The 57,671-nt window shown below is 59.5% G+C and carries 47 protein-coding genes (2 of these 47 running past the window's edge); 26 read left to right on the forward strand and 21 right to left on the reverse strand.

Annotation, left to right across the window (positions count from 1 at the left end; translation table 11 throughout):
* Window positions 1-366, reverse strand: the 5' portion of a protein-coding gene (locus tag I8E17_RS23600) for a glycoside hydrolase family 3 C-terminal domain-containing protein (RefSeq protein ID WP_069615710.1). Its footprint begins 2,106 nt before the window's first position; 366 of the gene's 2,472 nt are visible here — the first part of the coding sequence; its start codon is at window positions 364-366; the stop codon falls past the left edge of the window.
* 328 nt (window positions 367-694) lie between these two features.
* On the opposite strand from I8E17_RS23600, the gene I8E17_RS23605 reads away from it, so the two are divergent.
* Window positions 695-1,369: a transglutaminase-like cysteine peptidase gene (locus I8E17_RS23605; RefSeq protein ID WP_069615604.1), complete on the forward strand. Its 675-nt coding sequence runs from the start codon at window positions 695-697 to the stop codon at window positions 1,367-1,369.
* On the opposite strand, the gene I8E17_RS23610 is transcribed toward I8E17_RS23605, so the two are convergent.
* On the reverse strand, window positions 1,357-1,692 hold the full coding sequence (locus I8E17_RS23610; protein ID WP_069615711.1) for a hypothetical protein: 336 nt from the start codon (window positions 1,690-1,692) through the stop codon (window positions 1,357-1,359). The two genes, I8E17_RS23605 and I8E17_RS23610, sit on opposite strands and share 13 nt — an antisense overlap.
* 201 nt (window positions 1,693-1,893) lie before the next feature.
* Here I8E17_RS23610 and I8E17_RS23615 point away from each other — a divergent pair, with 201 nt between their 5' ends.
* Window positions 1,894-2,871 carry a DUF1402 family protein gene (locus tag I8E17_RS23615; protein ID WP_069615605.1) on the forward strand — a complete coding sequence of 326 codons (978 nt, stop codon included), beginning with the start codon at window positions 1,894-1,896 and terminating at the stop codon, window positions 2,869-2,871.
* A gap of 37 nt (window positions 2,872-2,908) precedes the next feature.
* On the opposite strand, the gene I8E17_RS23620 is transcribed toward I8E17_RS23615, so the two are convergent.
* Window positions 2,909-3,526 (reverse strand): hypothetical protein, encoded by a 618-nt coding sequence (locus I8E17_RS23620; RefSeq protein WP_069615606.1) that lies wholly within the window; start codon window positions 3,524-3,526, stop codon window positions 2,909-2,911.
* Window positions 3,527-3,783: 257 nt separating this feature from the next.
* Here I8E17_RS23620 and I8E17_RS23625 point away from each other — a divergent pair, with 257 nt between their 5' ends.
* Entirely contained in the window at window positions 3,784-4,188 is a 405-nt protein-coding gene (locus tag I8E17_RS23625) for a hypothetical protein (RefSeq protein ID WP_069615607.1), read from the forward strand.
* Window positions 4,189-4,204: 16 nt separating this feature from the next.
* On the opposite strand, the gene I8E17_RS23630 is transcribed toward I8E17_RS23625, so the two are convergent.
* On the reverse strand, window positions 4,205-5,332 hold the full coding sequence (locus tag I8E17_RS23630) for an ROK family protein (RefSeq protein ID WP_083258344.1): 1,128 nt from the start codon (window positions 5,330-5,332) through the stop codon (window positions 4,205-4,207).
* 231 nt (window positions 5,333-5,563) lie between these two features.
* Here I8E17_RS23630 and I8E17_RS23635 point away from each other — a divergent pair, with 231 nt between their 5' ends.
* The 3 genes from I8E17_RS23635 (at window position 5,564) to I8E17_RS23645 (ending at window position 9,402) form a co-directional block, all read left to right on the forward strand.
* Complete coding sequence (locus I8E17_RS23635) at window positions 5,564-6,436, forward strand: glycerophosphodiester phosphodiesterase family protein (RefSeq protein ID WP_069615609.1); 873 nt, start codon at window positions 5,564-5,566, stop codon at window positions 6,434-6,436.
* A 411-nt stretch (window positions 6,437-6,847) separates the two neighbouring features.
* Window positions 6,848-8,332, forward strand: a complete 1,485-nt coding sequence (locus tag I8E17_RS23640) for a lipopolysaccharide biosynthesis protein (protein WP_069615610.1) — start codon at window positions 6,848-6,850, stop codon at window positions 8,330-8,332.
* Window positions 8,333-8,391: 59 nt separating this feature from the next.
* Window positions 8,392-9,402, forward strand: coding sequence for a polysaccharide pyruvyl transferase family protein (locus tag I8E17_RS23645; protein ID WP_069615611.1), 1,011 nt, complete (start codon window positions 8,392-8,394; stop codon window positions 9,400-9,402).
* A gap of 237 nt (window positions 9,403-9,639) precedes the next feature.
* Here I8E17_RS23645 and I8E17_RS23650 read toward each other — a convergent pair whose 3' ends face one another.
* From I8E17_RS23650 to I8E17_RS23680, 7 genes are all read right to left on the reverse strand, one after another.
* Complete coding sequence (locus I8E17_RS23650) at window positions 9,640-10,095, reverse strand: RpiB/LacA/LacB family sugar-phosphate isomerase (RefSeq protein ID WP_069615612.1); 456 nt, start codon at window positions 10,093-10,095, stop codon at window positions 9,640-9,642.
* A 10-nt stretch (window positions 10,096-10,105) separates the two neighbouring features.
* Window positions 10,106-10,876, reverse strand: coding sequence for a triose-phosphate isomerase (locus tag I8E17_RS23655; RefSeq protein ID WP_069615613.1), 771 nt, complete (start codon window positions 10,874-10,876; stop codon window positions 10,106-10,108).
* Window positions 10,873-11,649 (reverse strand): DeoR/GlpR family DNA-binding transcription regulator, encoded by a 777-nt coding sequence (locus I8E17_RS23660; RefSeq protein ID WP_219511598.1) that lies wholly within the window; start codon window positions 11,647-11,649, stop codon window positions 10,873-10,875. Before I8E17_RS23660 ends, I8E17_RS23655 begins: the two co-directional genes overlap by 4 nt.
* Window positions 11,650-11,768: 119 nt before the next feature.
* Window positions 11,769-12,707: a sugar-binding transcriptional regulator gene (locus I8E17_RS23665; RefSeq protein WP_069615615.1), complete on the reverse strand. Its 939-nt coding sequence runs from the start codon at window positions 12,705-12,707 to the stop codon at window positions 11,769-11,771.
* A gap of 126 nt (window positions 12,708-12,833) precedes the next feature.
* Window positions 12,834-13,766, reverse strand: a complete 933-nt coding sequence (locus tag I8E17_RS23670; protein ID WP_069615616.1) for a TIM barrel protein — start codon at window positions 13,764-13,766, stop codon at window positions 12,834-12,836.
* Between the two features lie 28 nt (window positions 13,767-13,794).
* Entirely contained in the window at window positions 13,795-15,306 is a 1,512-nt protein-coding gene (locus I8E17_RS23675) for a glycerol-3-phosphate dehydrogenase (RefSeq protein WP_069615617.1), read from the reverse strand.
* A 77-nt stretch (window positions 15,307-15,383) separates the two neighbouring features.
* Window positions 15,384-16,934 (reverse strand): FGGY-family carbohydrate kinase, encoded by a 1,551-nt coding sequence (locus I8E17_RS23680; RefSeq protein ID WP_069615712.1) that lies wholly within the window; start codon window positions 16,932-16,934, stop codon window positions 15,384-15,386.
* A gap of 903 nt (window positions 16,935-17,837) precedes the next feature.
* On the opposite strand from I8E17_RS23680, the gene I8E17_RS23685 reads away from it, so the two are divergent.
* The 7 genes from I8E17_RS23685 to I8E17_RS23715 all read left to right on the forward strand — a co-directional run bounded on the left by I8E17_RS23685 (window position 17,838) and on the right by I8E17_RS23715 (window position 26,568).
* Window positions 17,838-18,494, forward strand: coding sequence for a DUF2291 domain-containing protein (locus I8E17_RS23685; RefSeq protein WP_069615618.1), 657 nt, complete (start codon window positions 17,838-17,840; stop codon window positions 18,492-18,494).
* Window positions 18,491-20,035 carry a sugar ABC transporter ATP-binding protein gene (locus tag I8E17_RS23690; protein ID WP_069615619.1) on the forward strand — a complete coding sequence of 515 codons (1,545 nt, stop codon included), beginning with the start codon at window positions 18,491-18,493 and terminating at the stop codon, window positions 20,033-20,035. Before I8E17_RS23685 ends, I8E17_RS23690 begins: the two co-directional genes overlap by 4 nt.
* A 22-nt stretch (window positions 20,036-20,057) precedes the next feature.
* Window positions 20,058-21,110 carry an ABC transporter permease gene (locus I8E17_RS23695; RefSeq protein ID WP_069615620.1) on the forward strand — a complete coding sequence of 351 codons (1,053 nt, stop codon included), beginning with the start codon at window positions 20,058-20,060 and terminating at the stop codon, window positions 21,108-21,110.
* Between the two features lie 99 nt (window positions 21,111-21,209).
* Window positions 21,210-22,157 carry a D-ribose ABC transporter substrate-binding protein gene (locus tag I8E17_RS23700; protein ID WP_069615621.1) on the forward strand — a complete coding sequence of 316 codons (948 nt, stop codon included), beginning with the start codon at window positions 21,210-21,212 and terminating at the stop codon, window positions 22,155-22,157.
* Window positions 22,158-22,340: 183 nt separating this feature from the next.
* On the forward strand, window positions 22,341-23,183 hold the full coding sequence (locus I8E17_RS23705; RefSeq protein ID WP_069615622.1) for a DeoR/GlpR family DNA-binding transcription regulator: 843 nt from the start codon (window positions 22,341-22,343) through the stop codon (window positions 23,181-23,183).
* Between the two features lie 53 nt (window positions 23,184-23,236).
* A complete protein-coding gene (locus I8E17_RS23710; RefSeq protein ID WP_069615623.1) occupies window positions 23,237-24,766 on the forward strand; it encodes an FGGY-family carbohydrate kinase in 1,530 nt (509 codons plus the stop codon).
* 59 nt (window positions 24,767-24,825) lie between these two features.
* Window positions 24,826-26,568 (forward strand): glycerol-3-phosphate dehydrogenase/oxidase, encoded by a 1,743-nt coding sequence (locus I8E17_RS23715; RefSeq protein ID WP_069615624.1) that lies wholly within the window; start codon window positions 24,826-24,828, stop codon window positions 26,566-26,568.
* A 9-nt stretch (window positions 26,569-26,577) separates the two neighbouring features.
* Here the strand turns inward: I8E17_RS23715 and fba are convergent, their stop codons facing one another.
* Complete coding sequence (gene fba / locus I8E17_RS23720; protein WP_069615625.1) at window positions 26,578-27,642, reverse strand: class II fructose-bisphosphate aldolase; 1,065 nt, start codon at window positions 27,640-27,642, stop codon at window positions 26,578-26,580.
* A 543-nt stretch (window positions 27,643-28,185) separates the two neighbouring features.
* Here fba and I8E17_RS23725 point away from each other — a divergent pair.
* On the forward strand, window positions 28,186-29,319 hold the full coding sequence (locus I8E17_RS23725; protein WP_069615626.1) for a D-mannonate oxidoreductase: 1,134 nt from the start codon (window positions 28,186-28,188) through the stop codon (window positions 29,317-29,319).
* Window positions 29,320-29,566: 247 nt separating this feature from the next.
* Here I8E17_RS23725 and I8E17_RS23730 read toward each other — a convergent pair whose 3' ends face one another.
* The 7 genes from I8E17_RS23730 to I8E17_RS23760 all read right to left on the reverse strand — a co-directional run bounded on the left by I8E17_RS23730 (window position 29,567) and on the right by I8E17_RS23760 (window position 37,363).
* The gene (locus I8E17_RS23730; protein WP_229002147.1) at window positions 29,567-30,463 is read right to left on the reverse strand and encodes a lipid A biosynthesis lauroyl acyltransferase; all 897 of its coding nucleotides are present in this window, start codon (window positions 30,461-30,463) and stop codon (window positions 29,567-29,569) included.
* An 83-nt stretch (window positions 30,464-30,546) separates the two neighbouring features.
* Complete coding sequence (locus I8E17_RS23735) at window positions 30,547-32,028, reverse strand: cytochrome P450 (RefSeq protein WP_229002148.1); 1,482 nt, start codon at window positions 32,026-32,028, stop codon at window positions 30,547-30,549.
* Between the two features lie 98 nt (window positions 32,029-32,126).
* Window positions 32,127-33,371, reverse strand: coding sequence for a diaminopimelate decarboxylase (gene lysA / locus I8E17_RS23740; protein WP_069615628.1), 1,245 nt, complete (start codon window positions 33,369-33,371; stop codon window positions 32,127-32,129).
* Window positions 33,372-33,478: 107 nt separating this feature from the next.
* Window positions 33,479-34,660, reverse strand: coding sequence for a PLP-dependent transferase (locus tag I8E17_RS23745; RefSeq protein WP_069615629.1), 1,182 nt, complete (start codon window positions 34,658-34,660; stop codon window positions 33,479-33,481).
* A gap of 15 nt (window positions 34,661-34,675) precedes the next feature.
* Window positions 34,676-36,046 (reverse strand): MATE family efflux transporter, encoded by a 1,371-nt coding sequence (locus I8E17_RS23750; RefSeq protein WP_069615630.1) that lies wholly within the window; start codon window positions 36,044-36,046, stop codon window positions 34,676-34,678.
* Entirely contained in the window at window positions 36,046-37,197 is a 1,152-nt protein-coding gene (locus tag I8E17_RS23755; protein ID WP_069615631.1) for a GNAT family N-acetyltransferase, read from the reverse strand. The genes I8E17_RS23750 and I8E17_RS23755 overlap by 1 nt, the downstream gene beginning before the upstream one ends.
* Window positions 37,145-37,363, reverse strand: coding sequence for a hypothetical protein (locus I8E17_RS23760; protein WP_162711868.1), 219 nt, complete (start codon window positions 37,361-37,363; stop codon window positions 37,145-37,147). Before I8E17_RS23760 ends, I8E17_RS23755 begins: the two co-directional genes overlap by 53 nt.
* A gap of 158 nt (window positions 37,364-37,521) precedes the next feature.
* Between I8E17_RS23760 and I8E17_RS23765 the strand changes: the two genes are divergently transcribed.
* The 8 genes from I8E17_RS23765 to fhuB all read left to right on the forward strand — a co-directional run bounded on the left by I8E17_RS23765 (window position 37,522) and on the right by fhuB (window position 48,625).
* Entirely contained in the window at window positions 37,522-41,499 is a 3,978-nt protein-coding gene (locus tag I8E17_RS23765; RefSeq protein ID WP_219511594.1) for a non-ribosomal peptide synthetase, read from the forward strand.
* A gap of 32 nt (window positions 41,500-41,531) precedes the next feature.
* Window positions 41,532-42,851 (forward strand): lysine N(6)-hydroxylase/L-ornithine N(5)-oxygenase family protein, encoded by a 1,320-nt coding sequence (locus tag I8E17_RS23770; RefSeq protein ID WP_069615632.1) that lies wholly within the window; start codon window positions 41,532-41,534, stop codon window positions 42,849-42,851.
* A complete protein-coding gene (locus I8E17_RS23775; protein ID WP_069615633.1) occupies window positions 42,852-43,571 on the forward strand; it encodes a 4'-phosphopantetheinyl transferase superfamily protein in 720 nt (239 codons plus the stop codon).
* Window positions 43,572-43,735: 164 nt separating this feature from the next.
* The gene (locus tag I8E17_RS23780; protein WP_069615634.1) at window positions 43,736-44,326 is read left to right on the forward strand and encodes a sigma-70 family RNA polymerase sigma factor; all 591 of its coding nucleotides are present in this window, start codon (window positions 43,736-43,738) and stop codon (window positions 44,324-44,326) included.
* 61 nt (window positions 44,327-44,387) lie between these two features.
* Window positions 44,388-44,861 carry a GNAT family N-acetyltransferase gene (locus I8E17_RS23785; protein ID WP_069615635.1) on the forward strand — a complete coding sequence of 158 codons (474 nt, stop codon included), beginning with the start codon at window positions 44,388-44,390 and terminating at the stop codon, window positions 44,859-44,861.
* A 59-nt stretch (window positions 44,862-44,920) separates the two neighbouring features.
* Window positions 44,921-45,733 carry an ATP-binding cassette domain-containing protein gene (locus I8E17_RS23790; protein ID WP_069615636.1) on the forward strand — a complete coding sequence of 271 codons (813 nt, stop codon included), beginning with the start codon at window positions 44,921-44,923 and terminating at the stop codon, window positions 45,731-45,733.
* Window positions 45,723-46,628, forward strand: coding sequence for an iron-siderophore ABC transporter substrate-binding protein (locus I8E17_RS23795; RefSeq protein ID WP_069615637.1), 906 nt, complete (start codon window positions 45,723-45,725; stop codon window positions 46,626-46,628). Before I8E17_RS23790 ends, I8E17_RS23795 begins: the two co-directional genes overlap by 11 nt.
* Complete coding sequence (gene fhuB, locus I8E17_RS23800; protein WP_176728060.1) at window positions 46,625-48,625, forward strand: Fe(3+)-hydroxamate ABC transporter permease FhuB; 2,001 nt, start codon at window positions 46,625-46,627, stop codon at window positions 48,623-48,625. The genes I8E17_RS23795 and fhuB overlap by 4 nt, the downstream gene beginning before the upstream one ends.
* 89 nt (window positions 48,626-48,714) lie before the next feature.
* Here the strand turns inward: fhuB and I8E17_RS23805 are convergent, their stop codons facing one another.
* Together I8E17_RS23805 and I8E17_RS23810 are read right to left on the reverse strand one after the other, a co-directional pair.
* Window positions 48,715-49,296: a dienelactone hydrolase family protein gene (locus I8E17_RS23805; protein WP_069615638.1), complete on the reverse strand. Its 582-nt coding sequence runs from the start codon at window positions 49,294-49,296 to the stop codon at window positions 48,715-48,717.
* A 197-nt stretch (window positions 49,297-49,493) separates the two neighbouring features.
* Entirely contained in the window at window positions 49,494-51,683 is a 2,190-nt protein-coding gene (locus I8E17_RS23810; protein ID WP_069615639.1) for a TonB-dependent siderophore receptor, read from the reverse strand.
* A 298-nt stretch (window positions 51,684-51,981) separates the two neighbouring features.
* On the opposite strand from I8E17_RS23810, the gene I8E17_RS23815 reads away from it, so the two are divergent.
* The 4 genes from I8E17_RS23815 to I8E17_RS23830 all read left to right on the forward strand — a co-directional run.
* Window positions 51,982-52,890 carry an alpha/beta hydrolase-fold protein gene (locus tag I8E17_RS23815; protein ID WP_069615640.1) on the forward strand — a complete coding sequence of 303 codons (909 nt, stop codon included), beginning with the start codon at window positions 51,982-51,984 and terminating at the stop codon, window positions 52,888-52,890.
* Window positions 52,891-53,166: 276 nt separating this feature from the next.
* Window positions 53,167-54,123, forward strand: coding sequence for a cellulose biosynthesis protein BcsN (gene bcsN, locus I8E17_RS23820; RefSeq protein ID WP_229002149.1), 957 nt, complete (start codon window positions 53,167-53,169; stop codon window positions 54,121-54,123).
* A gap of 60 nt (window positions 54,124-54,183) precedes the next feature.
* The gene (gene bcsA, locus I8E17_RS23825; RefSeq protein WP_069615642.1) at window positions 54,184-56,373 is read left to right on the forward strand and encodes a UDP-forming cellulose synthase catalytic subunit; all 2,190 of its coding nucleotides are present in this window, start codon (window positions 54,184-54,186) and stop codon (window positions 56,371-56,373) included.
* Window positions 56,373-57,671: the 5' portion of a cellulose biosynthesis cyclic di-GMP-binding regulatory protein BcsB gene (locus I8E17_RS23830; protein ID WP_069615643.1), read on the forward strand. 1,212 nt of this gene lie beyond the right edge of the window; the window shows 1,299 of its 2,511 coding nt (coding positions 1-1,299); the start codon lies at window positions 56,373-56,375; the stop codon falls past the right edge of the window. Before bcsA ends, I8E17_RS23830 begins: the two co-directional genes overlap by 1 nt.

The following is a 57,671-nucleotide window of genomic DNA, read 5'->3' on the forward strand; positions in this document are numbered from 1 at the left end:
CGTCAGTATGGGATCTTCGGAATAGCATTCGAAATTGCGGCCATTGAGGCCGGAGCGGTGAATATTGACCGTCGGCGCCAACAGCACCGAGGCGCCCTTGCTCTTGGCCTGACCGGCAAGCGCCACGCCCATGCGTTCGACAAGAGCCGGATTCCACGTCGCGCCGAGCGCGATCGCAACGGGAAAACAGGCCGCATTGACGCCCGCAACCAGCGAGCCGGCACCGCGGGCTCCGTTCGGCCCGTCCGTGACCTTGATCTTCGGAACACCAAGGCGCTCGACCGGCACGGTGGTCCAGAAATCGGCGCCGGACAGCAGCGAAACCTGCTCTTCAAGCGTCATCCGGTCGAGAATATCGTCGATCATGAAGGCCTCCCGAGCAATTCCCTGGCTGTTCCATCGTCCATCCTTGATGGAGATTCGCATTTAAGACAAACAAATCATAAACACGCCAGATGTTCTTCCGATAGAGCGATATGTGAATGAAATTCCGTATCTTTTTTTGCCGACATTCAGGCCGCAGCCGCTACGGAGCACGCTTCGCAACCGATCGGAAATCATAAGTTCGCCACAGGAATGGACGTCCCCGATCGCCGTACCGGTCAAAAGCATCGGTTCGATAAAATGCGAATAATCTTTTTCCGAATAAATTTGACCGCGTCGGATTTCATGAGCCCAACTCATGGAGCCGAGTATGCGTTCACTTCTAGTCGCTGCAAGCTTTCTCTTCGTCGCCGGTCTGCTGTTTTCGACGGCAACAACGGCAAAACCCGTGGCAAATGCCGCCGCGGCGCATGCACATCAGTTTGCGCGTGAGGTGACGGATGCGAGTGTGCCCGTCGGCTGGACGAGCTTCTGCAAAGCGCAGCCAGCCGAATGCGTGGCCGGCCAAAAGAGCGTGGAGTTCGCCGATCTCGATCATGACCGCTGGGAGCAGCTGCAGCAGATCAACAGCCTCGTCAATCATGAGATCGAGGGCGTCGGCGACAACGATCATTATGGCATTTACAAGCTCGGCATCATCAACTGGTGGACCTATCCCGATGACGGTGCCGGTAACTGCAACGATTATGTTCTCTTGAAGAAGAAATTGCTCGTGGAAGCAGGCTGGCCGCGATCTGCTCTGCTGCTGACGGTTGTCCTCGATACCCATAACGAGGGACATCTTGTCTTGATGGCGCGCACCAATAATGGCGATCTCATCCTCGACAATCTCACCGATGCGGTCAAAAACTGGAGCAGAACGGGCTATACTTTCATCAAGCGCCAGACGGCCGATAATCCGAACGATTGGGTTCGCCTGGAATCCGGTCGCACGCCCGAGGAGCTCGCCATGATCAGCAAGGCGCTAGCCTCTCACTCACAGTGATTGGCGGCCCAGTAGCTGTCGACCAGGCCTTTCCCATCCTGGTCCAGAATGGCAAAATTGCCGGGAATGACGACGAAGAAGCGTTCTGCACCTTCCGCACCGGCGCCGTCATTCGCAGTTCCCGTATCGACACGACCGCAAACGACGAAGCCCGGCATTCGTTCGCTCGGCTTGGCCTCCAGAATATGGATGGCTGAGGGCGGCACCTCTATTCGCCGCGCGACCGCCGCCTTGGCCAGCGCCGGAACATCCGCCATCGTCGGCAAGGCTTCGCCGGGGGCGGCTGCAAGCAAGATGCTCCCTGCGATCACGAGATGTTGCATCGACATCCTTTCGAAAGCCCGGACCACGGGAACGCAACCCTGGACGGCCGTATCCCCTATGCCTGTGCAGCCGAGAGCTGCTTTGATCAAGTTTATTGTGATTCGCGAGGCGGAAGAAGCTTGCGCTCTTGCCTTCGGATAGCGATCGCGTATCAAGATCGTCCCCGCGCCGGGGAATATTTTTGGAAAGCCACTTTGCGAATGCGAACACGCCTGTCGATACTCCCGGCACTCGGTCTTCTTTTTATCCTTGCATTGACGAACGCGGTTTCCGCGCGTGAGCTCGTCCGCGTGCCGCCAGGCAATCGCAACAGCGTTCAGCCGCCCATCCCCAATACCTCGATATTGCGGGCCAAGGCCTTCAACACCACCTACGACGAAAAATACCAGAAGATCATCGGCGTGCTTCGCGACGACAAGGAGCTGATGGCCTCGATCAGGAAGGCCGGACAGGCCTATCAGATCGATCCCATCCACATCGTTGGCGCCCTTGTCGGCGAACACACCTACAACATCACGATCGTCAACAGGGTGAAGTCCTACTACGTAAAGGCGCTCGCCTATTCGCAATCCGATTTCAAGTTCGCCTATAAGGACGTGACGGTCCAAACCTTCCTGAAGAAGCCGGAATTCGCCCATTGCAACGCCTTCACCGGCAGCGCCGAACTTTGGGAATGCCGCGACGAGACCTGGGACAAGAGTTTTCGAGGCAAGGTCATCGATGGTGTCACTTATGAAAACATGACGTTCCAGCGCGCGTTCTTTCAGCCCTTCTTTGCGGGCCAGACCTTCGGCCTTGGCCAGATCAGCCCTTTGACCGCCCTTGAAGTCACCGATCTCGTCCACGCGACAAGCGGCCTGCCGAAGCTATCGGTCGACGATCCGCAGGCGATCTACCGCGACATCATGGATCCCGATCGCAGCGTGATCTATATTGCCGCCATCGTGAAGGATGCCATCGACGCCTATCGCGCGGAGGGCTTCGACATCACCGACAATCCGGGCCTGACGGCTACGCTTTACAATGTCGGCCAGCCGCGCCGCCGTGCGGCTGCCCTGCGGCAGGCGGCGGATGCTTCGGGCGGGAAGAAATTGCCGGAAGAAAATTATTATGGCTGGTTGGTGAACGACAAACTGCCGGAGCTTCGTGGGCTGCTCGGCAGCGACAACAGCCAATAAGCCGCCAGATCTTTATCCATGAAGAACACCGGTTTGATCAGGCGATCAGGCTGAGGCGATCATTGGCAAGCTTGTTTTCGACCCAGGCTCTTTCATTCTGCCAATCATGCCGCTTCCATCCTTCCCAGCCAAAGCCGCATAGCTTGATATCCCACTCCGAGGCGGGAAACCGTGAAAGCGCATAACAGATGCCGAGGAAGCCTGTGCTGGGAAAGACCTTGTGCATGCGACGCCCGGAAATGCCGAGCTCGCCGCAGCCGTCAATATAGGTCTGAGGCGGCATGATGCGGATCTCCTTGCCGGCCCTGCCCAGCAACTCGATTGCCTGCATCGTCCAGTCAGCCCGTCGGCCCTGCACACGCTGGAAGATGTTCGGTCGGGGATGATATTTGCGAATGATATCTGGGTGATAGGCCAGCATAAAGACCTTTGCGGCCTTGAGCGCGGCGTTATCCATGAAACTTGGATCCAAAAGCCGCCGATACAAGATCTTGCTCGATGCGGCCAGCATGATCATGTCGGTGCGCTCGCCACTCATGCCTTCGGAAAGAACAGGCTCATTGAAACGCATGACGAATTGCGCCTCGTCTACGATACTGGCGATATCGCGTTCCAGCTTTCCATTGCCGACAATGATTGCAGTCTTACGCGCCAATGCGGTCGTCCAGAAAACACGGGCCGTGCATTAACAAGTCGTTCTGACAGCACACTGAAACATTGATGATGCGGAAATGAAATCCCCTCGACCGGCCGTTCCGGCACGTCCGGTCGAATTTGATCCGCCTACCAAGCGAGCATATTGGCGGCATCTGCACAGGGCAACCACAGTGAAAAAGGCTTTGCTGGCAGACCGCGCCAAGTCGCCATAGACTGTTGCCTCTCAATGCCGAAAGCGGATCGAATGGAGAGTTTATGAAGCAAATGGATCGCATGAACTCGACGTCGAACGAGTGGGAGGCTGACCCGTGGGATGCTCCCGACAAGGTGGCGGACCAGCAGCTCACCGGATTTCAGGATAGAGCGACAAAGACGATTACCTGGTCTTCCATATTGGATGCCGGCCATTCGCTATTTGGCATCGAAGCAAGAGACCTTCGCAGTCTTGATGTCGAATTTTACGCGACGTGCGATGGTGAGGACATGCTTTTGATGCGGCTGATTTGGCATGGTTTTCCCGATCCACCGGAATGGCGCCTGGCGACGCGACCAAGCAATAGTGGCGACCTCCCCTGGGCCTCGTGGGGTTATTTTGCCAATTTGCCGGAAAGCTGGCAGATACCGGATGGTCAAGCGGCACCATCCGATAATCCTGCGTAACAGGTGGTCGGCACGCTTACAGGAAATACCGGAATTTCAGCGGAAGCAGAGCCGCGCCGATCGCGCTGGCGTCACCGTCGGTTTCGCTAAGAACCAGCCGAGGCCCCGGCGGTGCGGCACCATAGCGATGCGGACGCTGCGACGGCAGGCGGGCGCGCGCGATCATCATTCGTCCAAGCTCGGGCGGCAGCTGGCCGCCGAAGACGATGGCTTGCGGATCGATCACCCCGGCAAGCGTGGCGATCAGACGCTCGAGCATCGGCATGGTCTCGGAGAGCCAGCTCTCGGCGCCGGGCCAGGAAGGATCGAAATTCTGCTTGAGTTCCTCAAGGGAGCCTATGTCGACACCGTTCTCCCGCAATGTGGCGATGAGATATTGCAAAGCCGGCCGGCGCAGCGTTTCGTCCGGATTGTAGATGACGCTGAATTCCCCGGCATTCCCATGAAAGCCCAGATAGGGCCTGCCCTCCAGGATGAGGCCGCCGCCAAATCCATAATTGAAGGAGAGGTATGCGAAGGTCTTGCACCAGCGCCCGACACCGCGCAGGCTCTCGCCTATGGCGCCCGTCGTTGCGTTGTTTTCCAACCAGACCGGAACTCCGAACACATGCTCGAGTTCCGGCTGCAGATCGACCAGAGACCATTCGCGCAGCGGCTCCGGGGCATTGAAGCGACGATCATCGCCGACGAAAAAGCCCGACATGGCAAAGCCAAGTCCGATGAGATTTGCGCGCGATATTTCATGGCGCGTCAGGATCGAACTCAGTTTCTCGGCAAGGATTGCCAGCGCTGCCTTGCGGTCGGCGGGCACGCCGCTGAGCACCTCCTGATCGACGATGTCGCAGGCGAAATCAGCAAGCGACAGTGTCACGGCGTCGGTATTGACGGAAATACCAACCGAATAAACCGCCTGCCGCTCCAGTTCGATAGTAGGGCTCGGCTGCCCGCGCGCGCCCTTGATTGGCGCACCGGCGCGAAGCAAGCCGCGGGCCATTAGCGCCTCGACGAGACGATGTACCGATTGCTGCGTCAAATTGGTGTGGGCCGTAATGGTCGCGCGCGGGATTGGCTCGCGGCTGCGGACAATATCGAGGATGAGGCGCTCGTTCTCGCTTGCCAGTGGAGATTTTTCAAGCGCTGCCATGAGTGCAATCCTCATTCCTATCATGCCGACTTAGCCTGCGCCTGTCAGCGCACAATCCGAACCACATATTCGCGGCTCTCGTCATAAATATTACACTTTATGTGTATTAATAGCCATAGCAGCGATCGGTGCCAATACATCGCGTCGGCACATCCATTGGTGCTCACATTCGACATCGAACCTCGCATCCGCCCGTCCGCCTGAAACCGACAGCTCACGAAAGCTTTTTCCATGCATAGCCAGACCGCCACATCGCCCTCATCCCGCAATGCCGATATCTACGACCTCCTCTCCCGGGCCAATCCAAACATTCTGACGATTGCCCATCGCGGGCTTTGGTCGGCAGCTCCCGAAAATTCTTTGGCGGCAATCCGTGCGGCAGCCGAGCTTGGGGTGGAATTCGTCGAAATCGACACGCAGGCGACCGCCGACGGCCATCTCGTCGTCATTCACGACAAGACGCTGGACCGCACCACCTCCGCCAAGGGTATCGTCGGAGCGAGCAGTTTCGCCGCGGTCCGCGATGCACGATTGCGTGGCGGTGCCGGCGGAGAGCTGGCGGCATTGACGGATGAACGCGTTCCCACGCTCGAAGAAGCGCTGGAGGAGGCGCGCGGGCGCGTCTTCGTCAATATCGACACGAAATTCCCCCGCGAACTGCCACAGGTCATTGCTGCAGTGCGGCGGCTGGGTGCGGAAGATCACGTCATCATCAAATCGGATGTCGCGCCGCAAAGTGGCTGCTTTCCGGTGCTGGACGCCGATTGGTTCGGCTCAATCCCGCATATGCCGATGTTTCCCGTCCGGCCCGGAAAATTCACCGAGGACCTCAGGATGATCGAATCGCTCAAGGCGCCGATGGTCGAGGTGAAATTTACCGACATTGCCGATCTTGCCGCCGGGCGCGAGGAACTGGAGCGTCAAAATATCCGGCTCTGGATCAATACACTCGACGTCTCCCACAATCTCGACTTCAACGACAGCCGCGCGCTCGGCGACCCCGAAGGCGTTTGGGGAGCGCTCATTGACGCCGGCGTCGGCGCCATCCAGACAGACACGAATGTCGAATTCAAGCGGTGGCTCGCTAACAGAGGCGGCAACTGACAGGATCTTCGGCAACGGCAAGACAGAAAAGCCCGGGCGGTCTTCCGATCGTCCGGGCTTCTGCATCCTGCCGCAGCAGTTATCCGCATCGAAACATATTTTCCTTGCGAAAGGGCTTGCCTCCCATAAGCGGAGCCGGTCGAGATCGTCCCCCTATGGGGACAAATGCTGCACCCGCGAAAAAAATGATGCGGAGATGAATTAAAACTGACGCGAAAATGAACTGGAAACGTTGACTTAAGAATTCACTGAACTAGTTCCCGCTGAGACGCCGGGGTCCGCCCCATCCACAGCGACCATATGAATCTGCATAATTCTGCGCAGCCGTTCCAGCCGTAAGAGGTTGGTACGGCACGGGATATCTGTGCGATTAAGAGGTCGCATCACAGCGCAGTGGGACTTCAGTATCGCATGAGCAGCATCACGGGACGGCTCGTCAAGGGAAGCATGTGGTTAAGCCTATCTCGAACCATCGTGAACGGGCTCGCAACACTCAGCACCTTCGTCTTGGCCCGCTATCTGGCGCCGGCTGATTTTGGCGTCGTCGCCCTCGGCATGACGATATTGATGATCGTAACGACCGTTACCGAGCTTTCCCTTTCCGAGGCGTTGATCCGCCATGATGCACCGGATGAATCCCATTTCAGTGCTGCCTGGACGCTGAATGCCGCACGCGGGCTGGCGATCTGCATCCTGTTTGCGATCTTTGCCTATCCGGCGGCCGCCCTGTTCAATGAGCCGAGGCTGACGGGTGTCATGTTCGCTCTCGGCATCAGCATGCTGATGGGCGGCCTTACGAATCCGCGGCGCATTATGTTGCAGCGCGATCTGATCTTCTGGCAGGAGTTCGTGCTCGCCGTTTCGCAGAAATTCGCGGGCTTCGTCGTCTCGGTTGCGATCGCGATCATCTATCAAAGCTATTGGGCACTCGTCGTCGGCACGCTGATCAGCCAGGCGACGAATGTCATTGTCTCCTATCTCGTGCTGCCGTTCCGGCCCAGGATCACCTTCCAGCATATGCGGGAGTTCTTCTCCTTCTCCGCCTGGCTGACCGCAGGCCAGATCGTCAGCACGCTGAACTGGCGCTTCGACTATCTGCTTGTCGGCAAGATGCTTGGCGGCATCCAGCTCGGCTATTATTCGGTCGGCAGCAACCTCGCCATGATGCCGACGCGAGAGGCCACCGCGCCCCTCACCCAGACGATCTATCCGGCTTTCGCTGGCATTCACAACGATCCAGGCAGGCTCGCCGCCGCCTATCAGCGTGTTCAGGCACTGGTTGCCGCTGTAGCTCTCCCTGCGGGCATCGGCGTTGCCGTGACCGCCGATCCGTTGGTGAGGCTCGCGCTCGGCGACAAATGGGCACCCGTCATTTTCATCATCCAGTCGCTGGCCTCTGTCTTTGCGCTACAGACGCTGGGCTCGTTGGTGCAGCCGCTCGGCATGGCCAAAGGCGAGACGCGCGTGCTTTTCGTCCGGGACACGCAGATGTTCTGCCTGCGCGTGCCGATCATGATCGGTGGCCTGCTGCTCTATGGTCTTCCGGGGGTCATTGCCGGCCGCGTGTTCACCGGCCTCTTCAGCACGGCCGTCAACATGATGCTCGTACGGCGCTTCACCGGCATCAGCGTCGCCAGGCAATTGTCGGTGAACCTTCGGGCACTCGTGAGCGTCGCCATCATGGCGGCAGGCGTCTCGCTCGCCTCGAGCCATCTTGCCTACACGGACGACAAGCTCGTGCTCGTGACTCATCTCGCCATCCTGGTCCTGCTTGGCGGCCTGCTCTATTGCGGTTCGACGCTCCTGCTGTGGACGTTGATGAGGCGGCCGGCCGGCCCGGAAACGGAGGTACGAAACATACTCGGCAAAGTGCTGCCGAGACTTCGTCCTGCCTGAAAACGCGCGGCCGATGTCGGCCGGAGACTGACCTGTCATCTAAACGGGGGAATGGGGAAATGACGTTACAATCAAATCAACAGCTGATCGCGAAACTGGACAACATGATCCACGATTGCCTGAAGGATTACATCAGCAAAGATGAGCCGCTGGCGATCCTCGATTTTCCTGACATCCGCAATTGCGGCGACTCCGCCATTTGGCTCGGCGAAATGGCCTATCTCAATCGGCGATATGGCAAGCGGCCGACCTATGTCTCGCGCATCGACGACTTCTCGCCCGAGCAGCTCGAACGCACCATGCCGACCGGCCCGATCTTCATTCATGGCGGCGGCAATTTCGGCGACATCTGGGATGCGCATCAGGACTTTCGCGAACGGGTTCTGGAACGATTTCCCAATCGGCAGGTGATCCAGTTCCCGCAATCCATCCATTACAAGTCGCAGGCACGCATCGAGGAAAGCGCCCGCGTCATCGGACGCCACAAGCATTTCGTATTGCTGGTGCGCGACGAAGAATCGAAAGAGTTCGCCCATAAGCACTTCGACTGCGAAGTCCGTCTTTGCCCGGATATGGCCTTCAGCATCGGAACGATCCGGCCGGATGAACCGGAATTTGACGTCCTTGCCATGTTGAGATCGGATCTCGAGAAGGTCGGAGACGCCAACCTTTCTGCCTATCCCGACATTCCGAAAGAAGACTGGACGACTGAATCCGCCAAGCGTGTGCGCATCTCCAAAGCCTTCGGTGCGGCAACGGCTTTACTCGCCCTCAAGCCGGCCGAGATACGGCTGCGCAAGCTCGACGCGGCGGCGCATAACCGGTTGCGGCGCGGCATCCGCCAGATTTCCCGCGGCCGCGCGATCGTCACAGACCGGTTGCATGTCCACATCTGCTCGATCCTGCTTGGACGACCTCATGCCGTGCTGGACAATAGCTACGGCAAGATACGTCGGTTCATGGCGGCATTTTCCGGCGGCACCGATCTCGCCTACCGCGCGACCTCTCTCGAAGACGGTATCGCCTGGGCGCGCAATCAGGCTACACAACCATTGGCACCGGCCGCCTGACGGGCTGTGTCATGTTGATTGACCGAATCTTCCAGCGGGAAGGCATGCTGGTGCGGGCAATGCCAGCACCAGGCGTCAGGCAATCCGCCTGCCGCCTGTTTCGTGATCCCCAAACAGAATTCCCAAAATAGTCAGGCGAAGGCACGCAAAGTGCCTTCGCCTGATGTTGGACCCGATCCAACTGGCCGGCAACCATCCGAACAGCGCATGGGAACGCGCTTTCTTCAGAAAGCGCTCTCAGCGAGCGTTGTACTTCGCATCGACCTCGTTGATGGCCTTGACGTTGCCGGCCGAGCGGCCGTTCTCGTCGAAGGTCTGGGCGAGGAAGGCGTCTGCAATTGCCTTGGCGAGTTCGGTACCGATGACCCGGGCGCCCATGGTGATGATCTGGGCGTTGTTCGACAGAGCGGCGCGCTCCGCCGAATAGGTGTCATGCGTCAGTGCCGCACGGATGCCCGGAACCTTGTTGGCCGAGATGCAGACGCCGATACCGGTGCCGCAGACAAGGATCGCCTTGTCATAGGTGCCGTCGATGACGCCGGAGGCGACGCGGTCGGCGAGATTGGCGTAAAACGCATCGGGGCCTTCATCGGTGCGCGACACTTCGCTCACCTCAAAACGGTCCTTCAGATGGTCGGCAAGAACCTTGGCGAGGCCTTCGCCGGCGCTGTCTCCAGCAATAGCAAGCTTCATTGTATGCTCCTCAGAGTTTGGCGGCGCACTTGGCGAGAATGTCGAGATAGCCTTCGACGTTCCAGGCCGAGCGGCCAATGAAAAGCCCGTCTACGTTCGGGCAGGAAATGAGTTCTTCACAGTTTTGCGGATTGACCGATCCGCCGTAGAGGCACGGAATCTTTCGACCGAGCACCTTTTGCGCGACCGCAATGATTTCGGCCTGGCGTGCATCGGCATAGGAGGGCTCGGCGGGAATCCCCTTTTCGCCAATCGCCCAGACCGGCTCGTAGGCCAGCAGGATTTCAGCCTGCTTCTGGGCGTCGGAGAGCTTCGATAGCGCACCGATGACCTGTTCGCTCAGGATCTCGGTTGCACGGCCGCTTTCGCGATCTTGCAGCGTTTCGCCGATGCAGATAAGCGGGATCAAGCCATGACGGACGGCTGCCTCGGTCTTCAATCCGACGGTTTCATTGGTCTCGCCAAAGTGTTCGCGACGCTCCGAATGGCCAAGCTCGACGATGTCGAGATTGCAATCCTTCAGCATCAACGGGGAGATTTCCCCCGTCCAGGCACCCTGGTCGGCCCAATGCATGTTCTGGGCACCGACCCTGACGGAGCTTTCCGACAGGATCGACTTGACCTCGCGTATGGCGGTGAACGGCGGAATGACGAAACGCTGAATACGGTCGTCACGCAAGGTATCGGCGGCGCGCAGGGCCTCGGCGAAAGCGCGCGCCTCCGCGAGCGTCTTGTTCATCTTCCAGCTCGTGCCGATCCAATAGCGAGGCTTCTCTGTCATGTCATATCCTGGTTCGAGGCGATGGTAAGGGCGATGCCGTCGCGGCGAAATTGCTCGACAATGGCAGCATCGGGCGCGTAATCGGTAATCACGGCTTCGAAATCAGTGAGATCGGCCATCACATGCAGGGCCGTATGGCCGATGCGCTGATGGCTGACGAGCAGGCAGCTCCTGCCCGCCGACGCAATCATCGCCCGCTTCGTGCGCACGACGTTATCGTCCATATGATAGGCGAGCCTGCCGGAAACGGCCGGCGTCGACAGGAAGGCGATATCGGCTCTCAGGCGCGACAGGGCTTCCTCGGTAACGACGCCCAGAAAGGCGTTGAACTTCGCGGAATAGACGCCACCGAGCGCGATCAGCGTAATGCCGCTTTCGTTCCTCATGCGGTCTATGATTGCGGCATTGTTGGTGATCAGCGTCAGCGGCCGCTTCTGCAGCAGCATCTCGCCTAAAACGGCGGCCATGGACCCGTCATTGATCATGACGGTCATGCCGGGCTCGACCAGATCGAGTGCTGCGCGCGCCATCGCCAGCTTCTCGTCATGACCCTGACGCTCGCGGAAACGAAAATCGCTTTCAAACTGGGTGCCGGCATCGATGGTCGCGCCGCCGCGAACCTTGCGTAGCACGCCGGCCTGCTCGAGATCATCGAGATCGCGGTGGATCGTCATCTTGGACACAACCAAACGATCCGCCAGATCGTCGAGATCGACGGTCTTATGCTCGATGAGCAGATTGATGATCGATTGCTGGCGCTCTTCCCGTTTCACCTTTTACTCCGGTCATCGGCCCAAAATGGAACTCCGAAAGATATAACACTAAAATCTCACAAATCAACATTTTTGTTGTTACATTGAGATAAATTCGTGTTTCGCAGTTAGCATCATTCCTAGCTCTTCAACAGTGCCTGTGCTGTTTTCTCATCCGTGATCAGCCCATAGAGACAGCGGCTCTTGAGGACCGCGCGGATGGCTTCGACCTTCGGCAATCCGCCTGACAGTGCCACCAGCCGCTCACCCTTCATGCGCGGCAGAGAGGCGGACAATGTGCGAGAGGTCAGCGTGGTCTCAAGGATATTGCCGTCGGCATCGAAGAAATGGCCGAGAATTTCGCCGACGCCACCGGCCGCGGTGATTTCCCTGATCTCCTTAGGCTCCACCATCCCCGACAAGACGAGCTGCGCGTCGGTATCGACCGTGCCGAGACCGACCAACTTGAGATCGGCGCCGTTTGCAAGATCGAAGACTTCTTTCACGCCGCGCTGGGCAAGCAGCACGTCGCGGTCTTCTCGCGTATTGGCGAAGAACGGCACCGGCATCACATGCGATTGCATGCCGGTCTTTTCGGCAATGCGATGCATGACATCATAGGGGTTAGCAGCATAATTTCTCGTTAACCCACCCAGCAGCGAGACGAAGCGCAAATTCTTGGCGCTGACACGCGACAAATGATGGACGGCGGAAGAAAGCGTTCGCCCGTGGCCGAGACCGATGACCTTGTTGTTGCCGCTCTCGATTTCTCGCCTCAGGAAACCCGCGCCCGCCTGGCCAAGCGCACGAAACTCGAAGCCGTCTTCGCCGAGATCGGGCGCGACTTCGCAATATTGCAACCCGAACCGTGCTGAAAGCTTGGATTCCAACTCGACGCATTCGACAATATCGCCGTCGATCGTCACCTTGACCACGCCTTCGGCAACCGCGCGCGCAATCAGGCGATGCGCCTTTACCGAGGGAACGCCGAGACGTTTCGCCACTTCGGACTGCGTCAAGCCCCCGGCATAGTGCAACCAGGCCGCCCGCACGGCGAGCGAAGCATCCGCATCCGTCATCGTCCGTTCCCTTTCAATTCGCTCCGCATCGTCCCTCGCCTGTTCTCTCCGCCATAGCGCCCCGATCCGGCTACCTCCTCGAAAGGATTTGGCGTTCAGGGAATCGGGACTCGGCCGCCCCATCGGCTAGATATGCAAGTCGCCAACGCCCGTGTCGATATGGGGCGCCCAGAAGGCGATGCTTTCGGCAATCTGCGCGATGACTTGACGATCGTTCGGTTCGCGCTCCTTGAACGACAGTTCCAGGCAGATTTCGTTGTCCTTGGCGCCTCCTTCGGCAAAAGCCTTGAGCAAAGGTTCGGGCTGGATACGGCCCTTGGCATTGAACTCCGCCGTGAAGGGGCGATGCCCACCCTTATCCATCAGGCTCTGCTTGATGTGAATGATCGGAGATACCTTCGGCACGGCACGCGCCCAGGCATATGGATCATAATCGTCGGGATTGGACGAGGTGACATCGCCATGGTCGATATCGGCCATCATCCACATCGGAATGGCGAAGGGAGTCTTCGTCAATCTGTCCTGCAGGGAAAGGCAGGCATCGATCGTCTCGCCGAATTCGCGGCCGATGCTCATCGGCTCCCAGAAGATGTAGGAGAGGCCGGCAGCCCGGGCATGTTCGGCCACCTCGCCCCAGCACTCGATCGCAACCTCAATCAACTCCTCGCGCCGGACCGGGTCGTCATAATCCTTGTAAGTGAAGATTGCGAACTGCGTTCCGACGGAATGACCACCGAGATCGGCGGTGATATCGGCAAAGGTCTTGAACCAGTCGACATAATAGCGGCGAACATCCTTGTCGGGATGGCCGAAATGGTTGAGCCGGCCATAGGGACCGGTCATTCCCGAGGTTACGCGAACGCCGGTGCGCTTCAATGCCTCCTGCATGTCGCGCGTCAGGCGGCGAATGACCGGCGCCTGCCAGCTCGGATTGATGAATTCGTGGGTCAGCTGCAGATCGCGGATACGCAGATCGCGCGCCACCGTTTCGATCAGGTCGGCCGGCTCGGCAAAGCGATTGACAAGCGGATTGGTATTGAGCGAAAGCGTCAAGGGCATTTTAGGTCTCCCGGCAAGGTCTGTTGGTTCAGGCGGCGAGCGCCAACTCGGCGTCGAACCAGGCCGCGAAATCCGCCTTCTCTTCTGCGGTCATACGCAGACCCTCCTTGGTGCGTCGCATCAGCACGTCTTCGGCCGCCAGCGCCCATTCGGAAGCCACGAGATAGCGAACCTCGGCCTCATAGAGATTGCCGCCGAAATGCCGGCCGAGTTCAGCCAGCGACATCGCATTGCCGACGATCTGTCTGGTGCGGGCGCCATAGAGATGGCCGTAGTGATTGACGAGCGCGCGCGGCATCCAGGGATAGGCCGCTCGCAGTGTATCGGCAAAGGCAACGTAATCGGCATTCGGAATCTCGCCGCCCGGAAGCGTGGCGCCCCGCGTCCAGTCGCCGCCCATCTTCGGGAAGAATTTTGCGAGCCGTTGCATGGCGTGTTCGGAAAGCTTGCGGAAGGTCGTGATCTTGCCACCGAAGACGCTCAGGAGCGGCGCACCACCGGTCTCGTCGAGATCGAAGACATAGTCGCGCGTTACGGCCGAGGGGTTGCCCTTGCCGTCGTCGAACAGCGGGCGGACGCCGGAGAAACTCTCGAGCACGTCGGACCTGCGCAGCTTCTCCTTGAAGTAGCGATTGACCGCCGTGATCAGATAATCGATTTCCTTCTCGTCGGCCCTCACCTCCTCCGGCTTGCCCTCGTAGGGAATGTCGGTCGTGCCGATCAGCGCCTTGTCGCCTTCGTAAGGGTTGATGAAGATCACGCGCTTATCGTGGTTCTGGACGAGATAGGCCTGCTGGCCGGCCCAGAATTTCGGAACGATGATGTGGCTGCCCTTGACAAGCCGGACGCTGCGCTGGCTGTTCGAGCCGACGACACGGCCGATAATGTCGTTGACCCAGGGGCCGGCGGCATTGACCAGCACGCGGGCGCGGACGGTCCGCACCTCGCCGGAACGCTCGTTGCGCATCTGGACAACCCAGCTCCCCTGATCGCGGCGCGCGCTGACACAGGCCGTGCGCGTCAGGATCTGCGCGCCCTTGGCGGAAGCATCGAGAGCGTTGAGGACAACGAGCCGGGCGTCATCAACCCAACAGTCGGAATATTCGAAACCTTTCGAATATTGGTCGAGGATCGGCGCTCCTTCCGGATCGCGATGAAGATCAAGCGAGCGCGTGCCCGGCAGCTTCTTGCGGCCGCCGAGATGATCGTAGAGGAAGAGGCCGAGACGCACCAACCATGCGGGACGATCGGTCGGACTGTGCGGCAGTACGAAGCGCATCGGCCAGATGATGTGGCTTGCCGAATTCAGCAGCACTTCACGCTCGATCAGGGCTTCACGTACCAGGCGGAACTCGTAGTATTCAAGATAGCGCAGACCGCCATGCACCAGCTTCCCGGAGCGCGAGGACGTACCCTCCGCGAGATCGCCCTTCTCGCACATGATAACCGAAAGGCCGCGGCCGGCTGCATCGCGCGCAATGCCGGCACCATTGATGCCTCCGCCGATCACGAAAAGATCATAGATTTCCGGTTCCATCATGTCATGCTCCTAAGGATGCCCGCGGCATCATCAATTCAGTCTTCTAAGGCCAAGCTCCTCGCCGGCTTCGTCATTGGCTAGTGCTGGGCCAATTTGTCCCAAGCCGGCGCAATCGCCTGACGCACGTCCTTGTAGGCATCGAACAGGCGATCGTAACGCTCGATATTTGCCCGATCGGGTGCCTCGGCCTCGCCAAGCAAGGGCGTCACCCAGTCGGCAATGCAGCTGTCCATGTCCTGATAGGCGCCGATCGCGACGGCAGCCATCATCGCGACACCGGCAGCCCCCGCCTCTTCGCGATCCGAAATCCGCACCGGCGCCTTGACGGCGGCAGATAGCGAACCTCGTAGAGCGCGCGAACGGGCGGCCCCTCCGGTGATGCGCAGCTCCGAAGGCATGTCGCCCATGGCCACGTAGCAATCCCGCGTTGCCATGCCGAGCCCTTCGACCACGGCCCTCAGCATGTCGGCAAAGCCATGCCGCGTCGAAAGTCCGGTAAAGCCGGCACGCGCATGTGCGTTGACGAAGGGACCGCGCTCGCCGGCCTCGGAAATATAGGGGTGATAGAGAAGGTTCGTCGGACGCGCTTCGGCAAACCACGCATCGATGCGCGGAATAAGGTCGGAATAGGAAACCTCGCTCCCGCCAGCAGACATCAGATCCGCCGCAACCTTGAGAATCCAATCGATATTGATGGTCGCGCCCATATTGGTCTGGACCTGCGTGACGATACCGGGGATCGGCAGTGCGATGACATATCCCGTCCCCTCTTCGTTGAGCTGGACATCGGGCACGGCCTTGGCTCGCATATGCACACCCGTCGATCCGATCGTCGAGCAGGCGGCGTTCCGACCGCCGGTGCGGACGCCTGCGCCAAGCGCGGTCATGACCATATCGACGTAACCCAGGCAGACTGGCGTTCCCGCACGTAAGCCGGCGGCCGTGGCGGCGGCCTCCGTCAGGGGATGGCTGATCTCGGTTCCGTCGACAATCTCGGGCAGAAGCGAGCGCCGGCGGGCAAGGCCGAGCGCATCGATGACAACCGGATCATATTGGCGGTTGCGGAAATTGCCGAAGGTGAAGCTCGCCTCCGATGGATCGGTCGCCCGTATGCCGGTGAGGTTCAGATAGAGCCAGTCCTTGCAATGGAGCGCTGTCTCTGCCCGATCGAGAATCTCGGGCATGAAGCGGTCCATATGGGCGAGCTGAGCACCCTGCTGGCAGGTGTTGAGCCCTGTGCCCGTCGCCTCGAACCGGGCGCGGTTGTTGGCCGAGGCGCTCAGGCGCGTAACGGTGGATGCCGCTCGGGCGTCAAGCCACAGCCAGGCATCACCGACCGGAGCATTGCCGGAGCCGACAAGCCAGGTGCCATCGCCTTGTCCGGTAACCGCGATCGCCGCCGTTCGGGCGGCAAGGTTGCCCACCTTCTCCCCAAGGCCGCGCAATGCACTGAGGCAATCCGACCAAGTCTGGCCGAGCGATTGGGTGACCGACCCATCGTCTCCCGTCTCATAGCGATTGCGCGCTGAAGCCGAAGCGATCTGCCGTCCGGATAGCTCGAAGGCAACTGCCTTCAAAACCGAGGTACCCGCATCGATCCCGATGATGATCCCGTCGCTTTTAGACATTGCAAGCCAGCTCCACCACGCGACACCCTCCGGCAAGAGCATCGGCAACCATCACAAGCATTTTCATTCCTCCCCACGCGGCCAAGGGCATAATCTACGCCAGGTCGCATCTATCGTCGCCGTCGTACTCTCCGCTCCAAAGGGAGATCGCGAACGAAGCGCCAGCGCGCACCCGATACCAGCCATGCAATGGATCCAACGCACAGCTGCGACCCATCAAGCAGCTTGCGGCTTTATAACATAATCATATCGTTGTTACAGTAATATTTTTCTGGCGTTGTAATTTTTTTCATATAAAATGGATGTGGTTGATAGGCAAGCCGCAGCAAGGAAAGACTGCAGCAACGCTTTGGAGGAACACGGATCAACGACTTGAATCACTCGGATCGAATCAGCAAGGTCGCTGAAAAGCGCGGGGCGGTCATCTTATAATTTTGAGTTATATCAAATTATTATCAAGAAACTTTGATATCAGGTCCGCCAAAACGATGCCGATCGGCGAACCTCGGAAGAAGGCCGACAAAGCGAAAGCTTCAAATGTGAAAAGGCGGGAAGCACTGAGATCCAAAGATACCGGCCGGACACAGGAGCTGTTAAATCGCGGTTGACACGTCCAAAGATTTATAACATATGAAACGCAGAAGTTAACATACTTATATCACAATTGTCGCATAGATGCGGTGATTGTGGACCCAAGATGGGCGACTGGAGGAGACAGCCGTCCGCACGCTGAGGAGGCTCCCTGATGTTGAATTTCCTTTCCGGTGACGGTGCCGCCCGAAGCCAAGCGAAGCGCTCCACGGTGCGAACGCGCGAGCCGTGCTTCCGTTAAGCCGGAACCATCGGACTTTTCCCCCTTTCTCCATCAGGTAATCCGGCTGACATGCCCAAGGTCGTTCGAACATGAATACGCAAGCTCAATATGCAACTGCCAAGCCGACTGGCTCCAAGCTCAAGATCGTCGCCGGTATCGCCGCGGTGGTGATCGTAATCGGCGCCATCGCTGCCGATACCAAGGTGGTCAGGATCGGCTCGGAACACGACGTGCGCGAGCAGGGCTTCCAGCCGGAGACCTATGGCGCCGCCGAATTCCCGAAAGTCCAAGCCGATGTCGAAAAGCGCGCCGTCGATGCGGTAACGCTCGCCAATGCGGTTCTGGCCGACAAGAAGGCGGCCGGCGAGAAATATGGCGTCGCCACCACGACTGGTCCCGTTCTTCCCGTCTCCCTGACCGGCACGTTCGGTGAGCGCAAGGCCAATCTCAACGAATTCAAGGTCGACGGCATGCCTGATGGCATCGCCGTTCGCGTCCAAACAGGTCCGGCAATCAACGGTACAGATCTTCGCGATGCCACGGGCAAGATCGAATTCGGCCAGTTCACCAACCAGATCGAATATCAGGACGCGGGCTCCGCCATCAACAATGAGATGAAGAAGGCGACGCTTGGCAGTCTGGATCCGGAGAAGCTGACGGGCAAGACGGCGACGGTCGTCGGCGTTTTCAAGCTCATCAATCCGAAGAACTGGCTCGTCACCCCGGTAAAGGTCGATGTGAAATGAGCCAGGTCCAGCACAATGGCGCCACCACGGGCGAAGTCGTTCTTGCCGCCCGCAATGTCGCCAAATCCTATGGCAGCGTCCATGCGCTGAAGGGCGTCAATTTCGATATTCGCCGCGGCGAAGTCACCACCCTTTTCGGCGAGAACGGTGCGGGCAAATCGACGCTGATGAAGATTCTCTCCGGTGTCATCCAGCCGACATCGGGCGAGATCATTCTCGATGGCGCCCCGATCTCCTTTGCCTCTTCCACGCATGCGCGCGCCTGCGGCATTTCCATCATCCACCAGGAATTGAGCCTGGCACCGAACCTCAGCGTCCGCGACAACATCTTCATGGGTCGCGAGATCATGAAGGGTGGCGTAGTCGATTTTGCCGAGGAAGAGCGCCAGACCCGTGCGCTGATGGAAGAGCTCGAGGAAAATATCGATCCGCTCACACCCGTCGAGGATCTGCGCCTCGGCCAGCAGCAGATTGTTGAGATCGCTCGCGCGCTTTCCGTCAATTCCCGCATCCTGATCATGGACGAGCCGACTTCGGCATTGAGCGCGAGCGAAGTCGAAGTCCTCTTCAAGGTCATTCGCGATCTGACGAACCGCGGCGTGTCGATCGTCTATATCTCGCATCATCTGGAAGAGGCGCTGCAGATCACCCATCACGCCGTCGTTCTGCGCGACGGCAACATGACCGCCTATGCCGAACGCAAGGACATCGATCTCGAATGGATCGTGCGCAACATGGTCGGTGACAATTTCGATCTCGGCAGCCCGCCGGCAGGCCATAAAATGGGCGACGTGGCGCTGACAATCGACAATCTCACCGTCCCCGGCCCGTCGGGCGCCGCCTATAACGCGGTCGACCGCCTGTCGCTTGCGGTTCGCGCCGGCGAGATCGTCTGCATCTACGGTCTGATGGGCGCCGGCCGTACTGAGCTGCTCGAATGTGTGGCGGGCCGCCTTCGGTCGAGCGGCGGCCGCGTGCTCCTCGGCAACACCGATGTCGGCGGTCTTTCCATTGCCGGCCGGATCGCGCAGGGGCTGGTCCTGGTGCCGGAAGATCGTCAGCGCGACGGTCTCGTTCAGACGATGACCGTCGGCTCGAACCTGTCGCTTGCGAGCATCGGCGCCTTTACCAAGGGTCTCTTTACCTCGAGCGGTCGCGAGCGGTCGCTGGTCAGCGACTCCATCCGCAAGGTTCATATCAAGACCGACGGCGGCGAAGCGGCAATCGGCTCGCTGTCCGGCGGCAACCAACAGAAGGTCGTTATCGGCAAGATGCTGGCAACCGATCCTCGCGTGATCCTGCTTGACGAGCCGAGCCGCGGTATCGACATCGGCGCGAAGGCAGAGGTCTTCAAGCTGCTTGCCGAGCGCGCCAAGGAAGGTCTGGCGGTGATCTATTCGACCTCGGAAGTCGCCGAGTGCCTGAGCATCGCCCATCGCATCATCGTCATGCACCGCGGCAAGATTTCTGCCGAATTCGGTCCTGATGTCACCAAGGAAAAGATCATGGCCGCCTCGGGCGAAGCAGTGGTCGCGCACTAGCCGCATTCATGGAGCACTGATTATGTCAGTCACGAACATTACAGATAAGAAACCAGTATCCAACGGACAGCGGCGGAATTTCAGTCTCGTGCGGCTGATTCTGGAAGGACGCGCCTTTTTCGCGTTGATCGTCATCATCGCGGTCTTCTCCTTCCTGTCGCCCTACTACTTCTCGCTCAGCAACTTCCTGACCATGGCCTCGCATGTCGCGATCTTCGGCATCCTCGCCATCGGCATGTTGCTCGTCATCTTGAATGGCGGCATTGACCTGTCGGTCGGCTCGACGCTTGGCCTTGCCGGCTGTATCGCCGGCTTCCTGATGCAGGGCGTCACGCTGTCGAGCTTCGGCGTCATCCTCTATCCGCCGGTCTGGGCTGTCGTCGTGCTGACCTGCATCCTCGGAGGCATCGTCGGTGCGGTTAACGGCGTGCTCATCGCCTACCTGCGCGTTCCGGCCTTCGTCGCTTCCCTGGGCGTCCTCTATGTCGCCCGCGGTATTGCCTTGCTGATGACGAACGGCCTCACCTACAACAATCTCGGTGGCCGCCCCGAACTCGGCAACACAGGCTTCAACTGGCTGGGCTTCAATCGCCTCGCCGGCGTCCCGATCGGCGTCATCGTCCTTGCGGTGCTTGCGATCATCTGCGGTATCGTTCTCAGCCGCACAGCCTTCGGCCGCTGGCTCTACGCCTCGGGCGGCAACGAGCGCGCTGCCGATCTTTCCGGCGTTCCGGTCAAGCAGGTCAAGATCGCTGTCTACGTGCTTTCAGGCATTTGCGCTGCCATTGCCGGCCTCGTCCTGTCATCGCAGCTGACCTCGGCCGGTCCGAATGCCGGCACCAGCTATGAGCTGACCGCCATTGCCGCCGTCGTCATTGGCGGCGCCGCATTGACGGGCGGCCGCGGGACGGTGCGCGGCACCATGCTGGGCGCCTTCGTCATCGGCTTCCTGGCGGACGGCCTCGTCATCATCGGCGTCTCGGCCTATTGGCAGACGGTTTTTACCGGCGCGGTCATCGTGCTCGCCGTGCTCATGAACAGCATCCAGTACGGACGTCGGACCAAATCCGGCTGACGTTGCATCAAGACTTGTCCCCGGTCGGTGAGATGCCGATCGGAGAAAGGACCGCCGGTTCGCCGGCATTACCAGAGCTCATCAAAGGGAGAGAGACTAATGTTCAAAAAAGGTTTGCGCATCGTCATGGCAGCAGTTGCTGTGGCACCGCTTCTAACGGGGGCCGCCTGGGCCGCCGGTCAGATCACCGTCATCGTCAACGATCCATCCAACCCCTATTGGCTGACGGAAGGCAATATCGCCAAGGCAACCGCCGAGAAGCTCGGCTATACCGCCACGGTCGGTGCGCATAAGGGCGATACCAACACCGAAAGCAACCTGATCGATACGGCGATCACCAACAAGTCGGTCGCCATCATCCTCGATCCGGCCAATGCTGACGGCTCGGTCGGTGCAGTCAAGAAGGCCGTTGCAGCCGGTATCCCGGTTTTCCTCGTCAATGCTGAAATCAACCAGGAAGGCCTTGCCAAGGCTCAGCTCGTTTCCAACAACGCCCAGGGTGCGGCGATCGGCGCTCAGCAGTGGGTCGAAGCCGTTGGCGACAAGGGCAATTATGCCGAACTCTTCGGCTCGCCTTCCGACAACAATGCCGCTACGCGCTCGAACGGCTACGAAACCGTGCTGACGCAATATCCCGACCTGAAGAAGGTTGCCAAGGAAGTTGCCAACTGGGACCGCACCCAGGGCCACAACAAGATGCAGTCGATCCTGCAGGCGCATCCGGACATCACCGGCGTGATCTCCGGCAATGACGAAATGGCGCTTGGCGCGATCGCCGCTCTCAAGGAAGCCGGCAAGCTCGCCAACGTCAAGGTCGGCGGCTTCGACGGTTCGCCGGACGCTGTTGCCGCCATCAAGGCCGGTGAACTTCAGTACACCGTCCTGCAGCCGGTTGCCGTCTTCTCCGAGGAAGCCGTCAAACAGGCCGATAGCTTCATCAAGACCGGCAAGACCGGTGCCAAGAGCGAAAAGCAGCTTTTCGATTGCATCCTGATCACCAAGGATAATGTCGACAAGTACACGGCACCCTTCGTTCTGTCCGAGTAATGATATCGGGGGCGCCGGAACTCGGCGCCCCTATCCCTAGACCGCGGCGGGCGGCACCCTGGCTCAACATTAGACAGAACTTGCAGAAACTCTGATAGCGAACTGTTCTTTATATATTTTTTCTATAGCGTGATGTTCGCTGCAGCAAGCTAATCCCCGCAAGGCTCAGCGTCAGAGGCCAAAGTGACAGACAAGACAAGCCCCGTATCTTTTCTGCAAGACGAGCTGCCGAGCGACAGCCGGCATTCGCGCCAGATCGCCAGGCGCCAGATGATCGCCGAAGCCGTCATGGCAGAAGGCTCGATGCGCATCGAGGATCTGACGGAGCGCTTCGGCATCAGCCTGATGACGGCTCATCGCGATGTCGATGAACTGGTCAGCCGAGGCCTGTTCCGCAAGACGCGTGGCATCGTATCGGCGGCGGCCACCAGCCTGATCGAATCGAGCGACGTCTATCGCGCCAACCGGCAGGCAAGCGAAAAGAAGATGATCGCCGCGGCTGCCATGCAGTTCATCGAGCCTGGCCAGGCAATTTTCCTCGACGATTCCACCACCGTCCTGCAGATGGCTTCGCAGCTGCCGGCCAAGGTTCCTCTGACGGCGATCACCAATTCGCTGACGCTGATGAATGCGCTGAAGGACATGCATGACGTGACGCTCCTGGCGCTCGGCGGGCAATATTATAATTGGTGCAACGCTTTCATGGGCCGGATGACGATCAACGAAATCAATCGCTTGCGGGCCGATGTCACCTTCATCTCGATGTCGGCCATCATCGACGACGTCGTGTTTCATCAGTCGCCCGAGATCGTCGATATCAAGCGCGCGATGTTCGACAGCGCCGCCAAGCGCATCTTGCTGATGGATCATACGAAGTTCGAACGGCGGGCGCTGCATAGTTTCGCGCATCTGAGCGAATTCGATGTCGTCATCGTCGACGAGAAGACACCGGCCGCCCATCTGGAGCGTATGCGCAACAAGAATATCAACGTGGTCGTCGCCAAAGGCGACAAGGAGCGGTCGTGAGGCTGAAGCCCGCAACGACCACCTCTTTTCGTTCATGATCAGGAGTCACGGGAATGCCGAGTCTGCTCGGAATTGACAGCGGTTTGACCGTCACCAAAGCCGTCATCTTCGACATTGACGGAACGCCGCTTGCCGTTGCGCGCCGTCGGGTGACCCAGTTCATGCCGAAGGCACGCCATGTCGAGCGGGACATGGACGAACTCTGGAACCAGACGGCCGACGCCATTGCCGAGGCGATCAAGCTCAGCAACCGGCCGGCAAGCGACATCCAGGCGATTGCCGCAACTGCGCACGGCGACGGCATCTATTTGCTCGACAAGGCAAAGAAGCCGCTCGGACGCGCCATTCTTTCGCTCGACAGCCGCGCCGGATCGATTGTCGAACAATGGTTGAAGACTCCTCTTGCCGACGCGTCTTTGAAGCTGACCGGTCAATTGCCGCATGTCTCGGCCCCATCGGCGCTCCTTGCCTGGATCAAGGTCAATGAGCCCGAGCGCTTTGCTGAAATCGGCCACATCTTGAGCTGCAAGGACTGGCTGCGCTTCTGCCTGACCGGCGTTGCCGGTACCGACCGTACCGAAGCAAGCACCTCCTTCACCGATGTTTCGACGCAGGATTATTCTGCGGATGCCCTGGAGCTTTTCGGCATTGCCGAGGTGAAGGGAGCCTTGCCGTCTGTCTCGCGATCCGACGAAATCGTAGGATACGTAACAGAAGCCGTCGCGAAGCGAACCGGCCTTGCCGAAGATACGCCCGTCGTTGCCGGCCTGCACGACGTGACCGCGTCGGCCCTCGGAGCCGGCGGCTATGCGTCCGGCGTCGTCGCCGTCATCGCCGGCACCTATTCGATCAACGAGACGCTCTCGTCGGAACCGCGCGTCGACGACCGCTGGTTCTGCCGCAATGCGATTGCACCGGGCCAATGGAACAACATGTCGATCTCGCCGGCATCGTCGGCGAATTACGAATGGTTCCTCGACAAGCTCTGTGCCAGAGAAATTGCAAGCGCGGAAGCAGCGGGCAAGTCGATTCATGCCGTACTCGGCCCCGAGATCGAGGCGGCGTTCAACCGGCCATCGAGCGCGCTCTTCCACCCCTATCTTTTCGGCTCCCCCTATGGCGCTGAGGCAAGCGCCAGCTTTTTCGGGCTTGGCGGCTGGCATGATCGCGGCGATATGCTGCGCGCCGTCCTCGAAGGCATCGCCTTCAACCATAAGATTCACGTCGATGCCCTAAGCGATGGTTTTTCCTTCGATCAGGCAAGGCTGGCAGGCGGCGTCTCGCGCAATCCGATCGTCGTGCAGATGTTTGCCGACGTGCTCGGCATGCCCGTCACCGTCACCGAAACCGATGAAGCCGCGGCCTGGGGGGCCGCACTTTGCGCCGGTGCCGGGGTCGGTGTCTATACCAGCCCGCAAAGCGATCCGCGCGATGTCGGCAAGATCGCCAGAACCTATCATCCGGATTCCGCCCGCAGCGCCGATTATCGCGTCCGCTACGACCTCTTCCGCGACATCGCCGAAGCAATGACGCCGCTCTGGCCGCGGATCGGCAATCTCGCGACCCAGCACTTTCAAGGCTAAACCAAAATTGCGCCGCGCGAGAAGGCTCTGTCGCGGCAGTTCACCAGGACAATGATGTTATGACCGATAGGACCGCCGATCTGAAACAACGCTTCTCGCAATTTCAAGACGGAGATGTCGATGTTGTCATCCTCGGCGCAGGCGTCAATGGCGCGGGGCTGTTTCGCGATCTGTCGCTGCAGGGCATCAACTGCCTCCTCGTCGATAAATCAGATTTCGGCTCGGGAACGAGTGCTGCGCCATCCAGGCTGATCCATGGTGGCCTGAAATATCTGGAAACAGGCGAATTCGGCCTGGTCGCGCAATCGGCGCTTGAGCGAAACCTTCTGCTCAGGAACGCGCCGCATTGCGTCGAAGCGCTGCCGACCTTCGTGCCGATCTTCTCATGGACACGCGGCATCTGGGCAGCCCTACGTACGCTGACGGGCTCGACCACCGCCCCGCGCAGCCGTGGCGCCTTACTTATCAAGATCGGGCTCGCGCTCTACGACTTCTTCGGTTCGCGCAACCGTGTCATGCCGCGCCACCGGTTCCTTTTGAAGCGCCGGGCGTTGAAGGAAATGCCGCATGTCACGCCTGAGATCGTCGCCGGCGGCATCTATTACGATGCCAAGATCAGCCGGCCGGAGCGACTGGTCTACGAGCTCGTCAGTGACGGACTTGAGGCGAACAAGGCTTCATTGGCGGCAAATTCGACCCGGCTCGTTTCTGCTGCCGATGGCGTACTGACCTTCCAGCGCGCGGACGGCTATGTCTTTTTGGCCAAGCCGAAGCTCGTGGTCAATGCCGCCGGCCCATGGATCGATCACGTCAACGCTGCTCTCGGTGCACCGGCTCATCTGATCGGCGGCACCAAGGGATCGCATATCCTGCTCGATCATCCGGAACTGGTACGCAGCCTGAACGGCCATATGATCTATTTCGAAGCCGATGACGGCCGCATTTGCCTGGTCTACGGCTATCTCGGCCAGGCGCTTGTGGGATCGACCGATATCCCTTGCGACGATCCAGACAATGTTCGCTGCGAAGAGCCGGAGATCGACTATTTTCTCGACAGCGTCAGGTCGCTCCTTCCGAGCCTGCGCTTCGACCGCGATCAGGTGACCTACAGCTATAGCGGCATCCGCCCCCTGCCCGCCTCGGACGCCTCGTCGCCGGGCCTGATCAGCCGCGATCACTCCGCACCCGTTTTCGAGCCGCAAGCCGGACGCCCCTTTCCGATCATTTCTCTGGTCGGCGGCAAATGGACCACATTCCGCGGCTTTGCCGAAGAGGTTGCCGATACCGTGCTGGCGCGCCTTCAACGCGGCCGCAAGACGTCCACGGAGCGGCTTGCGATCGGCGGCGGCCGGGATTTCCCGGCAAACGCCAACGAGCGCGTGAGCTGGATCAAGTCAGTGGCGGCAAAGGCCGGCGTCGAAGCCAGCAGAGCGGAGGAGCTGCTCAGCCGATACGGTACAACTGCCGCAGCTATTCTTACTCGCCCTTCGGACTATAAAGACGATCAGCGCATCAGCGGCGCACCCCGTCACAGCGCGCTCGAGATCGATTGGATCGCGCGGCAGGAGATGGTCGTGCATCTCTCCGACATTGTCTTCCGGCGTACGACCATGGCAATCGAGGGCCTGCTGACGATCCAGGGATTACGCGAAATCGGTGCAATCGCCGCAGCAGCCCTGCAGTGGGATGCGCAGCAACTGGCCAAGGAGATCGACGATGTCGTTGTATCGCTGTCGAAATTCCACGGCCAGACGCTGAGCGAAGAGAGCGTGCGCCAGGCAGCAGGCCCGGCTGCACCCTGATCATCCGGCTCAGGAGAAAACCGGGTCGAGCGAACCGGATTTGTAACGCCTGGCCATTTCGGCGACTGAAAGCGGCTGGAGACGCGAGGCGTGGCCGGCCGTGCCGAACTGTTCGAAGCGCTCCTTGCAGAGCTTGGTGAGCGCAGCCATGGCGGGCTTCATATATTTACGAGGATCGAACTCGCTCGGATCCTCCTGCAGCACGCGGCGGATCTGGCCCGTCATCGCCATGCGGCCATCGGTATCGATGTTGATCTTGCGCACGCCGTTCTTGATGCCGCGCTGGATCTCTTCGACCGGCACGCCCCAGGTCGGCTTCATCCGGCCGCCATATTTGTTGATGATCTCCTGCAATTCCTCGGGCACCGAGGAGGAGCCGTGCATGACAAGGTGGGTGTTGGGCAGCTTACAATGGATCTCCTCGATCACGCTCATCGCCAGCACCGAACCATCCGGTTTGCGCGTGAACTTATAGGCGCCATGCGAGGTGCCCATGGCGATCGCCAGCGCGTCGACCTTGGTCTCGCGCACGAATTTCACCGCCTCGTCCGGATTGGTGAGCAACTGATCATGAGACAGCTTGCCTTCCGCCCCATGACCGTCCTCTGCTTCGCCCATGCCGGTTTCCAGCGAGCCGAGCACGCCAAGCTCACCCTCGACGGAAATGCCGCCGAGATGCGCCATGTCGGTCACTGTCTTGGTCACGCCGACATTGTAGTCCCAATCTGCCGGCGTCTTGGCATCCGCCTTCAGAGATCCATCCATCATGACCGAGGTGAAGCCGGCCTGGATCGCCGTCATGCAGCTCGAAGGATCGTTGCCATGATCCAGATGCACGCAGACCGGAATATGCGGATAGATTTCCACGACTGCGTCCATCATATGTTTCAGCATGATGTCGTTGGCATAAGCCCTGGCACCCCTCGACGCCTGCATGATCACGGGCGCATTGACCGCATCGGCCGCTTCCATGATGGCGAGCGCCTGTTCCATATTGTTGATATTGAAAGCTGGAACGCCGTAGCCGTTTTCAGCGGCGTGATCGAGCAATTGCCTTAAGGTGATACGTGCCATTCAACTCTCCCCTGGGTCATGATGGGCGGCTCAGATTGCGTGGATGCTGCCATTTGCTGACCTCGTTATCGAGATGTGCACCGTCGATATCTGATTAGCGCTAAAATCCGGCAAACAGGGCATGCAGACAGCTAGGCATCCTCAAGCACAGATATAACAGAAAAATATGACAAAATCACAGTTTTTATGATATTTTCTTCGATTTTCACAAGGAGATCAGTCTCGAGCGCGGGGAAGAAAGGTTACTGTAACTGCGGGAGAGATCCGATCGCGCCGCGGCTCCATTATCAATCGTCATTTGGCCGGCAACGGCGCGGCATGACAGGTTACTGAATAAACAATCGAAGAATACGCGATCGAGTCCATGCTCCTCGGACTGCTGCGGCAGCCCAACCTGCATTCACTTCCATAAAAACATTGACTGCTCATGGTTTCGCTGTTTTCTATAGATAAAAAACAAAAACTGGACGGACTGCATAAAGGTTGCATGTTGCCTCAGCCGGACGATCTATTCATCAACATCGAATATGGGAGGAAAGTGGCGTGAGCTCGCGGATCATCCAGTTCGGCACCAGCCGGTTCTTGCAGGCGCATGCGGCATTCTTCGTGCACGAGGCACGACAATCCGGCCAGGATGCTGGTCCCATTGCTGTCGTTCAGGTCTCAGGCGCCAACAGCCGCAGCGGGCGCGTCGCTGCCTTCGGCAATCCGGCTGGCTATCCCGTCATCATACGCGGCATGTCGGATGGGCAACCCGTCGATCGTACCGTCCAGGTCATGAGCGTCGATCGCGGTCTGTCCGCAGTCGAACACTGGGGGGAGCTGTCAAGGCTCTTTGCCGAGGATGCGGCATTCGTCATCTCCAACACTGGCGAAACCGGCTACCAGACATGGCCGGAGGAAGATCGCTTCGGCACAAACGACCAGGTTCCGCGATCTTTCCCCGCCAAGCTTGCCGCGCTCCTCGTCAGACGCTGGCAAGCCTCCGGTCGCCCCCTGGTCATCCTTCCTTGTGAACTGATGACGGGCAACGGCCGCGTTCTGAAACAGAGGGTCATCGACTGCGCCCGGCTCAACGATGTGCCCGCTGAATTCTATACCTGGCTCGACGGCCACGCTGCCTTCGCCGAGACCCTGGTCGATCGCATCGTTTCCGAGCCGATCGAGCCGATCGGCGCTGTTGCCGAACCCTATGCCCTGTGGGCGATCAAACGCGCGCCCGGTGTCCGCGCGCCATGTCAGCATCCAAGCATCGTGCTAACCGACGATCTCGCCCCTTATGAGCGCCTGAAACTGCATATCCTCAATCTCGGCCACACCTTCCTTGCCGAAATCTGGCAGCGCGAAAGTCGTCCGGCGGACGAAACCGTGCGCGCCATACTGGCCGACAAGGGCGTAAGGGCGAGACTCGATACTCTCTACGAAAGCGAAGTGCTGCCCGGATTTGCCGCCAACGGCATGGGAGACGAGGCGAAGGCCTATGTCGCCACGACACTCGACCGTTTCCTCAATCCTTTTCTAGACCATCGCATCGCCGACATCAGCCAGCACCACCCCGAAAAGGTCGCACGTCGCATCCACGCTTTTCTGGACTGGGCGGATGAGGCGGGTAGCGGGGCAGACATGCCTGCGCTGCGACAAATAGCGGTGTGCTATCCTCTGGTTGCGGCTCCATGATGATGGCCGTTGAGGGTGAACCAGCCCCATCAATTCCGACGACGAAAAGACGCCCAGTTTGTTGCCTCTCTATACAGATGGCAGGTTTTATGATCTCGCCGAGGAGCGGCGGCACTTCCGTAAAATGAGCTTTGCAAAAGGTCTGCTCGACTGAAGCAGCAACGATAGGAAATGGCTGAATAGCAACGCGACCACCATTCGAAAGGCCCGCCTCAGGAAATACTTAAATTGAATCTCCGTTTCTTAATTACAGCCGATTATCTACAAAATACCATTGGTCCGTATAGGAGCGCACCATCGGTTCTATCACGGCATTCAATTGCGCTACGTCCTGAACAATGGGCACCTCTGACCTTTCGGGAAGCATGAAAGGTGTCAGAGCTCTCAGTGCAAATCTCGTCCCTGTCTCACGAACGATATAAACCGGATAGATCAATGCATTCGCCCTTCGAGCCATTCGTGCGATGAGCGCATAATTGCCCTCAAGATGCACGGGCCTTCCGAAGAACGGCGCTCGGATATGCCCGTTGAAGCCCTCGTCACAGAACATCAGCAAATTGCCGCCGTTCTCCAGGATTCTCAGGGCCGGGCGCACGAAGCTGCGCCCGGGTTTCAAGATTCCAAGCCCCGCCCTCTTGCGCAAGCGGTTGACGATATAGTGGCGTGAGCGGCGTTTGGGCGGGTCGTAATTCATGGTGACGTCGAGTCCCATGTCGAGAAGGCAATGCCAGAGTACCTCCCAATTGCTGATATGGGGCGCGATGAAGATCACCGGCCCTTTACTGCAACGCTCGACCAGTCCTTCGGTGCCAATCATGCGAACGTGCCGTCGTGCCAGTCTCGGCACGACTGAATATTCCGCCATCTGCCGCCCTTGAGAATCGGCATAAGCCCTGAGGAGCTTATCGAGCTCTGGATCGCCAAACTCGGGCCTGATCATCTTGAGATTAGCTGCGGCGCGCGCATAAGCGCCCTTATGGAAGCGCGGAGCCAGAACCCGCCCTAGCCAGCCGCCAAGGTCGGAGCAGACGCTCGCCGGCAATAGCATGAAGGCAAAATAAAGGAAGAGATCTATGGCGTTGTCGATATTCTCATAAAGCCAATAGCGCAGAAATGCCTTGCGCCGGTCGCCGCCAGCGACCAAATCGGCGAGGGGCGGAGCTTTCGGCGGCTCATAGGTCCAGGCCTTACGCTTTCCGACGGCAACTTTTTTGTCCGTCTCGGTCGTCATCCCCGGCGCCTATGCACAGTCACGGGCATGCCGTCACGCGGACGCAGCGTCAGACGGCATTGTGGCTGAACCTTATGTCCATCCCTGACCCGAACGCGGAAACGCTGGGCCAGGATCGCCAGACAGAGGATCGCCTCGGTGAGGCCGAATTGCAGGCCGGGGCATACACGCGGGCCGGCGGCGAAGGGAATATAGCTGTAAGGCGCCGGCCGCGCCGCGCCGAGGAAACGCTCCGGATAAAAGCGATGCGGCTCGGGAAAAAGAGAATCCGTGCGATGCAGGATCCATGGCACGATCAGCACCAGTGCCGCCTTGCGTATCTTCACGTCGCCGATCTGGTCCGGTTCGGCGGCCTGGCGCGCCAGGATCGGTACCGGGGGATAGAGGCGCAGCGTCTCTTCGATAACCGCGCGGCACCAGTCCAGCTTCGCGACATCATCGATCGAGGGGACCCGATCACCGCAGACAGCCTCGATTTCCGCATGGACCGCCTCCTCCACCCAAGGCGCGCCAGCGAGCAGATACCAGGCCCAGGTCAGGGTTGCCGCAGTGGTTTCGTGGCCGGCCATGAAGATGGTGGCGGCCTCGTTGCGAAGCGCCACGACATCGAGTTTCAGCTCGGGATTGCGCTGCTGCCGGCGGATCAGCAGTTCGACCATCGAGCTGTTATCACCCTTGCCTGCTAGATGATCTTCGATCACCTGATCGATGATGCGGTGAATGCGTTTCACCGACCGGTTCAAGCTCGGCGTCCTGATGATCGGCAGCCCCTCATCGAAGCCGAGAAAATAGCCGAAATTGACGGAATCGACCAGCGACTGGTAGCTCGCAAAGCCTTCGGTGACAGCATTGGCGCCCTCCTCGCCGAGATCATTGCCGAAGACGCTGCGGGAGATGATCTCCGCCGTCAGCCCGGCCATTTCGAACAAGGCATTAACCTCAGCGCCCTCGCCCAAGCTTTGCCAGCGGTCGGCAAGCTCGCTTGCCGTGTTCTGCATGATCGAACCGAAGGCCGGGACGCGGTTTTTATGCACGATATCGGAGACCAGCGGCCGGCGCTGCTTCCAGGTCTCTTTGTCGGAAATGAACAAGCCGTCACCCAGCAGATATTCCAGCGCGCGTCGCATCTGCGGCGTCTTGCGCTCGAAGTTCTCATGGCGCTTGGCAACCACATAACGGATAGCCTCGGGCGAATTGACGATGACGAGCTGCCGGCCCAGAAGCTTGAACTCCGCCACATGCTCGCGGTAGTCCGCACGACGCCATATCGACAGAAAGTCGCTGCGCGCCTGGAGCATAAGCTTCAGCGGCTGGCCAGGCCTCCCGCCATAATAGGCGGCGTGGGCCGGCTCGAAATATTGCGACGATTGATCGGCGTGTTCGACGATTTCGGTTTTCTGATCGAGCCAGGCCAGCATAGCGGTGCAGAACTTTCGCGCCTTGCGGCCGGTAACGATGTGAGAACGGCCGAGCGCCACGACGCACGGTCGTGGTCACTATATTCATTTCGCAACCGCAGAAAAGCCCCCGCTCGGCTGAAGAAGAGGCTCCTTCTTTGCTTTGAAATCGCTTCCGCCTAGATGGCTTCCAGCATGAACAGCTCATCGAGTGTCTGGCGGCGGCGGATCAAGCGATGGGTCTCGCCGTCGATCAGGACCTCCGGTGCATAAAGACGGCTGTTATAATTCGACGACATGGTTGCCCCGTAAGCCCCGGCGCCATGAAACACGAGATAGTCGCCGACATGGGTTTCGGGCAAATCGCGCGTTTCCACGGTGCCATTGTCCGTCTGCGTGAAAACATCGCCCGATTCGCAGAGGGGGCCTGCCACGACTGAGGGGAAGATTGCTCCGGCGGCATCGCGAGGCGCTGTGCCTGGAATGACTGAGATATGGTGATAACTGCCGTACATAGCCGGTCTGGCAAGATCGCTGAAGCCGGCATCGACGAGCACAAAGCGGTTGCGACCCATCATCTTGACGGCTCTGACTTCAGCCAGCAACACGCCGGAATCAGCGACCAGGAAGCGGCCCGGTTCGATCTCCAACCGGATTGGGTGGCCAAAATGCAGCTCGATCTCGCGCCGCGCCTTATCCCAGAGCGAAAAATAATGGGCAGGATCGATCTCTTCTTCACCCTCCCTATAGGGCACGGAAAGACCGCCGCCGGCCGAGACGGCCTCGATGTCGACATCCAGCGCGCGGCAGAATCCGATCATCGCTCCGCAGACACGCTGCAGATGTCCATAATCGACGCCGGAGCCGATATGCATGTGCAGCCCGACAAGCTTCAGTGAATACCGGCGCGTCAGCGCCACGGCCTCCTGTAACTGCTCGAACCAGATGCCATGCTTGCTGGTTTCGCCGCCGGTATTGGTCTTTTTGCTATGCCCATGTCCGAACCCGGGGTTGATGCGCAGCCATACCCGATGGCCCGGGGAGCGCTCACCCAATTGATGCAGCATATCGATGGAACCGATATTCACCTCGATCTTGCCGGCAATGACACGTTCCAAGGTCGGCCGATCGAAAACGTCGGCAGTGAAGACGATCTCAGCATCTCCCGACACAGTGCAAGCAGAATAGCCCGCCCGCATCGCCCGCTCGATCTCGCCGAGCGAGACGGCATCGACCCGCACGCCCGCTTTGCGCATCTCTTTCAGGATATGAATGTTCGAACAGGCCTTCTGGGCATAGCGAATGACGTCGAAGGCGGAGAGTTGCGCGATGCGGCGGCGGATCGCAGTGGCATCATAGATCCAGAGCGGCGTTCCATATTCGGCGGCAAGCGCGCTCAACGTTTCATTGGAAGGGATGGTCATCTTGTCTCGATCGGGTCTGGGCGGGAATGGATCAACAATGAATAATAGTATGGGCGGAGCGACCGTGTCACTCCACCCCTTTCTGGATATAAGAGTGCTGCAGCTGGCTATCGCCTGACGGCGGCAAGTGCCTGCTCGAGATCGGCAATGATTTCCTTGGCCGAGTGCAGTCCGACGTTCAGGCGGATCGTGCGGTCGCTGACACCGAAGCGCGCGAAGACGTTGGTCTCCGGCGAAATGCTGAGTGCTGCCTTTGCCGGCACCACCAGGCTTTCCGGTCCGCCCCAGCTGACGCCGATACGAATGAGGCGCAAAGCATCAACGAAATCGGCCACATCGATGCGGTCCGAAACCTCGAAGGAAAACAGCCCGCCAAAGCCGCTGAAGGTGCTCTTCCCGGCATGGTCGCCAAGTGCGGGATGCATGACTTTGGTCACATCCGCATGGGCGTCGAGCCAGGACGCCACTTCGAGCCCGGCTTCATGATGATGGCGCATGCGGAATGGCAGTGTCTCTAAATTACGCAGGACGAGCCATGCTTCGAACGGCGCGAGCTTTGCACCCGTATAGGGATAGATTTCGCTGTTGATCCGGTCGATATGCGCTTTCGAGCCAGTGACCAGACCCGCCACCGTGTCGCTCTGTCCACCGAGATATTTCGAGGCGGCGTGAATGACGATATCGATACCGACGGAGAGCGGCTTCTGAAAGAGCGGCGTTGCCCAGGAATTGTCGACCATCGTTACCACGCCATGGCGGCGAGCGGCCTCGGCGATCGCGGTCAGGTCCTGCAGCTCAAAAACCATCGAGGTCGGGTTTTCGAGATAGGCAAGCTTGGCGCCCGGAAGCGCGGCAAGCATGGCTTGCGTATCGGTGCCGTCGATATAGTCGACGACGACGCCGAAGCGCTTCAGGACTTTTTCGAAGAAGCGGAAGGCATCGCTATAGACGTGCCGGACGGTGACGATACGATCGCCAGGCCCGACGAAGGCGAGAACTGCAGCAGCAATTGCACCCATGCCGCTCGAAAAGGCACGCGCCTCTTCCGCGCCCTCCATTTCGGCGATCTTGCGCTCCAGAAGCCGCACGGTCGGGTTGTCACCACGCGAATAGATCGGCTTCTTCGAGCGTCCGGCGAAGACGTCCTCCAGTTCCTTGTAGCTATCGAACAGGAAGAGCGATGTCTGGTAGATCGGCGGCACGGCCGCGTCGAACGGATCGTCGCGCGGCGGCATCAGCGCATCTGGAATAGCGTGGCGGTAGGCATCGAATCTCGGCGTCTCGTTCATGGCGTTCCTCTTGGGTCAGGAGTGAAGTGTCGATTGGCCAACAAGGCGGCCCGGTGCATCGGTCGGCAGAATGGCAAGCCATTCCCTCCATCCGACAAAGCCGCCGAGGACGGCAGCGAGAATGGCTGCGGCAGCGGCAGCGGCAGAGATGCCGGCAAAGCCCATCCAAAGCGGCAGCAGGAGCAAAAACGGGATCAGCAGATATCCCTGCGGTGCGAGCCCCACGAGCGCGGACAGGCCGGCCCGACCCCGCGATTGCAGCATGACAAGCAGGACGGATTGAAAAGCGGAAAGCGGAAAGATCGGAAAGAGGTGCCGCAGCCAGGCGACTGCCTCATCTACGACGTCCTGGTTATCCGTGAACAGGCGTGCGATCGGCTCGGCAGCCAGGAACAGCAAGATGGAATAGAGCAATGCGACCGGCATCGTCACAGCGAGCATGAAGCGGATCACGGCTTTCAGACGCTCGGCATCGCCAGCGCCGAAGGCATGACTGACGACGCTCTGGGCGCCGAGGCAAAAACCGAACAATGGAAGCTGTCCCAAAGTCATCAGCCGGATGGCAATCGCCGTTGCGGCGACGCCGGTATCGCCGCCATGGACCGCGGCCTCCCGCACCAGGACCAGAAAGCCGAGACCCGTGACAATGCTTGTTGCGGCAGCGGGAAGGCCGATCCGCGCGATCGGCCAAAGCAGTTGCCAACAAATCGCCCCGCCGGTCACGCTTACCGCTCCCCATCGGCACAGGAAGTAGACGGCATAGCATGCAAGGGCTGCAAGGGACGAAACGATGGTCGCCAGTGCCGCGCCGGACGCACCGAGCTTGAAGAGAAAGATGAAGACGGGGTCCAGAACCGCGTTCAAGGCGAAACTTGCGATCAGCACGATCATTGAGAAACGTGAATTGCCCTCGGCGATCGCGATGAAATCGCAGATAGCCTGCAAAAGCCCGAGCGTCACCCCGAAAGCAAGCAGCCGCCCATAATCGAGCCCTGGGGCAAGGAGATTGTCACTGGCGCCAAGCGCCCCGACAAAATCCGGCAGGCTGAGATAGATCAGCATCGACAAGAAGATGCCGAGCGGGATCGTCGCCGCGAGCGCTGTCGTGGCGACCGACGCTGCGGCTTTGATATCCCCTTCGCCAAGGTAGCGCGCAAGCAGCGTCGCAAGCCCGATACCCAGCCCCTGACCGGAGGCCGCGACAAGCAGAAATAGCGGCATGACCAGACTGATGCCCGCCAGCACGTCCGGACCGAGTGCTCCCAGGAAGATCGCGTTGATCGCATGATGGCCGGCACTGGCGGCCAATCCTGCCACGGCTGGAAGCGCGACCGCCAGAACGAGCCGCTTGACGCGCGGATCGTTCATATCGACGGTTGTTTTCATCAGGCGCCTCGCGCCAGCGAGCCAAGGACAGGCTGCCCATCCTCTGTGGGCAAGCCGGTGAGATCCGGCAGTAGCAGCCGGTCCATGAAGAAGCGCTCGCGCAGAAGCATGACCAGCAGCGCCTTTTTGTGCGGGAACTGAATATGCTTGACCTTGGCGAAGCCGGAACGATCGAGATTGCGGATTTGCTGGGCGTGATGATGGATCGGTTCGCCGACGATACGTCGCGTGCGGGGATCGGCCAGGAACATGTAGTGCATCAGCGAGGGCAGCCAGGCGCTGACGAAGGCCTTCCCGCGGAAATCATCCTCACCGATCGCCACATGCCAGCCGCGGTCGTAGCCGTCGGCGTCGTAATGCGGTCCGATCCTGTCTTCCTTCGCCCAATAGAGTTCGAAGTAACCGAAGGGCACACCGCCAAAGGTTCCGATCATCGGCAGAGTGCGTGGATCGGCAAGGCGGCCTGCGATGAAATCACGATGATAGGAAAGATCGCCGCTGTCTTCCCATATGGCAGCAACCCTCGGATCGTTCATCCAGCGGTGGAAATACGGAAGATCGGCCTCGATATCGGCGACATGGAAGCCAAGCTGCGTATTCAGCCAGGGAATGAAGCGGCTGTAGACGCGGCCGGTGGGCTTCGGAGGCCGCTGCGGATGAAGGACGCCATTCGTCAGGATCGGCAATTCCGGATAGGCCTTGGGCGCACTTCCGAGCCAGGATCCTGCCTGCTGGAAAAAGGATTCGGGCCGCACGATGAGGCGCTCGCCGCTACGTTCTATCGCGCCGGTCTCCAGCAGTCGCCTTGCAAGATCATCATCCGCAAGCGCGATCTCGAAGCAAATCAGATGCGGATTGCATGCCAGAATGGCTTCCGACACGGCGTTGACGATATCCTCGCCGGAAAGCGGCGAAACCGCCGTCGAGATTGTATCGAAGACCAGAACATTGGTGGCCGGCCCCGATAGATGACCTGAGGCCACCGTCACTTCGTGATGTTCGACGCGGAAACTTGCTGGTGCAGACCCTGCCGATATGATGAGCGGCTGGCCACAAACCAGCGCGCTGCTCTCAAAGCCCGAAGCCGGCAGGCGCAAATCAAAGGATCTCTCCGCCGCTCCATCGCTCCTCATCGCCAGGGAAACATCCATATTTCATCTCCATATCTTCAGAACCGCCAGCTGAGATCGACAGTTCCAAGCACAGCGCTAATTCTGCGGTGACGAACGACATCGGCAAAAATTCAAAATATTTTCCGGAAATATTTTTTGAAAATCTCCTGAATTTTCCAAAACTCCGTTCGTTATGCAGCTGCATCGATGTAATTTTCGGAGCAACCGAGTTTATCGACGCCAGAAGTCAGAGACATCAATCGATCAAACTTAATATCTACAATAGATATTGAGATGTATACGCTATTGTACTTCGATTGATTAGATATGTATTTCAGTACACTTACGGAGAATGGCGAAGAAATGACTGTCCACGATCGGAACGCCAAGGCAGCAAACGATACGGATTACCTCGCCAAATGCTCGCTGTCGCCAGCACAGTCACGTATCTGGCTCCTATCGGAGACGGGTAACGAAGTCGTCTACGGGCGACAAATACTCGGGATCGTCTTCCCTTCGATCTCTCTTGACCTAGCGCGCGAGGGTCTATCAAAACTTTCTCGGCAACATCCCCTCATCACCTCGGAATTCGAGGCGCGGGCAGGCGGCGGCGTCCAGCAGATCTTAAGAAATGATCGCTTCGTCGAGATCATCGAAACGGCCTTGACGGCAGGCGAAAATCTGGACGAGGCGCTGAGAGTGGTTGCTACGGCAGAACAAGCCCGCCCAATCGACCTCACTGATGGCAATCCGGCCCGCTTCATTCTCCTGACGCAAGAAGGGCGGGCGGTGGGCGCCCTGTTCTCCCTTCACGCAATCCTTGCCGACGCTGCGGCGCTCGACCTGCTCGCAACGGATTTCCTTCGCAACATCGGCGGTCATGACCCAGCGGATATCGCAGAGACGGTGCTGCCCGACGCCGCTTCGTGGATGATTGCCAACGGCGCACCACGCCATGCAGCACCGGAACTGATCGACTTCTGGTTTCAGCGGCTGACGGCTCAGGAGAACATTGCGGCACTCCTGCCGCAAACATCGGCGGGAAAGAACACGGCCGACGAGGCATGGTTCGAGCATATGTTTGACGTGCCGATACAATCGTCCGCTGACATCTCCGAGGACATGCTTGCCTCCCTCGGGATCGCCCTGCGGCGCCATACCGGATACGGCACTCAAAGGATCGGCCTGGTCACGCGTCCGGAAAGGCAAAGAATTGCCGCCCGCAACGAGGACGTGTTGATCCTGACGCCGGAACTCGACGGTGCCATGACGCTCAAGGACGTTCGCAATGCATTCGTAAAGGAAATCGAGACCGTAACCCGGCAATTCGTGTCCTTCGAGGCCCTTGCCGATGCGTTGATAAGACGGGACGAATCCTTCGACACCACCGGCCTCGTCAAGACGCTCCTCGATGTGCGTCCGCCCCTGCATCTCCTGGAAGCAACCTCGAGCGACGTCGCGCTGCGCAGCCCCGTCGAACCGCAGGCGCGCCGCGATGCCGATCTGGTCGTTACCGTTTCCCCGGCATCCGCAGGCAAACTGCGTATCAGCATCGGCTTCGACCCGCAGAAGCATGATCGAAAGCAGATCATCCGCTTCTCCGATGATTTTGCCATTGCGCTTGCGCAATTGAATGCCAATCCCGGCGTACAGGTCAAACACATCCCCTTCGTGTCGCCAGAGGAATTGGAGAGGCTTTCCGCACCCTATCCCGACGCACCGGAAGCGGACGACGGCACACCGATCCACGAGGTCATCTCCGCGCAGGCGAAAAGGCGGCCGAACGCCTTTGCCGTCGCACAGGGCGAGAAATCCGTGACACATGGCGAACTTGAAGCTGCCGCCAACCGGCTAGCCCATCGGCTGATCGCGATGGGGATCGGCCCGGAAAGACGCGTGGCTATCGCCCTTGAAAAATCGATCGATGCCATCATCGCCATTCTTGCTGTGCTGAAGGCCGGCGGCGCATTCACGCCGGTGGAGCCGGATCATCCTGAGGCCCGCAATCGTCACATCCTGACGGCCCCGGGCCTCTCGCTCGTCATTTCCCGGGCAAAGCACATCGCCAACCTGCCGAGCGATATCGCGACACCCTACCTCAATCTTGATGTGACCGATCTGTCCACGGAGAGCGCCGACGCGCCGGCAACGATCATTGCCCCACAGCAGCTTGCCTATGTGATCTACACGTCAGGCTCGACGGGTGTGCCGAAAGGCGTCGCCGTCGAGCACGGCCCGCTTGCGCATCATTGCAAGGCGACTCTGCGCATTTATGAAATGAGCGAGGGATCCTGCGAATATCCGGTACTGCCCTTCACCTCGGACGGCGGCCATGAGCGCTGGATGGTGCCGCTGATGGCAGGCGGCGGTGTGGTGCTGACGCAAGACAAGCTTGCCACGCCCGAAGATGCCTTTGCAGCCATGAAGCGGCACGGCGTCAGCAATGCCAGCTTGCCCACAAGCTATGTGCGCGGCCTTGCCGAATATGCGGGAGAGAACAGCGAAATCCCGCGGCTGCGGCTCTATTCCTTCGGCGGCGAAGCGCTGTCGCAGGCTGTGTTCGACATGATCACCGAGAACCTGAAGGCGCAGTTGCTGATCAACGGCTATGGTCCGACGGAAACGATCATGACGCCGATGATCTGGAAGATCCCGGCAGGAACTCGCTTCGAGGGGACCGTCGCTCCGATCGGCCGCGGCGTTGGCGATCGACGCATCTATGTGCTCGATGCCGACCTCGCGCCCGTCCCGGTCGGTGTAATCGGCGAAATCTATATCGGCGGCAGCGGCCTGGCACGCGGCTATCTCGGCCAGCCGGAGCTGACGGCTGATCGCTTCATTCCGGATCCCTTCACGCCGGGCGGGCGACTGTACAAGTCGGGCGATCTCGGCCGCTGGCGCGAAGACGGGATCGTTGAATTCGCCGGCCGCGTCGATCACCAGATCAAATTGCGCGGTTTCCGCATCGAGCCAGGCGAAATTGAAGCTGTGCTGCGCTCGGACCAACGTGTCGCCGAGGCTGTCATCCTCCTGCACAATGACGGCGGACGGAGCTCGCTCGTCGCCTATGTTGTGCCGCGCGAGGGCGAGAGCTTGAGCGTGACCGAACTGCGCCGCACCGCCATGACCGCCCTGCCCGATTACATGGTGCCGCAAACGATCATGCTGATCGACGGGCTGCCGATGGGGCCGAACAGCAAACTGGATCGCGCCGCCCTGCCGGCACCGCGTATCGAACGCGAAATGGCGGCGCCCGTCAATGACAAGGAAAAAGCAATCCTGGAGGTCTGGAAAGACATCCTCGACATCGGCGATATCGGTGTTACCGAGAATTTCTTCGATATTGGCGGGCAATCGCTGATGGCCGTACGCATCGTCTCCCGCCTGAAGATGCGCCATCCCGAATGGCCGCTATCGATCGCCGACATGTTCAACCATCCGACGGTGCGCGATCTGGCACTGGCGATTGACGGCAGTCGCGACGAAACCGGCGTCGATGTCGTCTATCTTCGCCGTAACGGCGACCGGCCGGTGCTCTATTGCTTCCCGGGCCTGCTCGTCAGCACGCGCGAATATATGCGGCTTGTCGATTATCTCGGGCCGGAACAGCCGGCGACCGGCTTCATCTGCTATTCACTGACCGAGACCAAGACGCTGAGTACCCGCGTCGAAGATATCACGGCGCGCTATGCGGAAGCCGTGCGCAGACAAGCCAAGGACCGGCCGTGCGCCTTCCTCGGCTGGTCGTGGGGCGGGCTGCTCGCCTATGAGGCCGCCCGGCAGCTCGGCGATGAAATCGATCTGCGCATGATCGGCATGGTCGATGTCTGCGACATGGACGAGGAATTTACCGTCGGCATCATGCCGCGCTTCGAAGACGGCATCCGAGATCGCACCCATGCTGCCGTGCAAAGCTGGTTTGCCACCACGCCGATGCGCGAGGATTGGAAGAGACTGTTCGCCGCTATGAACGAGGAGGTTTACGAACAGTTCCTCCACCATGTCGTCAAACATAATGTCAAACTGCCGACGGATGGTCCCGATATCGGCTCGGAAGAACATACGTTCTGGATCCTCATCGATAATGCGATGATCTTCCGAAACTACCGCCTTGAGCAATCCGATTTTCGCATCCATGCCTTTGCGGCCGAGGATTCTCTGACACGCGCCCTCAACGTCATCGACTGGCGGCGCTACTCACCAAATGCCACGGCATCCGAGATCGTCACCGGGACCAACCATTTGACGATCATCGGCAAGACGCCTTTCCATCAGCGTTTCGCCCGGCGGCTCGATCATGCCTTTGCGCCGACATCGCTGTCCAAAGACACCGTCAAGTAACCCCCTCTTCGACATCATTCTGGAGCTGCATCATGACATCGCACGTGCTCGACCTCGCCGGGGCCGGTATCGGTCCCTTCAACCTCAGCCTTGCCGCTCAGCTCGATTCCATACCGCAACTTTCCGTCCGCTTCTTCGAGCGGCGCCCATCCTTCGCATGGCATCCAGGAATGATGCTGCCGGGCGCAGAGATGCAGACCTCCATTCTAAAAGATCTGGTAACGGCCACCAACCCGACAAGTCCGTGGAGCTTCCTCTCCTATCTTGTTGCGCATAAACGCTTTTATCAGTTTCTCAATGCGGAATATGAAGCCGTTCCGCGCAAAGAATTCGCCGACTATCTAGGATGGGTCGCGCGCGGCCTGACCTCGCTCCGCTTCGGCGCCAGCGTCCGGGAGGTCCACGCCAATGACGGCTTCTTCTCCATTGCCACCGAGGATGGCGAAATCAGCGCCCGCAATCTCTCCGTCGGCGTCGGCAAGATTGCGTCTCGTCCAGCCTGGGCCGAACAGCTGCCGAAATCCATGACCTTCCACAGCAGCGAAGCTGCGCAACGTATCGGTGATGTCAAAGCACCACGCATTGCCGTCATTGGCGGCGGCCAAAGTGGCGCCGAGATCGTCGATGCCCTGCTAGACCTGAACGCCGTTTCGACCATTCACTGGATCAGCCGTCGTCCGAATTTCGAGCCGCTCGATGCGACGCCATTCACCAACGAGCTCTTCACGCCAGGCTATATGGAGCGTTTCCACGGGCTTCCGGAGGAGCTGCGGCTCACGCACACACGCCGGCAGGTGCTGGCGAGCGACGGCGTTTCCGCATCCACCTTGAAAAAGCTCTATCGCCGCCTCTACGAGCGAAAGGTCGATGCAGGCGGCCGCCCCGATCACGGCATATCGCTGCGCCCGTTCCGCAACGTCATCGCAGCCGAGCAGGATGGTCCCGAAATCACGCTGACCATGCGCAACGGTTTCGATGACAGCGTCGAGACGCTTGTTGTCGACATGGTCGTTCTTGCAACCGGCTATCGCTTTGTCCTTCCGCAATTCCTGCATTCGCTCGAAAATCGCATCGAACTCAACTCCATCGGTGAACCGGTGCTGGAAAGCGACTTCTCGCTGGCATGGAACGGGCCGCGTGAGAACCGCATCTTCGTTCTCAATGCCGGACGCCATAGCCACGGCATCGCCGAACCGCAGCTCAGCCTCGCCGCATGGCGCAGCGCCGTGATTGCCAATGCATTGCTCGGTCGCCCGCATTTCGATCTCGATCAGCTCGATCCGATCGTGCAGTGGGAAACGCACGGGCAGCCATCGAACCTTCCCTCTCACATGGGACAGGCAGCGGAATAGGTGAAGACGAGCCAATTGCAGAAAGCGACAGCACAGGTGGAGCTTCATAGCCTGTGCTTGTCTGATGACATCCTTATATCGGAAACGATTTTGAGCGCGCCGGAAAAAAGCCGTGCCGCGGCATTCAGATCATGCTCGGCGCGGCGCCTTTTCGTTGCCGGACGGGTGCTGTGCCGAAGCATTGTCGCCAATCTGCTTGGCTGCGCCCCGCAAGCACTTTGTCTCGCGATTACCCCTTCCGGCAGGCCCTACCTGCGTGATTACCCGGACATCGACTTCAATCTCTCTCACACCAAAGACCACATAGCGCTCGCGATCTGTCGCGGCGGCCGCGTCGGTATCGATATCGAGCGCCTCGACGCATTTTCGGAGAAAGAAGCCTTCGAGATCATGCCGATGATCCTTTCCGAACAGGAGCTCAATCAGGTGCATCAATTGGATGAGCGATATCGCCACAATGTTTTTCTCGCCTGCTGGGTTCAGAAAGAAGCTGCGTTGAAATGCTTCGGCCAGGGTTTTCTGGCCGACCCGCAAAGCGTGATGCTGGCGCCGGGAAATACAACCTTTGAAGGCAAAATCCGGATATCGGACGAAGCGATTTTCATCCATTCCGGCAGGATCAGCAAAGGAGAAAGCGGGGATTTTCAATGGGCTATCGCGACCTCAAGAGCTGTGGCACGGCCGCAATGGCAGCATCACAAAAGCGGGATTTTCTTCTAGATCGCTAAAAAAATTAAAATAAAATCAGGTGGATAAACCTTGATTTAGGAGATGCTTCGCTTTTCGACTCCGCTATCTTGACTATCATTGTCATGTTTTATAGGTTCCCTCTCAAAAAGAGGGGCACACAGAAATGCAACTTTGGATTTCAGCGAGAGCCCGACATGATTGCCAACCATTTGCAGTCGACTTCCAATGAGCAACTCCAAACAGCACTTCACGCCTATCCGAAGCTCCTCTCCGTCGCACGCAGGATCACCGGCTGCATGAGTTTGGCCGAGGATGTCGTGCAGGAAGTTCTCCTGCAACTGGTCTCCAAGCCGCTGAAGGAGGATATAGCGGCTCCCACGCCCTATGTGATGCGCATGGTGCGCAATCTGGCAACCGATCATATGCGGCGCCGGCAATATGAGCGGGGCCTGTTCGTCGAAGAGGAAGTCGGCGGCAATACCTCGGCCTATGGAAGCCCCGAGGAGCATCTTCACGAGGCCCAGGCCTACAAGGCCTTCCGCTGCACGGTCGAATCCATGCCCGCCAGAACCCGGAAGTTCTACGAAGAGCACTATTTCGACGATATCCCGCAAAACATCATTGCCAAAGAGGCGGGCGTATCCTGCGCCCTTGTTTGCGGCCTTCTGCGGGAGGCGCATTCGCGATGCCTCGCCGCCATTTCGCTCGAGGCCGACCATGCTTGCGCTGCCGGCGGCAGCCACAGACGAAACCGAACAACACGGGTGCGGGAGATGCGGGCCTGATGGCGGTTCGCCACCATCGCCTGCGGACACCGCGCTCCATCGCCAGGAAAAGGAAGAACAGATGCAGGAAGCCATCGAGATAACCAAATCCAAAGGCGCCATCTGTCGTGACATCATGTCGGAATTGACCGACTGGTTTACCGACCCCGATGTCATCGAAGCCTGTGCGGGTGCCGTGGAGACCCTGCCGATGTTCGGTTGCGTCGAGGCGGATACCGTTGCCGGCTTCGTTGCGCTGCGCGCCCATCCGCCAGCCGCCATGGAGATTCTCGTGATAGCAACCAGGCGCCGACACCATCGCAGCGGCGTCGGCAAGCGATTGCTGGCCGCAGCCGAAACCTTCGCCCGCGATTCCGATTGCAAGCTTCTGACGGTCAAGACACTTGCGCCGCGCGGTCGGGACGAACCGCAATATGAAAAGACCCGCGCCTTCTACGATAGAAACGGCTTCATCCGCGCCGAGATATTTCCAACCCTTTGGCGTGAAAGCGATCCGTGCCTCTTCTTCGTCAAGCCTTTAACCTCGATCAACTAACGCAGCGCTTCACCGGCTCCCGGAATTCTGGGAGCCGATCGGCTTCAGCAGGAATATTAATGAAAAACGATAGGATCACCGGAAACGGTCAAAGTCACGCAACGGTTTTTTCGACAGAGGGCTTGCGTTTCGAGGTCGACGGCAAGACCATTCTTCACCCGCTCGATATCAGCTTCAAGGCGGGCGAGATTTCCGGTCTGATCGGCCATAACGGCTCCGGCAAATCCACGCTGATCAAACTGCTGGCCCGGCAGATTCAGCCGACCGGCGGGCGCATCTTGTTCGATGGCGTGGCCGCCGGCTCCTACGACATGCGCGCCTTTGCCCGCGCCGTCGCCTATCTTCCGCAGGACACCAGTTCCGCTGCCGGCATGACCGTCGAGGAGCTTGTCGCCTGCGGTCGTTATCCCTGGCATGGCGCGCTTGGGCGGTTCACCGATATCGACCGGGAAAAAGTCGAGACCGCGATGAAGCTCACGCATGTCGATACGCTGGCAGGCCGGATGGTGGATACGCTCTCCGGCGGCGAGCGCCAGCGTGTCTGGATCGCGATGCTGGTTGCCCAGGACAGCCGCTGCCTGTTGCTCGACGAGCCGACATCGGCACTCGACATCGCCCACCAGATGGAAATCCTCGGGCTCGTGCGCGAGCTTTGCCGGACGAAGGATCTGAGCGTCATTCTCGTCCTGCACGATATCAATGTCGCGGCACATTTCTGTGATCATCTGCATGCGCTGAAGCAAGGGCGCCTCATTGCAGCAGGCCCGTCGCCGAGCCTCATGAAGGCCGAAACGCTCAATACGATCTACGGCACCAACATGGGCGTCACCGCCCATCCCGTGCATGGAACGCCGCTTGCCTATGTCATTTGAAAGCAGCTTCGAGAACCTGATGCTCTCCCGCCGCACGCTGCTTGCTGCTGCGGCACTTTTTGCCGTTCCGCAAGCGGGGGTAGCTGCAGAAACCATGTCCGGCCCGATCGTTTCCCTCGATTACGGCCTGGCGTCGACACTGCTGGCGCTCGGCGTCACGCCCGCCGCAATCGCCTCGCTTGCCGATTGGGACACATGGGTCGTCGAACCGAAAATGCCTGGAGGTGTCATCGATCTCGGCACCACCAGCGAGATCAATCTCGAGGTCCTGGCAAGCATCAAACCGGCGCTGATTCTGACGACGCCCTATCTCGCGCCTTTGAAACCGCAATTGGAGGCAATTTCGCCGGTCCTGGAACTGACGATCTATGCCGAAGGCGGCGAAGCTTTGCCACGCTCCATCGAGGCGACGCGTCAGTTGGCCGACGCCATCGGCCGGCGGCAACAGGCGGAAGAATTCCTTGCCCGGTCGGAGCAATTCTTCGACGACTGCGCAAACCGCGTCAAAAAGCTCAACCCTCCACCATTGGCGCTCATCAATTTTGTCGACCCGCGCCATGCCCGCATCTATTGCGGCGCTGGCCTCTACCAGAACGCCATGACCAGGATCGGGCTCAAAAACGCCTGGGCCAGACCGGGCGATTACTGGGGCTTCGAGACGATCGGGCTGGAGCAATTGGCGACGCTCGATCAAAGCCTGCGCCTCATCGCATTCGAACCACTGCTACCGCCGAACGTTCTCGACAATCTGCAGGATAGTCCGCTGTGGACCAGCCTCCCTTTCGTTAGAGACGGGCGCGTCTCCGTGCTGCCGGGCACATTGATGTTCGGCATGGTGCAGGAAGCGAAGCGCTTTGCGCGCATATTGCTCGATCATCTGGAAACAGTCGCATGATCCGCACCGAAGCAAATAACGTCCTCGGTGCTCCAGCCGTGGCTCTGACGCTGTTCGTGCTTGCCGGCCTGCTTGCCTGGCATCAACTGGCGCCTGACCTTTCACGCTTGTTCGAGCAGGAAGCAGGTTACGATCCGCAGCGCTTGCTGCTCGTCTATTCCACCCTACCGAGGATCGTTACCGCATTGCTGGCCGGCGCCGCACTTTCGCTCTCTGGAAGCCTGCTGCAGCAGGTGCTGCGCAATCCGCTCGCCTCGCCCTCCACACTTGGCATTTCCGCAGGCGCCAATCTTGCGCTCGTTGCCGTCATGCTCGCCTTTCCGGCCCTTCAGGGCCTCAGCCGCGATGCGGTTGCGCTGTTCGGCAGCGCCGCCGCTGCGGCAGTCGTTTTCCTGATCGGTGCAAGACGGGGCTTCTCGCCCTTGGCGCTGGTGCTTGCCGGCCTGATCGTCGGCGTCTGGAGCGGAGCGCTTGCCGCCATTCTCGTCTTGATGAACGATCGCTACCTCTCCGGCCTGTTCATCTGGGGGGCTGGATCGCTGGCCCAGCAGAGCTGGACCATTCCGCTTTCCCTTCTCCCGAAAATCCTCATCCTTTCTATCGCGGCCCTGCTGATGGCGCGACCGCTAGCGCTCATGGAACTTGGCGATAGCGGCGCGAGCGGACTTGGTCTGTCGGTCAGGCACACGCGCATTGCTGCCGTTTGCATTGCGATTGCGCTTGCCGCGATCGTCACCAGCGCCGCTGGTGTTATCGGCTTCATCGGTTTGATCGCTCCGCGTATAGCCCAGCTTGCCGGCGCCCGACGGATGAAGAGCCAGCTCATCTGGTCGCCCTTCATTGGCGCAGGCTTGCTGCTGCTCACCGATGAGGCTCTGGTGCTGTTTTCCGGAGCCTCTTCGACCTTCTTGCCGACGGGTGCCATCACTGCGTTGCTGGGCGCGCCATTGCTGCTCCTGATGCTGCCGCGCTTGAAGGCCGTGCAACGCAGCACGCCGTCTCCCTCTCAGAATGGCAACCGCGCCTTACACGCACCGCGCGTACTCTTGCTTGCATCAGTTCCGGCGTTCGTCCTTCTGCTGGCCGGCGCGGTCTTCTTCGGGCGCGCACCGGATGGAACATGGACGCTGCTTGCCTATCCCCATTGGCTCGACGTGCTGCCCTATCGCCTTCCACGCATCGCCGGTGCCTTTGCTGCGGGCGCGATGCTTGGCGTCGTCGGCGCCATCCTGCAACGGCTCAGCGGCAACGAGATGGCAAGTCCGGAGGTTCTGGGCATTTCGGCAGGCGCTACCCTTGGCGTCACCGCCGCGCTTTTCCTTCTACCCGCTCCCGGCATGGCCGCCCAACTGAGCTTCGGTGGTATCGGTGCCTTCGCCGTCCTCATCGCCATCTTCCTGTTCGGCATCCGGTCCGGCTTCGCGCCGGAACGGGTACTTCTGACAGGCATCGCGCTCGGAGCTATGCTGGATGCCTTCATCAGCGTGCTGGCCGCGAGCGGCGATCCGCGTGCAATGATCGTGATGCAGTGGATGAGCGGATCAACCTATCTCGTTGATACAACGAAGGCAATCTCTGCGGCGATAGCAGCAGCGACAGGCCTTGCGCTTGCCTTTCTGGCCCGTCGCTGGCTCGATCTGCTACCGCTTGGGACCCAGGCGGCCCAGGCAATCGGCGTTCGCGTCAACTTTGCCCGGGCCTGCCTCTTTGCTCTTGCCGCAGCCATGACCGCAGCCGCCACCCTCGTCGTCGGGCCTTTGAGCTTCATCGGCCTCATGGGGCCGCATCTGGCACGCGAGCTCGGCCTGCGGCGCGCCGCACCCCAGCTTACCGGCGCGACACTCGCCGGCGGCGGCCTCATGGTGCTCGCGGACTGGTTCGGCCGAATGATCGTCTTTCCCTACCAGATGCCCGCCGGCCTGGTTTCCGCCCTCGTCGGCGCCCCGCTGCTGCTGATATTGCTGATGAAGCGGCGTAGAGGGCATAGTCTGACGTAGCAGACGCTCCCCGAGCGCGGCATATATGCAAACGGGATGCTTGCTAGCCGAAGGCGGGCGGTGTGCGTGTGTTGCTACAATGGCTTCGATCAGACGCGATCCAGGAACTCGAGCACTCGGCTCGTCAGCAGTGCGGTTGCACCCGCATCATACGACGGGAGAGAACTGTCGGCGAAATAGTGCTGATTGCCGGGATAAAGAAAAAGCTTCGCGTCCTCGGCCCTTGCCACGATCTCACGGGCGGCATCGATATCACCTTCGCCTACGAAGATTGGGTCGTTTTCCATCCCATGAATCTGGACCGGGACGCCACGCGGCCAAGGTCCGAAGGCCCATTCGCCACTGATCGGCAGGCAGGAATGGAAGAAGAGAGCTCCTCGGGCTCCGGGCCGTGTCTGGGCCAGCTTCTGGGCAGGTAGCACACCGAACGAGAACCCGGCGTAGACGAGCGCAGGAGGCAGTTCGTCGGCAACGCCGGCGCCGCGCTCCCGCATATGGTCGAACCCAATCCGCTCGATATAAGCGAGCCCCTCTTCGATGCTCTGGAAAGTGCGCCCGTCGAATAGATCAGGCGTGTGCACGATGTGACCGGCGCCCCGCAACACATCAGCGAACGCGCGCACACCCGGGGTCAATCCTTGTGCGTGGTGGAACAAAAGGATCTCGGCCATACGGAACCTCTCCTGGGATGGTCGGGCATATTTTCTGCCAGGCTACAGCCTCATCGCCGCATCGGCAAGAATGCGGATATCTTGCGCGATAGGCTCAGGCGACAAGGTAGCCTTGCTTACAATAAGGTCGAGTTCGGCCGACGAGGAGGCTATCAGGGCGGAGCGGGCGCCGCGCAGAATACGGCGCCCCGATAAATTTACCAGCGATACTTCAATGAAGCCGTGACGTTGCGGCCCTGTCCGAGGTAGCAATAGCCCTCGTTGCAGACCGTCAGGCGGCGGTTGGCAATGTTGCGGACGTCAACAGAAGCGGTGAGGCCCTTGTATTTCTGGTCGATCGCGCCGAAGTCGTAAGAAAGCGCAGCGTCGAGATAGAAGCTCGCGTCGTTCTTGGCGGTATTGGCCGTGCTGGTGTAGGTCTCGCCGGTATAGCGAATGCCGGCACCGACGGTCAGACCCTTGGCAGCCGAATCCTCCTGGAAGGTATAGTTCGACCACAGGCTGACGATGTTCTTCGGCGTCACCGCAGGTGAGTTGCCTTGATCGTCGCCCCGCGTAATTTCGGAATGATTGTAGGAATAGGCGGCAATCACGTCCCAACCATCGGTAATATTCGCCCTGGCCTCCAGCTCGATCCCCCTATTCGTCACCTCGCCCAGCGAGGCATAAACGAGTGTCAGCGGGTCGACCAAGACCGGCTTGTTCTTCTCGACGAGGTGATAGGCAACAGCCGAAAGCAGGATGTCGGTGCCCGGCGGCTGATATTTCACGCCAAGCTCATACTGCTCGCCCTTCGTCGGATCGAGGATGTTGCCGGATGCAGACCGCGCCGTGACCGGATTAAAGGAAGTCGAATAGCTCGTGAAAGGCGCAATGCCATTGTCGAAGAGATAGAGCGCGCCGAGCTGGTAGGAAAACGCATTCTTGTTGAGACTGTCGTTCGTGGTCGTATCGGTGGAAACAATGGTGGTGTCGGTCGACTGCTTCACCCAGGTCTGACGGCCGCCAAGCGTGAAGCGCCACTTGTCAAGTTCAATCTGATCGATGGCATAGGCGCCGAACTGCTGCAGGCGGCCATCAACCCGGCTGAAATTATAGGCGGGCGTCGGACCCGATACTCCGTAGGTCGGGTTGTCGATATCGAAGTCATAGGCGGGGCTGGTCGTTGCATCCATCCCGTAGGCGAATGAATCGCTCATGCGGGTATAGTCGAGACCGAACAGCATGGTATGGGCTGCCGGGCCGGTATCGAATTTGGATTCTAGCTGGTTGTCGACCTGGAAGACATTCATCCTGTCCCCGATCGCGGTCGCATAGCGTTGCGCGACGTCTCCGGCCCAGTCGAGGGTGCTGAGATAGCGTGCTTTCAGATCAAGATGCGAAAAGCGAAGGTTCTGACGGAAGGTGAAGCCGCCGTCGAACTCGTGTTCGAACTGATAGCCGACCTGCTGCTGCTTGGTCCTCTGATAATCGTAATCCGGGTCGCTGTCGCGATAATCGAGAACATTGCCATCGGGGCCGATCATCGCGCCGACATTTGCATCCGTTTCCGTGGATTGCGCCGAGCCATATATGGTGATTTTCGTCGTGTCATCCGGCTTCCAGGTGAAGGACGGCTGGATCAGATAGCGATCGTCGGCAATATCGAAATTGGTGTCGCCCTTTCGGGCCAGGCCGACGATGCGATACAGCATGCTGTCATCGTCCTGATTGACCCGGCCGCCGAAGTCGAACATCGTCTGCGCGCGGTCCGATGTCCCGTAGAGAACACCGACCTCCCTGATCGTCTCGTCTATCGGCAGCTTCGATATCTTGTTGACGATGCCGCCCGGAGAACCGGCACCATAGAGAACCGATACCGGCCCCTTGATGATCTCGACACGGTCGAGCGAATAAGGATCGGTCCGGAACATGGCATAGTTCATATAGGGCTGACGCAACCCATCGCGATAGTCGCCGACGGTGGTGATGTCATTACCGCGAACATAGATCTGGTCGAAGCGCGGATCGAAGCCATAGGAACCGGTCTGGACGCCGGCGGAATAACGCACAGCCTCGACGATGTCCTGCGCGCCGCGCTCTTCCAATTCCTTCTTGGTGATGACCGAGACGGAACGAGGGGTTTCGACCAGGGGCGTATTGATCTTAGTGGCACCCTGACTCTTCTTTGCCGCTACGGTCGTATTATCGCTTGCGTCACTCGATTGGCCGCTAACGACGATCGGCGCGAGCTGAGTGGCACCTCCATCATTCGCATTGGCCGCAGCGTCCTGCGCAAAGGCATTTCCACTGAAAGCAAATAGTGTTGCAAGTGCGGTGGCGCCGCTTGCAAGCTGGAATCTCTTACGTGTCAAATTACTGATATAATTATGGGATTTCTGCTTCATAAGCCCTTTGCGCCTGCCCGTTGCTGAAAAAGATGGCGCAAATTAGTTCGCAGGCACAGCCGGCGTCAAGAATACATGAGTACAAGAGTCATATTTTTTTATTGGTTTCCACCTTATGTTGCAGAATGGCTCCGCTGGCCGAATACCGGATTACGGAAGACACCTGAAAATTACGCTTAGCAAAGCATCTGGCCCGCTTGCCAGATCGCACCACCCATAATATGAGAAATTTCATCATCTTTCAAACATCGGCGCCTGTTGCTCCTGCGCCTTACATGATCGGTCAGCCGGAGAGGCCATGTCCCATACCTCGTCACATAATGCCGCTGCCATTCTGGCGCCGGTCACCCTTCCCGGCTGCACATTCATTGACCTGAAGTTCGACAATGCCGATCATCCGCACAGGATCTTTCTTTATCGCCCGGACAAGCCGGCACCGCGGGAGGGTTGGCCGATCCTATACCTGACCGACGGGAACGCCTGTTTTGCGACCGCTGTCGACGCACTCAAAGTACAGGCGAGCTATCCGAACGGAACCAATGTCGCGGAAGGCGTCATCGTTGCCATCGGCTATCCCACGGACGAGCCATATGACCCGCTCCGCCGCTCCTGGGATTTGAGCCCACCGCCCGGACGCGTCTATCCGCCATTTTTCCCCGATACGCCGGATGTGAAGACCGGCGGCGGCGAGCGTTTTCTGGCGCTCATCGAGGATGAGCTTAAGCCTTGGATAGAGCAGCAGGTCCCGGTCGACAGCTCACGCCAGACACTTTTCGGCCATTCGTTCGGCGGCCTGTTCACGCTCTACGCGCTGTTTTGCAAACCCGATGCCTTCAGTCGCTGGATTTCCGCAAGCCCGGCGATCTACTGGGAAGATGCCGCTATTCTTTCGATGGAGAGAGAATTCGTCGACAGGCACAAAGAGCCGCTCGATATGGAACTGCATCTTTCCGCCGGTCAGTATGAAGGCGAGACCTTGGCGCCCTTCCATAAAGGCACAGCCGAAGAGCAGAAACGACAGGAACGGGCTAAAGAAACCCGCACGATCGAACTCGCCCGCGAGATGGCTGCAAGATGGGCCAAACTGGCGTCATCCACAGGAACGATAACCTTTGAGGAATATGCCGGAGAGAACCATATGTCGGTCCTCCCGGTCGCGCTGAACCGAGCCGTCCAGATCGCATTTCGAAGAAAGAAATCGATCTGAAATTCATAGGCTTGCGGCCTAAAGTTGCAGCTTAATCTCCGACTAGCCATCGCTCTTCGTGTACTTGGCGCGAAGAGGCACATTCGGCGTGTATTTCTGGCCTCTTGCTTTAGGTCAATCGGCCAAATTTAACCATCGGTTAACCATAATCACCTTTATTTGCTATAGTGAATACAAGCATTTGATTCCAAAGACCGTCGCGCAATTTGCCGATGAATGTGACCACACAGGATTGCCGCGATCTAAGAGATGCATTTTTCAAAGACGATAGCGTTGATGATATTGGCCTGCCTCGGCGCCGGTTGCACGACGACCGGACAGGTTCGCCAGTCGATCGGCGTGGAAACGGTCACGAGTGACAAAGCACTGGCTTTTCCACCGCCAGGCGGGCCGGCGATCGTTAATGTGGTCGAGCGCAGACGCACCAAGGATGTCGAGCAGACAATCGCGCTTTCGACCTCGTCTTCCGTCTCAGGCCAGAATTTCCTCAAGGTTCAGTTTCTTGGGCTAACGGGTTCAAGTCCCGCACTGGGGAGCCGGCCCTACAATACGATCAGCGAAGGCGCCATTGCTCGCGAAATGGCGGCTGCGGTGCCTGGCGTGCGGCTCGCGCGCTCGGCGACCTTCGTTCAGAACAACTACGGTCCCTTTGGTTATGCTTCCGGCCAGAGCCATACCGGCGATACCTGTCTTTATGCCTGGCAGCAGGTGAAGGCCGGCTTTGCGCCGGCCCAGGAGCAACGCAATTTCGGCATGGTACAGGTGCGCATCCGGCTCTGCGACGCTCATGCGAGCGAAGGCCAGCTGTTGAGCACGGTCTATGGTTATACGATCGCCGGCCATTTTGCCGGCGCCGCACTCAACCCTTTCGGCGCGCCCCGCGGCGCGGATGCCGTTCTGGGCAAGCCCGGCGAACCGGTCTATCCCGACGCCACCCCTTATCGCACGGCACCCATCAGCATTGGCTACCAGAACCGCACCGCCGCAGCGCGTCCGACGGTCGTGCGCCGACCGGTCATGATGAAACCTCAGCCGCAGGCGGCGCCGGCTCTGCCGCCGATGATCGGCCCGCGCGTACCACTGCCTGATGGGCAGACCGATCAACCGCAGACAAATGGCGCGAATGGTGCAAGTTCGATGGCAGCGCCGCCACCTGCGAATACCGCAAGCAATATCGTCGTGCCTTTACCGGACTGTAACAGGGCAACTGGCATATCTCAGGGGTGCCGCTAGCAGGCGGCGCTGCTTGGGGGCGCCAGGATGGCGTCTGGCAATACCTTTGAAGGAACACCGATGCAGACTGCACGCAGCATCTTGATATGGGCCGTGATAGCGCTATGCGGAATCGTGCTGATCACGTTGCCGGTCAACCTTCAAACGCAGCTGATTGCCAGCACCGTGGTTGTCACCCTGATGGCGATCATCAAGATCCTCAAGCGTCAGGGAACATGGCGGCTGGTCGCCCTCGCCTTCGGCACGGCGATCGTTCTGCGCTATGTTTATTGGCGCACGTCCTATACGATACCGCCCGTCAACCAGCTGGAAAACTTCATTCCCGGCCTGCTGCTCTATCTCGCCGAAATGTACAACGTGGCGATGCTGATGCTCAGCCTCTTCATCGTCGCAACGCCGCTGCCGCCGCGCACCACGCGCGCTTCCGAAACCAAGAACTTCCCGAGCGTCGATGTTTTCGTGCCGTCCTATAATGAAGACACCAATCTTCTTGCCAACACGCTTGCGTCCGCCAAGGCGATGGATTATCCGGCCGACAAGCTCAAAGTGTGGCTGCTGGACGATGGCGGCACATTGCAGAAGCGCAATTCGACCAAGATCCTGGAGTCGCAGGCCGCAATCGCGCGCCATGACGAACTCAAGCGACTTTGCGCCGATCTGGATGTCGAATATCTGACGCGCGACCGCAACGAACATGCCAAGGCCGGCAACCTCAACAACGGGCTGGAGCATTCGAACGGCGACCTGATCGCCGTTTTCGATGCCGACCATGCGCCTGCGCGCGATTTCCTGCGCGAAACCGTCGGTTACTTCGAGGACGATCCGAAGCTTTTTCTCGTTCAGACCCCTCATTTCTTCATCAATCCGGACCCGCTGGAGCGCAATCTGCGCACCTTCGACAGCATGCCGAGCGAGAACGAGATGTTCTACGGCATCATCCAGCGCGGCCTCGATAAATGGAATGCCGCCTTCTTCTGCGGTTCGGCCGCCGTGCTCAGCCGCAAGGCGCTGCAATCGCAAAATGGCTTTAGTGGCATCAGCATCACGGAAGACTGCGAAACCGCGCTTGCGCTTCATGGAGCCGGCTGGAACAGCATCTATGTCGACAAGCCGCTGATTGCCGGCCTGCAGCCGGCGACCTTCGCAAGCTTCATCGGCCAGCGCAGCCGCTGGGCGCAGGGCATGATGCAGATCCTGCGCTTCCGCTTCCCGCTCCTGAAGCGCGGCCTGACGCTGCCGCAACGGCTCTGCTATATGTCGTCGACGCTGTTCTGGCTGTTTCCGTTTCCGCGCGTCATCTTCCTGTTCGCGCCGCTCTTCTATCTTTTCTTCGATCTCGAGATCTTTACCGCATCGGGCAGCGAGTTCCTCGCCTATACTCTTGCCTATATGCTCGTGAACCTGATGATGCAGAACTATCTCTACGGGTCTTTCAGATGGCCCTGGATTTCCGAGCTCTACGAATATGTCCAGACGGTGCACCTGTTGCCGGCGGTCGTCTCGGTCATGCTCAATCCCCGCAAGCCGACCTTCAAGGTTACTGCCAAGGACGAGTCAATCGCCGTCAGCCGGCTTTCGGAAATCAGCCGCCCATTCTTCGTCATCTTCGCCGTTCAGATCATCGCGCTGGCGGTCACAATCTACCGCATCTATGCAGAGCCCTATAAGGCCGACGTTACCCTCGTCGTCGGCGGCTGGAACATCATCAACCTCGTCCTTTCCGGCTGTGCGCTCGGCGTCGTCTCCGAACGCGGCGAACGCGCTTCTTCGCGGCGCGTCAGGGTCGACCGCCGTAGCGAATTCGGGATCGACGGCCGCTGGAATTCCGCTTCCATAGAGGACGTCTCCGTCCACGGGGCCAGGCTGAACGTCTTCAACAAGGATCTGGAACCGGTCAAGGTCGGCTCGGAAGCAACCATACGCTTCCAGCCTTATAGCGGCGCCGAGATGGTGACCTTGTTGGTCGTCGTCCGCAATATCGAGCAGATGGGAGATATTACGGCCATCGGCTGCCAATATGTTCCGAGGGGTGCTGCAGACCATCGTCTGATCGCCGACCTCGTCTTTGCCAATTCCGATCAATGGACGAAGTTCCAGCAGGCGCGGCGGCGCAATCCGGGCATCATCCGCGGAACCTTCTGGTTCCTGAGCATGTCGCTCTATCAGACCAGCCGCGGCCTGATCTACCTGTTCAGGGGTGTTGGCTCGGATCGCACACAGCAGCGGCAGGATGCGAAGGCCAGAAGCTGATGACCCGCGCCCTCCCTGCCCTCCTGCTTCTCCTTGGCGCCGTTACGGCACAGGCACAGACGATGCCTTTCGACATGTCCGGCGAGCGGCCGAAAGGCGAAGCGCCAACGGCGCCTCAGATCGTAACTCCGCAAACTGCCGTGCCGCAGACAGAGCGGCCGAAGGCAGCGGTGCCTCCGGTCACGGTCCCCCAGACCGTCGCACCACAGACAGCGGCTCCTCAAGCTGTTCCGCCCCTGGTCATGACGCCGCCGACCATTGCTCCGCAGACGGCAGCGCCGCAGGTTGCAACCCCTGTCACTCCCGCTCAGACGACACCGCAAGTGGCGCCAAAGGCGAAACAGGCAACCGCCAGCACCGACCCATCGGCATTCCGCCGCTATGTCGTTCCCTACGCAAAGCTGCGATTGGAGGGTGAAGCCGATCGCAAGTCCTGGTCGATCTATCTGACGCCGGAGCAGGCGGCGGCGCCCGCGAAACTTACCTTTGCCTACCAGAACGCGGTGGTCGTCGCCCCGGAGGCATCGCAGCTTACGGTCCTCGTGAATGACCGCGCCGTACATCAGCAGCAGATCGGCTCCTCGGACAACGAGTCGGATATCAGCTTCGATATCCCGCGCGGGCTGCTGCAGCCCGGCGCCAATCTGTTGACCTTCGAGGCGACGCAGCGCCACCGCGTCGACTGCGACATTCCGTCGACCTACGAGCTTTGGTCCGATATCGATCCCGCAAGAACCTATCTCAGCTTCGCCAGTCGCGAAGCGGAGAAACTCTCCACCACCGATGCGATCCGCGCGATCGGTGTCGACGGTACCGGCAAGACACGGTTCAATCTGGTCGTGCCGGCATTGGCTCAACCGGGAACGACCAAGCCGATCCTGCGTCTGGCACAGGGACTGGCGCTTTTGAGCGGAATGCCGAACGAAGCCTTTTCGTTCGGCACGGATGCCCTACCTGCAGCAGGCCCCGGCAAGATGACCGTCGCCGTCGGGACGCCCGCGGAGCTGCAGCCCGTCTTTGCCGTTCCGGCCGCAGCCCAAAATGGGGCCTTGGCGACATTTGCGACGGACCCACGCAGCGGTCAGCAGCTTCTCCTCATCAGTGGCCCGTCCTGGCAGGCGATCTCGTCTGCAATCGACATGGTTGTGTCGCCGACCGAACGCGCGCCGGGCACTCGCCGTGATCTGCTGGTAACACAGCGATGGTCTGCACCCGATGCGCCGCTGATCTATTCCGGCACCAGTCTTTCCTTCGAGCAGTTGGGCGTCAGGACGACGGAATTCTCCGGCCGGCGTTTC

The sequence above is a fragment of the Rhizobium sp. AB2/73 genome (assembly GCF_020871915.1).
Classification (GTDB): domain Bacteria; phylum Pseudomonadota; class Alphaproteobacteria; order Rhizobiales; family Rhizobiaceae; genus Rhizobium; species Rhizobium dioscoreae.

Bases quoted from the DNA above. Each gene is read 5' to 3' on its own strand.
- I8E17_RS23630 (WP_083258344.1), bottom strand. From the start codon at position 5,332: ATGGCAGCGCTTGAAAAATCTCCACTGGCAAGCGAGAACGAGCGCCTC.
- I8E17_RS23655 (WP_069615613.1), bottom strand. From the start codon at position 10,876: ATGACAGAGAAGCCTCGCTATTGGATCGGCACGAGCTGGAAGATGAAC.
- I8E17_RS23700 (WP_069615621.1), top strand. From the start codon at position 21,210: ATGTTCAAAAAAGGTTTGCGCATCGTCATGGCAGCAGTTGCTGTGGCA.
- I8E17_RS23745 (WP_069615629.1), bottom strand. From the start codon at position 34,660: ATGAACGAGACGCCGAGATTCGATGCCTACCGCCACGCTATTCCAGAT.
- I8E17_RS23625 (WP_069615607.1), top strand. From the start codon at position 3,784: ATGAAGCAAATGGATCGCATGAACTCGACGTCGAACGAGTGGGAGGCT.
- I8E17_RS23805 (WP_069615638.1), bottom strand. From the start codon at position 49,296: ATGGCCGAGATCCTTTTGTTCCACCACGCACAAGGATTGACCCCGGGT.
- I8E17_RS23650 (WP_069615612.1), bottom strand. From the start codon at position 10,095: ATGAAGCTTGCTATTGCTGGAGACAGCGCCGGCGAAGGCCTCGCCAAG.
- fhuB (WP_176728060.1), top strand. From the start codon at position 46,625: ATGATCCGCACCGAAGCAAATAACGTCCTCGGTGCTCCAGCCGTGGCT.
- I8E17_RS23785 (WP_069615635.1), top strand. From the start codon at position 44,388: ATGCAGGAAGCCATCGAGATAACCAAATCCAAAGGCGCCATCTGTCGT.
- I8E17_RS23795 (WP_069615637.1), top strand. From the start codon at position 45,723: ATGTCATTTGAAAGCAGCTTCGAGAACCTGATGCTCTCCCGCCGCACG.
- I8E17_RS23685 (WP_069615618.1), top strand. From the start codon at position 17,838: ATGAATACGCAAGCTCAATATGCAACTGCCAAGCCGACTGGCTCCAAG.
- I8E17_RS23815 (WP_069615640.1), top strand. From the start codon at position 51,982: ATGTCCCATACCTCGTCACATAATGCCGCTGCCATTCTGGCGCCGGTC.
- I8E17_RS23810 (WP_069615639.1), bottom strand. From the start codon at position 51,683: ATGAAGCAGAAATCCCATAATTATATCAGTAATTTGACACGTAAGAGA.
- I8E17_RS23695 (WP_069615620.1), top strand. From the start codon at position 20,058: ATGTCAGTCACGAACATTACAGATAAGAAACCAGTATCCAACGGACAG.
- I8E17_RS23610 (WP_069615711.1), bottom strand. From the start codon at position 1,692: ATGCAACATCTCGTGATCGCAGGGAGCATCTTGCTTGCAGCCGCCCCC.
- bcsA (WP_069615642.1), top strand. From the start codon at position 54,184: ATGCAGACTGCACGCAGCATCTTGATATGGGCCGTGATAGCGCTATGC.
- I8E17_RS23690 (WP_069615619.1), top strand. From the start codon at position 18,491: ATGAGCCAGGTCCAGCACAATGGCGCCACCACGGGCGAAGTCGTTCTT.
- I8E17_RS23635 (WP_069615609.1), top strand. From the start codon at position 5,564: ATGCATAGCCAGACCGCCACATCGCCCTCATCCCGCAATGCCGATATC.
- I8E17_RS23765 (WP_219511594.1), top strand. From the start codon at position 37,522: ATGACTGTCCACGATCGGAACGCCAAGGCAGCAAACGATACGGATTAC.
- lysA (WP_069615628.1), bottom strand. From the start codon at position 33,371: ATGACCATCCCTTCCAATGAAACGTTGAGCGCGCTTGCCGCCGAATAT.
- I8E17_RS23750 (WP_069615630.1), bottom strand. From the start codon at position 36,046: ATGAAAACAACCGTCGATATGAACGATCCGCGCGTCAAGCGGCTCGTT.
- I8E17_RS23780 (WP_069615634.1), top strand. From the start codon at position 43,736: ATGATTGCCAACCATTTGCAGTCGACTTCCAATGAGCAACTCCAAACA.
- I8E17_RS23710 (WP_069615623.1), top strand. From the start codon at position 23,237: ATGCCGAGTCTGCTCGGAATTGACAGCGGTTTGACCGTCACCAAAGCC.
- I8E17_RS23715 (WP_069615624.1), top strand. From the start codon at position 24,826: ATGACCGATAGGACCGCCGATCTGAAACAACGCTTCTCGCAATTTCAA.
- I8E17_RS23645 (WP_069615611.1), top strand. From the start codon at position 8,392: ATGACGTTACAATCAAATCAACAGCTGATCGCGAAACTGGACAACATG.
- I8E17_RS23680 (WP_069615712.1), bottom strand. From the start codon at position 16,934: ATGTCTAAAAGCGACGGGATCATCATCGGGATCGATGCGGGTACCTCG.
- I8E17_RS23770 (WP_069615632.1), top strand. From the start codon at position 41,532: ATGACATCGCACGTGCTCGACCTCGCCGGGGCCGGTATCGGTCCCTTC.
- bcsN (WP_229002149.1), top strand. From the start codon at position 53,167: ATGATATTGGCCTGCCTCGGCGCCGGTTGCACGACGACCGGACAGGTT.
- I8E17_RS23755 (WP_069615631.1), bottom strand. From the start codon at position 37,197: ATGGATGTTTCCCTGGCGATGAGGAGCGATGGAGCGGCGGAGAGATCC.
- I8E17_RS23760 (WP_162711868.1), bottom strand. From the start codon at position 37,363: ATGCAGCTGCATAACGAACGGAGTTTTGGAAAATTCAGGAGATTTTCA.
- I8E17_RS23675 (WP_069615617.1), bottom strand. From the start codon at position 15,306: ATGATGGAACCGGAAATCTATGATCTTTTCGTGATCGGCGGAGGCATC.
- I8E17_RS23790 (WP_069615636.1), top strand. From the start codon at position 44,921: ATGAAAAACGATAGGATCACCGGAAACGGTCAAAGTCACGCAACGGTT.
- I8E17_RS23615 (WP_069615605.1), top strand. From the start codon at position 1,894: ATGCGAACACGCCTGTCGATACTCCCGGCACTCGGTCTTCTTTTTATC.
- I8E17_RS23665 (WP_069615615.1), bottom strand. From the start codon at position 12,707: ATGACGGATGCGGATGCTTCGCTCGCCGTGCGGGCGGCCTGGTTGCAC.
- I8E17_RS23670 (WP_069615616.1), bottom strand. From the start codon at position 13,766: ATGCCCTTGACGCTTTCGCTCAATACCAATCCGCTTGTCAATCGCTTT.
- I8E17_RS23605 (WP_069615604.1), top strand. From the start codon at position 695: ATGCGTTCACTTCTAGTCGCTGCAAGCTTTCTCTTCGTCGCCGGTCTG.
- fba (WP_069615625.1), bottom strand. From the start codon at position 27,642: ATGGCACGTATCACCTTAAGGCAATTGCTCGATCACGCCGCTGAAAAC.
- I8E17_RS23640 (WP_069615610.1), top strand. From the start codon at position 6,848: ATGAGCAGCATCACGGGACGGCTCGTCAAGGGAAGCATGTGGTTAAGC.